This is a genomic window from Roseovarius mucosus (assembly GCF_002080415.1).
GTDB classification, from domain to species: Bacteria; Pseudomonadota; Alphaproteobacteria; order Rhodobacterales; family Rhodobacteraceae; genus Roseovarius; species Roseovarius mucosus_A.
This window is the reverse complement of the sequence record NZ_CP020475.1, coordinates 57672-113197: the sequence shown is the minus strand read 5'-3', so window position 1 is coordinate 113197 and position 55526 is coordinate 57672. Positions and strand designations below refer to the sequence as shown.

The 55526-nt window shown below is 60.1% G+C and carries 56 protein-coding genes (1 of these 56 only partly in view); 36 read left to right on the top strand and 20 right to left on the bottom strand.

All coding sequences use genetic code 11. The features are described 5' to 3' along the window. Nucleotides 1-68: 68 nt before the first annotated feature. Nucleotides 69-1178: a permease gene (locus ROSMUCSMR3_RS20460; protein WP_037275456.1), complete on the top strand. Its 1110-nt coding sequence runs from the start codon at nucleotides 69-71 to the stop codon at nucleotides 1176-1178. On the opposite strand, the gene ROSMUCSMR3_RS20455 is transcribed toward ROSMUCSMR3_RS20460, so the two are convergent. The 12 genes from ROSMUCSMR3_RS20455 to ROSMUCSMR3_RS20400 all read right to left on the bottom strand — a co-directional run bounded on the left by ROSMUCSMR3_RS20455 (nucleotide 1175) and on the right by ROSMUCSMR3_RS20400 (nucleotide 9315). Next, nucleotides 1175-1915 (bottom strand): cytochrome c biogenesis CcdA family protein, encoded by a 741-nt coding sequence (locus tag ROSMUCSMR3_RS20455; protein ID WP_037275457.1) that lies wholly within the window; start codon nucleotides 1913-1915, stop codon nucleotides 1175-1177. The two genes, ROSMUCSMR3_RS20460 and ROSMUCSMR3_RS20455, sit on opposite strands and share 4 nt — an antisense overlap. Continuing rightward, a complete protein-coding gene (locus ROSMUCSMR3_RS20450) occupies nucleotides 1912-2403 on the bottom strand; it encodes a hypothetical protein (RefSeq protein WP_037275459.1) in 492 nt (163 codons plus the stop codon). The genes ROSMUCSMR3_RS20455 and ROSMUCSMR3_RS20450 overlap by 4 nt, the downstream gene beginning before the upstream one ends. Further along, nucleotides 2400-3104, bottom strand: a complete 705-nt coding sequence (locus ROSMUCSMR3_RS20445; protein ID WP_037275461.1) for an SCO family protein — start codon at nucleotides 3102-3104, stop codon at nucleotides 2400-2402. Before ROSMUCSMR3_RS20445 ends, ROSMUCSMR3_RS20450 begins: the two co-directional genes overlap by 4 nt. Then, a complete protein-coding gene (locus ROSMUCSMR3_RS20440; protein ID WP_037275462.1) occupies nucleotides 3104-3394 on the bottom strand; it encodes a hypothetical protein in 291 nt (96 codons plus the stop codon). The genes ROSMUCSMR3_RS20445 and ROSMUCSMR3_RS20440 overlap by 1 nt, the downstream gene beginning before the upstream one ends. Nucleotides 3395-3476: 82 nt before the next feature. Then, nucleotides 3477-3989 carry a TlpA family protein disulfide reductase gene (locus ROSMUCSMR3_RS20435; RefSeq protein WP_037275463.1) on the bottom strand — a complete coding sequence of 171 codons (513 nt, stop codon included), beginning with the start codon at nucleotides 3987-3989 and terminating at the stop codon, nucleotides 3477-3479. Beyond that, complete coding sequence (locus tag ROSMUCSMR3_RS20430; RefSeq protein ID WP_009820201.1) at nucleotides 3986-4582, bottom strand: DsbE family thiol:disulfide interchange protein; 597 nt, start codon at nucleotides 4580-4582, stop codon at nucleotides 3986-3988. Before ROSMUCSMR3_RS20430 ends, ROSMUCSMR3_RS20435 begins: the two co-directional genes overlap by 4 nt. After that, on the bottom strand, nucleotides 4579-5004 hold the full coding sequence (locus ROSMUCSMR3_RS20425; protein ID WP_037275465.1) for a c-type cytochrome: 426 nt from the start codon (nucleotides 5002-5004) through the stop codon (nucleotides 4579-4581). The genes ROSMUCSMR3_RS20430 and ROSMUCSMR3_RS20425 overlap by 4 nt, the downstream gene beginning before the upstream one ends. 149 nt (nucleotides 5005-5153) lie before the next feature. After that, entirely contained in the window at nucleotides 5154-5288 is a 135-nt protein-coding gene (locus ROSMUCSMR3_RS21795; RefSeq protein ID WP_007121580.1) for a hypothetical protein, read from the bottom strand. Between the two features lie 66 nt (nucleotides 5289-5354). Next, nucleotides 5355-5810, bottom strand: a complete 456-nt coding sequence (locus tag ROSMUCSMR3_RS20420) for a DUF411 domain-containing protein (protein WP_009820203.1) — start codon at nucleotides 5808-5810, stop codon at nucleotides 5355-5357. A 40-nt stretch (nucleotides 5811-5850) separates the two neighbouring features. Beyond that, nucleotides 5851-7290 (bottom strand): multicopper oxidase family protein, encoded by a 1440-nt coding sequence (locus ROSMUCSMR3_RS20415; protein ID WP_075571762.1) that lies wholly within the window; start codon nucleotides 7288-7290, stop codon nucleotides 5851-5853. Between the two features lie 655 nt (nucleotides 7291-7945). Next, the gene (locus ROSMUCSMR3_RS20405) at nucleotides 7946-8569 is read right to left on the bottom strand and encodes a hypothetical protein (RefSeq protein WP_037275469.1); all 624 of its coding nucleotides are present in this window, start codon (nucleotides 8567-8569) and stop codon (nucleotides 7946-7948) included. Nucleotides 8570-8586: 17 nt separating this feature from the next. After that, entirely contained in the window at nucleotides 8587-9315 is a 729-nt protein-coding gene (locus ROSMUCSMR3_RS20400; protein ID WP_009820205.1) for a HupE/UreJ family protein, read from the bottom strand. 501 nt (nucleotides 9316-9816) lie between these two features. Here ROSMUCSMR3_RS20400 and ROSMUCSMR3_RS20395 point away from each other — a divergent pair. Next, entirely contained in the window at nucleotides 9817-10077 is a 261-nt protein-coding gene (locus tag ROSMUCSMR3_RS20395) for a metal-sensing transcriptional repressor (protein WP_007120627.1), read from the top strand. Between the two features lie 8 nt (nucleotides 10078-10085). After that, a complete protein-coding gene (locus ROSMUCSMR3_RS20390; RefSeq protein ID WP_081508714.1) occupies nucleotides 10086-11405 on the top strand; it encodes an MFS transporter in 1320 nt (439 codons plus the stop codon). A 173-nt stretch (nucleotides 11406-11578) separates the two neighbouring features. Here the strand turns inward: ROSMUCSMR3_RS20390 and ROSMUCSMR3_RS20385 are convergent, their stop codons facing one another. After that, the gene (locus ROSMUCSMR3_RS20385; RefSeq protein WP_008282910.1) at nucleotides 11579-12628 is read right to left on the bottom strand and encodes a hypothetical protein; all 1050 of its coding nucleotides are present in this window, start codon (nucleotides 12626-12628) and stop codon (nucleotides 11579-11581) included. Between the two features lie 244 nt (nucleotides 12629-12872). Here ROSMUCSMR3_RS20385 and ROSMUCSMR3_RS20380 point away from each other — a divergent pair, with 244 nt between their 5' ends. Together ROSMUCSMR3_RS20380 and ROSMUCSMR3_RS20375 are read left to right on the top strand one after the other, a co-directional pair. Continuing rightward, the gene (locus ROSMUCSMR3_RS20380; RefSeq protein WP_008282911.1) at nucleotides 12873-13757 is read left to right on the top strand and encodes a recombinase family protein; all 885 of its coding nucleotides are present in this window, start codon (nucleotides 12873-12875) and stop codon (nucleotides 13755-13757) included. A 115-nt stretch (nucleotides 13758-13872) separates the two neighbouring features. Further along, nucleotides 13873-15036: an ATP-binding protein gene (locus tag ROSMUCSMR3_RS20375; RefSeq protein ID WP_008282912.1), complete on the top strand. Its 1164-nt coding sequence runs from the start codon at nucleotides 13873-13875 to the stop codon at nucleotides 15034-15036. A 315-nt stretch (nucleotides 15037-15351) separates the two neighbouring features. Here the strand turns inward: ROSMUCSMR3_RS20375 and ROSMUCSMR3_RS21370 are convergent, their stop codons facing one another. After that, the gene (locus ROSMUCSMR3_RS21370; protein WP_157132432.1) at nucleotides 15352-15585 is read right to left on the bottom strand and encodes a hypothetical protein; all 234 of its coding nucleotides are present in this window, start codon (nucleotides 15583-15585) and stop codon (nucleotides 15352-15354) included. Between the two features lie 239 nt (nucleotides 15586-15824). Here ROSMUCSMR3_RS21370 and ROSMUCSMR3_RS20365 point away from each other — a divergent pair, with 239 nt between their 5' ends. From ROSMUCSMR3_RS20365 to ROSMUCSMR3_RS20270, 21 genes are all read left to right on the top strand, one after another. Continuing rightward, entirely contained in the window at nucleotides 15825-17180 is a 1356-nt protein-coding gene (locus ROSMUCSMR3_RS20365; RefSeq protein ID WP_170850625.1) for a ParA family protein, read from the top strand. After that, the gene (locus tag ROSMUCSMR3_RS20360; protein ID WP_008282915.1) at nucleotides 17177-18205 is read left to right on the top strand and encodes a ParB N-terminal domain-containing protein; all 1029 of its coding nucleotides are present in this window, start codon (nucleotides 17177-17179) and stop codon (nucleotides 18203-18205) included. Before ROSMUCSMR3_RS20365 ends, ROSMUCSMR3_RS20360 begins: the two co-directional genes overlap by 4 nt. A 227-nt stretch (nucleotides 18206-18432) precedes the next feature. Continuing rightward, a complete protein-coding gene (gene repC, locus ROSMUCSMR3_RS20355) occupies nucleotides 18433-19713 on the top strand; it encodes a plasmid replication protein RepC (RefSeq protein WP_081508713.1) in 1281 nt (426 codons plus the stop codon). A gap of 373 nt (nucleotides 19714-20086) precedes the next feature. After that, nucleotides 20087-20557 carry a hypothetical protein gene (locus ROSMUCSMR3_RS20350; protein ID WP_237183597.1) on the top strand — a complete coding sequence of 157 codons (471 nt, stop codon included), beginning with the start codon at nucleotides 20087-20089 and terminating at the stop codon, nucleotides 20555-20557. A gap of 40 nt (nucleotides 20558-20597) precedes the next feature. Then, nucleotides 20598-21536: an ArdC family protein gene (locus tag ROSMUCSMR3_RS20345; RefSeq protein WP_081508711.1), complete on the top strand. Its 939-nt coding sequence runs from the start codon at nucleotides 20598-20600 to the stop codon at nucleotides 21534-21536. A 23-nt stretch (nucleotides 21537-21559) separates the two neighbouring features. Next, on the top strand, nucleotides 21560-21769 hold the full coding sequence (locus tag ROSMUCSMR3_RS20340) for a DUF6330 family protein (protein WP_081508710.1): 210 nt from the start codon (nucleotides 21560-21562) through the stop codon (nucleotides 21767-21769). A gap of 87 nt (nucleotides 21770-21856) precedes the next feature. Further along, a complete protein-coding gene (locus tag ROSMUCSMR3_RS20335) occupies nucleotides 21857-22246 on the top strand; it encodes a DUF3768 domain-containing protein (RefSeq protein ID WP_008282920.1) in 390 nt (129 codons plus the stop codon). Between the two features lie 156 nt (nucleotides 22247-22402). Further along, nucleotides 22403-24385: a ParB/RepB/Spo0J family partition protein gene (locus ROSMUCSMR3_RS20330; RefSeq protein WP_081508709.1), complete on the top strand. Its 1983-nt coding sequence runs from the start codon at nucleotides 22403-22405 to the stop codon at nucleotides 24383-24385. Between the two features lie 76 nt (nucleotides 24386-24461). Continuing rightward, a complete protein-coding gene (locus ROSMUCSMR3_RS20325) occupies nucleotides 24462-25055 on the top strand; it encodes a regulator (protein WP_081508708.1) in 594 nt (197 codons plus the stop codon). Between the two features lie 102 nt (nucleotides 25056-25157). Continuing rightward, a complete protein-coding gene (locus ROSMUCSMR3_RS20320) occupies nucleotides 25158-25811 on the top strand; it encodes a DUF6927 domain-containing protein (protein WP_081508707.1) in 654 nt (217 codons plus the stop codon). Between the two features lie 124 nt (nucleotides 25812-25935). Next, on the top strand, nucleotides 25936-26262 hold the full coding sequence (locus ROSMUCSMR3_RS20315; protein ID WP_005668772.1) for a type II toxin-antitoxin system PrlF family antitoxin: 327 nt from the start codon (nucleotides 25936-25938) through the stop codon (nucleotides 26260-26262). Further along, nucleotides 26259-26777: a type II toxin-antitoxin system YhaV family toxin gene (locus tag ROSMUCSMR3_RS20310; protein WP_008282927.1), complete on the top strand. Its 519-nt coding sequence runs from the start codon at nucleotides 26259-26261 to the stop codon at nucleotides 26775-26777. The genes ROSMUCSMR3_RS20315 and ROSMUCSMR3_RS20310 overlap by 4 nt, the downstream gene beginning before the upstream one ends. Before the next feature lie 94 nt (nucleotides 26778-26871). Continuing rightward, nucleotides 26872-27036: a hypothetical protein gene (locus ROSMUCSMR3_RS21535; RefSeq protein WP_008282928.1), complete on the top strand. Its 165-nt coding sequence runs from the start codon at nucleotides 26872-26874 to the stop codon at nucleotides 27034-27036. After that, the gene (locus ROSMUCSMR3_RS20305; RefSeq protein WP_008282929.1) at nucleotides 27026-27178 is read left to right on the top strand and encodes a hypothetical protein; all 153 of its coding nucleotides are present in this window, start codon (nucleotides 27026-27028) and stop codon (nucleotides 27176-27178) included. Before ROSMUCSMR3_RS21535 ends, ROSMUCSMR3_RS20305 begins: the two co-directional genes overlap by 11 nt. 102 nt (nucleotides 27179-27280) lie before the next feature. After that, complete coding sequence (locus tag ROSMUCSMR3_RS20300; RefSeq protein WP_008282930.1) at nucleotides 27281-31543, top strand: strawberry notch-like NTP hydrolase domain-containing protein; 4263 nt, start codon at nucleotides 27281-27283, stop codon at nucleotides 31541-31543. 120 nt (nucleotides 31544-31663) lie between these two features. Then, on the top strand, nucleotides 31664-32050 hold the full coding sequence (locus tag ROSMUCSMR3_RS20295) for a DUF6878 family protein (protein ID WP_008282931.1): 387 nt from the start codon (nucleotides 31664-31666) through the stop codon (nucleotides 32048-32050). Nucleotide 32051: 1 nt separating this feature from the next. Next, nucleotides 32052-32513, top strand: coding sequence for a DUF6915 family protein (locus tag ROSMUCSMR3_RS20290; protein WP_008282932.1), 462 nt, complete (start codon nucleotides 32052-32054; stop codon nucleotides 32511-32513). A gap of 100 nt (nucleotides 32514-32613) precedes the next feature. Then, nucleotides 32614-32916: a hypothetical protein gene (locus ROSMUCSMR3_RS20285; protein ID WP_008282933.1), complete on the top strand. Its 303-nt coding sequence runs from the start codon at nucleotides 32614-32616 to the stop codon at nucleotides 32914-32916. A gap of 124 nt (nucleotides 32917-33040) precedes the next feature. After that, nucleotides 33041-33769 carry a DUF736 family protein gene (locus ROSMUCSMR3_RS20280; RefSeq protein WP_081508706.1) on the top strand — a complete coding sequence of 243 codons (729 nt, stop codon included), beginning with the start codon at nucleotides 33041-33043 and terminating at the stop codon, nucleotides 33767-33769. 155 nt (nucleotides 33770-33924) lie between these two features. Next, complete coding sequence (locus ROSMUCSMR3_RS20275; RefSeq protein WP_237183602.1) at nucleotides 33925-34461, top strand: hypothetical protein; 537 nt, start codon at nucleotides 33925-33927, stop codon at nucleotides 34459-34461. A gap of 148 nt (nucleotides 34462-34609) precedes the next feature. Next, nucleotides 34610-35191, top strand: a complete 582-nt coding sequence (locus ROSMUCSMR3_RS20270) for a rhomboid family intramembrane serine protease (protein ID WP_081508705.1) — start codon at nucleotides 34610-34612, stop codon at nucleotides 35189-35191. Nucleotides 35192-35491: 300 nt separating this feature from the next. On the opposite strand, the gene ROSMUCSMR3_RS20265 is transcribed toward ROSMUCSMR3_RS20270, so the two are convergent. Together ROSMUCSMR3_RS20265 and ROSMUCSMR3_RS20260 are read right to left on the bottom strand one after the other, a co-directional pair. Beyond that, entirely contained in the window at nucleotides 35492-36103 is a 612-nt protein-coding gene (locus tag ROSMUCSMR3_RS20265; protein WP_081508704.1) for a hypothetical protein, read from the bottom strand. After that, nucleotides 36100-36756 (bottom strand): hypothetical protein, encoded by a 657-nt coding sequence (locus ROSMUCSMR3_RS20260; protein ID WP_081508703.1) that lies wholly within the window; start codon nucleotides 36754-36756, stop codon nucleotides 36100-36102. The genes ROSMUCSMR3_RS20265 and ROSMUCSMR3_RS20260 overlap by 4 nt, the downstream gene beginning before the upstream one ends. Before the next feature lie 196 nt (nucleotides 36757-36952). On the opposite strand from ROSMUCSMR3_RS20260, the gene ROSMUCSMR3_RS20255 reads away from it, so the two are divergent. From ROSMUCSMR3_RS20255 to ROSMUCSMR3_RS20245, 3 genes are all read left to right on the top strand, one after another. Then, nucleotides 36953-38473 (top strand): DUF4403 family protein, encoded by a 1521-nt coding sequence (locus tag ROSMUCSMR3_RS20255; protein ID WP_081508702.1) that lies wholly within the window; start codon nucleotides 36953-36955, stop codon nucleotides 38471-38473. 873 nt (nucleotides 38474-39346) lie between these two features. Beyond that, on the top strand, nucleotides 39347-40519 hold the full coding sequence (locus ROSMUCSMR3_RS20250) for a toll/interleukin-1 receptor domain-containing protein (protein WP_157667377.1): 1173 nt from the start codon (nucleotides 39347-39349) through the stop codon (nucleotides 40517-40519). Beyond that, nucleotides 40516-41094, top strand: coding sequence for a hypothetical protein (locus ROSMUCSMR3_RS20245; RefSeq protein ID WP_081508700.1), 579 nt, complete (start codon nucleotides 40516-40518; stop codon nucleotides 41092-41094). The genes ROSMUCSMR3_RS20250 and ROSMUCSMR3_RS20245 overlap by 4 nt, the downstream gene beginning before the upstream one ends. Here ROSMUCSMR3_RS20245 and ROSMUCSMR3_RS20240 read toward each other — a convergent pair. Next, a complete protein-coding gene (locus ROSMUCSMR3_RS20240) occupies nucleotides 41075-41566 on the bottom strand; it encodes a TIR domain-containing protein (protein WP_081508720.1) in 492 nt (163 codons plus the stop codon). The two genes, ROSMUCSMR3_RS20245 and ROSMUCSMR3_RS20240, sit on opposite strands and share 20 nt — an antisense overlap. A gap of 1172 nt (nucleotides 41567-42738) precedes the next feature. On the opposite strand from ROSMUCSMR3_RS20240, the gene ROSMUCSMR3_RS20235 reads away from it, so the two are divergent. The 5 genes from ROSMUCSMR3_RS20235 (at nucleotide 42739) to ROSMUCSMR3_RS20210 (ending at nucleotide 49894) form a co-directional block, all read left to right on the top strand. Further along, entirely contained in the window at nucleotides 42739-43668 is a 930-nt protein-coding gene (locus ROSMUCSMR3_RS20235; protein WP_081508699.1) for a DUF2493 domain-containing protein, read from the top strand. 538 nt (nucleotides 43669-44206) lie between these two features. Beyond that, nucleotides 44207-44413 (top strand): hypothetical protein, encoded by a 207-nt coding sequence (locus ROSMUCSMR3_RS20225; protein WP_007120662.1) that lies wholly within the window; start codon nucleotides 44207-44209, stop codon nucleotides 44411-44413. Between the two features lie 564 nt (nucleotides 44414-44977). Then, nucleotides 44978-45571, top strand: coding sequence for a helix-turn-helix domain-containing protein (locus ROSMUCSMR3_RS20220; RefSeq protein WP_081508697.1), 594 nt, complete (start codon nucleotides 44978-44980; stop codon nucleotides 45569-45571). Then, nucleotides 45558-47885: a relaxase/mobilization nuclease domain-containing protein gene (locus ROSMUCSMR3_RS20215; RefSeq protein WP_081508696.1), complete on the top strand. Its 2328-nt coding sequence runs from the start codon at nucleotides 45558-45560 to the stop codon at nucleotides 47883-47885. Before ROSMUCSMR3_RS20220 ends, ROSMUCSMR3_RS20215 begins: the two co-directional genes overlap by 14 nt. Nucleotides 47886-47893: 8 nt before the next feature. Continuing rightward, a complete protein-coding gene (locus ROSMUCSMR3_RS20210) occupies nucleotides 47894-49894 on the top strand; it encodes a type IV secretory system conjugative DNA transfer family protein (RefSeq protein ID WP_081508695.1) in 2001 nt (666 codons plus the stop codon). A gap of 372 nt (nucleotides 49895-50266) precedes the next feature. Here ROSMUCSMR3_RS20210 and ROSMUCSMR3_RS20205 read toward each other — a convergent pair whose 3' ends face one another. Continuing rightward, complete coding sequence (locus ROSMUCSMR3_RS20205) at nucleotides 50267-51076, bottom strand: sulfite exporter TauE/SafE family protein (RefSeq protein ID WP_081508719.1); 810 nt, start codon at nucleotides 51074-51076, stop codon at nucleotides 50267-50269. A 109-nt stretch (nucleotides 51077-51185) separates the two neighbouring features. Between ROSMUCSMR3_RS20205 and ROSMUCSMR3_RS20200 the strand changes: the two genes are divergently transcribed. Further along, nucleotides 51186-51977 carry an AraC family transcriptional regulator gene (locus ROSMUCSMR3_RS20200; protein WP_081508694.1) on the top strand — a complete coding sequence of 264 codons (792 nt, stop codon included), beginning with the start codon at nucleotides 51186-51188 and terminating at the stop codon, nucleotides 51975-51977. Between the two features lie 492 nt (nucleotides 51978-52469). Then, nucleotides 52470-53984: a catalase gene (locus ROSMUCSMR3_RS20195; protein WP_038068513.1), complete on the top strand. Its 1515-nt coding sequence runs from the start codon at nucleotides 52470-52472 to the stop codon at nucleotides 53982-53984. Here ROSMUCSMR3_RS20195 and ROSMUCSMR3_RS20190 read toward each other — a convergent pair. Together ROSMUCSMR3_RS20190 and ROSMUCSMR3_RS20185 are read right to left on the bottom strand one after the other, a co-directional pair. Beyond that, nucleotides 53900-54343, bottom strand: a complete 444-nt coding sequence (locus tag ROSMUCSMR3_RS20190; protein ID WP_237183601.1) for an HIT family protein — start codon at nucleotides 54341-54343, stop codon at nucleotides 53900-53902. The two genes, ROSMUCSMR3_RS20195 and ROSMUCSMR3_RS20190, sit on opposite strands and share 85 nt — an antisense overlap. 411 nt (nucleotides 54344-54754) lie before the next feature. Next, on the bottom strand, nucleotides 54755-55526 hold the 3' portion of the coding sequence (locus tag ROSMUCSMR3_RS20185) for a type IV secretion system protein (RefSeq protein WP_081508692.1). 305 nt of this gene lie beyond the right edge of the window; the window shows 772 of its 1077 coding nt (coding positions 306-1077); the start codon falls outside the window, past its right edge; the stop codon is at nucleotides 54755-54757.

Sequence of the window (55526 nt, the reverse complement as noted above, 5' to 3'; positions counted from 1 at the left end):
TATCCCTCGGACTCGTTCTCCCGATAGATGCGCAAGTCGGACAGCACTGCGAAAAAGGGTCAAGCTGAATGGACCAGATAATCGAAGCATTCACGACCGGGGCGGGCATGCTCTGGAAGGCGCTCTGGGCGCTCATCTTCGGGTATATCATCTCCGCAGGCATCCAGATTTTCGTGACACGGGATCAGATGGCGCGTGTTCTTGGCGACCGTGGTGCCAGGAAGGCAGGCATTGCCGGCTTCTTTGGGTTTGTGTCATCGTCCTGTTCCTTCGCGGCTCTTGCCGCGTCGCGTTCGATCCTCGTGAAGGGTGCGCATCCGGTCAATTCGATCGCCTTCCTGATTTCATCGACAAATCTGGTGATCGAGCTTGGAATCGTCCTTCTGGTCCTGCTGGGCTGGAAATTCATGGTGGCAAATTTCATGCTTGGCATCCTGATGACGATCTACGCCTATGCCCTCACCCTGATATGGCTTCCAAGGTCGTTTGTCGAAAGCGCAAAAGAGCATGCGGAGAAGGCCCAGTCCGACGAAGGTATGGAGAGGGACCAGACCATGAAGGGTTCGTTCCGCGACAAACTGCTGTCCCGCGAAGGATGGGACCGGATCGCCCGCGCTTTCTTCATGGAATGGAAGATGGTCTGGAAGGAGATCCTCTTCGGCTTCACGGTCGCGGGTTTCATTTCCGTCTTTGTGCCGCAGAGCTTCTGGAACGCGATCTTTCTGGTCGGAGATGGCGGTGCGCAGGACGCGCCGGGCTTCCTGATCGTTCTTGAAAACGCGCTGGTGGCACCGGTCGTGGCCTTCTTCACCTTCATCGGGTCGATGGGCAATGTCCCCCTGGCCGCGATGCTCTGGTCGCGCGACGCGTCGTTCGGAGGCGTGATCGCCTTTCTCGGAGCCGATCTTGTTGCTGCCACGGTGATCTGGGTGCGCGCAAAGTATTACGGCTGGCAGTATGCGCTCTATCTTTCAGGCTTGCTGTACCTGTGCATGGTCGCTGCGGGAATTACGGTGCATTACCTGTTCGCTCTCGTAGGGATGATCCCGACCGAGCGGCCGTCGCTTCAGGAAATGGTCCGGTTCAGCATCGATTACACGTTCTTCCTCAACCTGATCTTTCTCGTCATCGGGTCAGCACTGATCTGGCTTCACATCAGGAATGCCGAGGAAGACTAACCGATTGAGGCCAAGAATGGGAAGGTTCCCAGAAGCCAGTAGGCAAACCGGGACAATTGGCCGGTCATGATGGCAACGCCCATGATGATCATGGCGACGCCTGCGCCCTTATAGAGCCAGCGACCGGCCTTGCCGATCTGTCTGACCCGCGCGGCGATGGCGTCGGTGAACAGCGCGGCCAACAGGAACGGCACGCCCAGCCCCGCGGAATAGATCGACAGCAGCCAGATTCCGTCCGACATACCGCCGGAAGTCGAACTGAGTGTCAGGATCGCGCCAAGGATCGGTCCGATGCAGGGGGTCCAACCAAAGGCGAAGGCCAAGCCCAGGACGTAGGCTCCAAGCGGGCGACCCCCCGGAATGTCGAGTGTGAAGCGGGTGTCGCGCGAGAAGGCATCCAGACGAAAGACGCCCAACATGACCAGTCCGAACAGGATGATGATCGCGCCGCCCAGATAGTTCAGCTCGATGCGCCATGTCAGCAGCAATGATCCGATCGCGCTGGCCCCGGCCCCGAGGGCGACGAAAACCGTCGAAAACCCCAGAACGAAGCAGGTGCTTAGGCCCAGTGCCCCGGCGCGCGCCCGCAGACCGACCGACCGTGTCGTGCGCAAATCCGGCTGGCCAGCGATGTAGGAAACATAGCCCGGAACCAGTGGCAGGACGCAGGGCGACAGGAACGAAATGGCCCCCGCCAGAAAGGCCGCGAAGATGCCGATGCCGGAAATATCCATCATGCGTTTCCATGTCCGCTAAAGGGCCGTGATGCCCACCAGAAGGCAATCAGCGGGATTACGATCCATTGCAGCACGGGCGACAGCCCTGCATCGAGGACCGGAATGATCGGCATCAGGTCCGAATAGGCCCAAGCCGCGCGGATCACGATGTTGAGCCATTCGCTGAACAGCGTATATCCCAACCCGAACACCACCGTCAGGACGGTTACCGAGCGTCGCGTCGAAGCGACAATGGGCCAGCCTCGGCCCGACATCATCAAGGCGAGCACCAGCGCGCTCATGGCAATCAGGATGTCGCCACCCGTGCAATGAACCGCAGCGAAGACGATCTCACCCCAGGTGCCCTCGTTCCAGATCGTGTAGAGCGGCATGTGCGCGAACTCCCAGACCAGATTGGCCGGGATGATTACCGAAAAATACCGACGCAGGGCTGTCAGTGAAATTCCGTCTGTCGAGGACAGCCTGACGCCAGTCGCGGTGACACTCATTGAAACACCCCTGTCACCCGGTCCCACCAACTGCGTTCCCGGCGTCGATGCTGGGCATTGTTGATCAACTCGCTGACATAGAGGATCAGGTTCACATTCTTGAAATCCATGCCATGGAACTTTGCGGCAAACCGCCCGCCGATATCCACGACATGGGTGACCGCACCGTGCATCATCATGTCGCTGTCGGCGGTCGTGGTGAACTCGAGCCCATAGTCCCGCGCCACAAGGCGCGTCGCGTCGTCGCTCTGATCGGGCCGTTTGGTCAGAATGACCCAGTTGCTCGGATCGAGCCCATGCCGGTCCGCGTAGTCGCGCAGAACGTCCGGCGTGTCATTCACGGGATCGGTCGTGATCGAGATGAATTGCACCAGATCGCTCATCGGCCCGTCGTTGATCGAAGCCTGGACCGCCGCGATCTTTTCCGCATGGAGCGGGCAGAGATCCGGGCAGTTGGCGTAGATGAAATGCAGGATGACGACCCTTTCGCTGAAATCCGCCAAGCGCACAGGATTGCCCTCCGCATTCCGCAACTCGAAATCCGGGGCCTGTGCTGCGTCGATGGCCTGGAAGTATGGCTCCATCTCGAACATCCGCGCATCCAGATTTTCACCCGGATGATTGGCGGAGGCCGGAAAGGAGATCGTGGCCGCAAGTGTGACCAAGGCGGCGCGCCGGGTCAGATAGATAATCAACTGCATCACCTTTCGGATTGATCGGGCGTGCCACTACCCGCATCGTTGCATTTCCCGCCGGACCCGCCCTTCATGCACAGACCAAGCCCGCACATCGCGGCACAGGGTGCCAGTGAGACCAGGACAGGCGCGAGCCCGATCGCGGTGAGCCATCCCCAGTTCAGAGCCATGCCGCCGCCCATCACGGTTGCCGCACCGACGAACAGCAATCGTCTGCGTGTCAACCACCGGGGCCAGTTGCCTGCGCTTTCGATGTCGGCGGCACCCGCATCGTTGGAAGATGATATGTCGGTCATCCGGAAAATCCTTCTGAAGTTTGAGTACTGGTCATTCTGATAACTGGGCGGTCAAGGGCGGGCGGCGCTCTTTCAGGGGCGCTTATTCGATAAAGCCTCGCAAGAAGGAGACCATCTCGGGATCATCCCATTCGGCCGGGCCGACCAGTCTCCCAAGCTCCCGCCCCTGCGCGTCGATCAGGATCGTTGTCGGCAGACCGACGGTGCGCAGCGCGGTCATCGACAGCATGGTCTTGTCGACATATATCTTGAGATTGGTGACACCGATCTCGTCGTAGAAACGCCGCACGACGGGCGATCCGGCCCGGTCGATGGACAGGGCGACCACTTCGAACCGGTCGCCGCCAAGTTCCGCCTGAAGCGCATCCAGCGTCGGCATCTCTTCCCGGCATGGCACGCACCAGGTTGCCCAAACATTCACGAGGATCACCTTGCCGCGAAAATCCTCCATGTCCCCACGGCTGCCGTCCTCGGTCTCGTAGCGCACATTGATCACCGGCTGCGGCGTGTCGTGCAGTGCGAAGCCTTGCGGCCCGGCAAACGCAGCGCCGACGGACAATGCCCAGACGAGCAGCGCCGTTTTTAGATATTTCATGGCGTTGGCTCCTTGCCGGCTTGGGTTTTCAGATCACGGACGATCGGCAAAAGGGTTTCCTCCAGAATCGCTCGCGTGATGGGGCCGACATGGCGGTAGGCAATGGTGCCGTCGGACGTGATGACATAGGTTTCAGGCACGCCGTAAACACCCCACTCGATGCCCGCACGTCCGTTTATGTCGGCCCCGATGCGGGTGTAGGGATCACCCAGTTCGTCTAGCCAGGCGCGCGCCTGTTCGGGCGGATCCTTGTAGTTGATCCCGTAGAGCGGCACTTCGCCCGTGGCGCTCAATTCCATGAATAGCGGATGTTCGGCGCGGCAGGGCACGCACCACGAGGCGAAGACGTTCACCAGCGAAACATGGCCGATCAGGTCCTGCGTCGAAAGACCTTCCTCGCGGCCGAGCACCGGAGCGAGTGCAAACTCCGGTACGGGCTTGTCGATAAGCGCGGACGGCAGATCATCGCCCTCGCTGAAAAGCCCCCAGCCAAACAGGACCATAAGGGCCAAAGCCACGACGGGCACCAGCACAAAGCCGAGATTTCTCCGGCGGGGCGTGGGAACAGTCATATTGTCACGATAGCTGGTCATGGCTTTGCTTGCTGGTCCTCGCGGGTCCGCTCACTCTGAAAGGCACGTTCTTTGTCGGGCCAGGTGCTCTTGATGTAGTCGACGATCGACGTGATTTCGTCATCTGTCAGTACGCCCTCATATCCGGGCATGTCGCTTTCATAACCGGCCCCGACAATCGCCGCCGGTCCGCGTTTCACGATGTCGAACAATACGCGGTCCGTATGATGCCAGGTATGACCCGACGCATCATGCGGCGGGGCAGGCAATCTGCCGTTCGGCAATCGGGTGCGCCAATCAGGCTGCCCCTCCAGGTTTGCGCCATGGCAACTGGCACAATTCTCCTGATAGAGACGCTCGCCCATGCGCAAGTCGCTCTCCGCCGAAACGGGAGAGACCGTTGTGGCGAGCAAGACCGCGGCGAGCCTAATGGTGTTTTTCATGTCGCTTGTGCCTTCTTCTGGCTATCCAAATACAACGAGAGTGCTACTATCGATGCCACGACAAGCAGGACGCACGCCCCCAGACCAATCCCCATCGACAACAGGCCGTCGCCGTTGCTGTCGCCCTCATTCCGCATCTTGGCGCATTTCTATTTTCCGCTGTCCGAGCGGATGTATTTGACCAAGGCGATTGCCGCGAGCACCAGCACCGCCACGATGAGTAACCAAACCAGTCCCATCGCGATCATCATGCCGCCACCCATCATTCCACCATCCATCATCATGCACTTCATCCTTTGTTTTCCCTTGAAACCGGTCAGGCACGGGATCGCACCAGTCCGCGCAATTAATCATTCGACCGCATAGACGGTCGGGTTCACACCTTCTTCGACGGTGTAAATCTTGAACGGTTCCTGCTTCGCGCCCCCCATACCCGGCGATCCCAACGGCATGCCGGGAAGTGTCAGACCGGCAATGTCCGGGCGCTCATCAAGCAACTTGTTGACGACATCAATTGGCACATGACCGCTGACGACGTAGTCACCCAGAAAGGTCGTATGGCAGCCCTGGAAATCGTCCGGGATACCTGCATCACGGCTGATCTGAGCCAGATCATGGGTCGGCTTTACCTCGACCGTGAAGCCATTCTCGCGCAGGTAGTCCGCATAGCTCTCGCAGCATCCGCATTGCGGGTTCTTGTAGAGCGTGGCCTCTTGCGCTGCTGCAGGCGCGGCATTCAGGCTCATTGCAAGGACAGCGGCAGCACCTGCGGTGCCAAGACTGGCAAGTCCAATTAGTTTCTTCATCGGTTCTTTCCTTTCGTGGTGATCGTTACGTGAGATTGTTTCAGGTTTTGGTCGTGCCAGGATCGACACGTATGATGCCCATCATGCCGGCCGCCTGGTGTTCCAAGATGTGACAATGGAACATCCAGTCTCCCGGATTGTCCGCCACGAAGGCGATCTCGACCCGTTCCTCCGGTGCCATCAGGACGGTGTCCTGCCATTCGCGATGCCGTGTCGGTTGCCCGTTCCGTGTGATCACACGGAACGAATGTCCATGAAGATGCATCGGGTGATGCCACGCGGTGCGATTGTCCATCTGCAGCACATGCGACGTGCCCTGCGGCAGGACCAGCAATGGATCCATCATGTGCCCCGTTGCTGCTTTGCCGTTGATGAACCACATGTTGCCTTCGCGCATCTGCTCCATCATGGACCCCATGCCGCCGCCCATCATCATCTGCCCCATCATGCCGCCATTAAAGATGATCTGATGCCGCGTGGCAGCTTGCATATCGGGTTCGGCCAGCGGGTTGGGTGGCAGTTCCATCGACCAGTCCGGGACCGCGTCCCGTAACCGATCCGGCCCGTAGGCGAGATCGACCAGACGGTATTCCAGATCCCTGTAGAAGACATCGGTGATGGTCAGGCTCTCTCCGGGCTTGCCGGTCATATCAATCACCAGATCGACACGCATGGCCGGACCGACCACCACGATGTCATCGTCTGGTACATGAGGTGACACGGGTTGACCGTCCAGAGCGACCACGACCGGCGCAAGCCCCCCGAAATCCAGCCCGAATATCCGCGCGTTCGCTGCATTGACCAGCCGAAGGCGGATGCGTTCCCCGGATCGCACCGCGATACGGTCAGGGATCTGGCCGTTGATCGTCACGGAATTGCCGATACGACCGCCGTGCATCGCGTCGTGCCGGCTTCCGAAATCTGTCGCAATCTGTCCGTCGCCGGTCATCCGCCAGTCATCGAGCATCCAGGTCAAATCGCGATCCACGCGGATCGGGTTTGCTTCCTCGACGATCAGCGGCCCGTAAAGCCCGCGCCCGACCTGTTCCGAACTGCGCTGGTGCGGGTGATACCAGAATGTACCTGCGTCCAGCGCATCGAATTCGTAGAGAAACTCGCCACCGACCGGGATCGGGTCCTGTGTCAGGAACGGCACACCGTCCATCGCATTGGGTGTGCGAATGCCATGCCAGTGGACCGTCGTCCCTTCATTTAGCCCGTTCCGGGCCAGAACCCGAATTCGGTCTCCCTGCCGCACCCGGATCTCGGGGCCGGGGAGGGATCCGTTGTAGCTCCAGACGTCGGTAGGGCCGTAGGGTGCCGGTCGCAGGGCGGCTTGTCCGGCCGCAGCGCGTAGCAAGAATGGGTCCTCTGTCGGACCTGCCATCGCTACTCGTGCCGGTGACAGAGTGGATATGGCCGTGAAAGCGGCACCGGTGCGCAGCACGTGCCGTCGTGAAATCAGTCTGTTGAGGGTCATTACTTCTGCCTTGATCTGAAAGGGTCGCACTCAGCCAGCTTCGGCCAAGGCAACGGTCAGGCCCCGCAACAAGCGAGGCCGCTATCAGGTTCAGACAGGCAGCTTGGGAGGAAATGGATCAAGGGAGGGAACCGCGCCAATCGGGATCACAGGTCCCGCGACCGGGATGACAACACCGAAGGCCATCTCAAGCGTCATCGCTGACGTACGAGCTACGATACCGGCCGTAGTTCCCGCGCCACAAGGGACTGTACACCCACCCTCGCAGGTTATCCCGTCAGCAAATCCGATCGGATCGCATCCGCCGCAATGGTCGTCCCCGCTTTCAGCGCCCACCATCTGAGCCATTGCTGCCTCAGCCGCATTCGCTGCCGATACATCCGGCGCAACCACGGCACCGAAGCTCAATGCAAGAATCAAAATGAGGCGGAAAACGCAGATCATGCGATCCTTATGCAAGCTTCCAGTAGGGGGAGGTCAAGAAGTATCCCGTAACATAGGCGTGACATTGCCACGCGGGTACTCACTGATTGGCCAAAAGATGCCCGAGGTTGGTTTCGGGGGAAAATCTGAGGCGAGACTGCGGACTCATCCAAGGTCTGTTTCGGAGCCAGGCAACCACCCGCATCTTTTCATGCGGGTGGCTGCCCTTGTGTCAACTTGCGTCTTTGAATTCGGTGTATTCGCCGCGCACCTGGACAGTCACGGTTGCGGGCTGGCTGTCCCGATTCCGCCAGAACCATCCGTGTTCGCCGTCGAATGCCGCGATGATCTCGCCCTCGTCGCCCGTCGAACCGCGGCCCTTTTCATAGGTCACCGAATTGCCGCCGCCGTGGCCGTGCATGTCAAAATTCACCCGACCGCCATCGACCAGCATTCGGTATTCCACCGTCTGGCCCTCTTCCATGACCAGCTTCCACTCGGCACTGTCGCCGGGTGCAAGCGTAAAGGTGGTTTCGTCACGCCAGATTTCGGCGTCCTGTGCATATGCCGTGCCGACAAAAAGTCCAAAGATATCGTTCATAAGGCTCGACTGCTCTTCGGCTTCGATCTCCAACAGCCTGTCGGCTTCGGCCTCCTCCGCAAGCTGGGCTTTGATCTCACCCATCTCGCTCAGCCCGAGAACCCCGCCGATCCCGGTCGGGTCGATGTTGTATTCGGCAGGCAGCACGACGGTCACAAGGATCGCAACGGCGCTGGCCGCCGCAATGGCAGTGGAACGGATAAGCTGCGCGGAGCTGGGAAGCTCATCAAGGCTCGGTTTTTTTGCGTTAAACATTTTGGTCTCCTAAATTCTCAGGTGGCTACGAAGTAGCCGGTGATTTGCAGGCCCATGAGGATGAATCCCATGGACATCATGACGACGTTGGCGGTGTAGGCTTGGCGGAAGAAGCTTGGGGATTTCCGCCAGAAGCCCATGACGATGAGGATCACGGCAAGCGCCATGATCTGGCCAAGCTCGACGCCCACGTTGAACGCCAGAAGATTGGCCAGTAGGCCCTCTGACGCGATCTCGTAGTCTAGGATCTTCGTGGCCAGGCCCGTGCCGTGGAAGAAGCCGAAGATCAGCGTTGCGGCCTTGGTGTTCGGCTGGAACCCAAACCAGCGCTGATAAGCCCCGAGATTGTCGAGCGCCTTGTAGACGACCGAAAGGCCGATGATCGCGTCGATGATGTAGGCGTTGATGCCCCAGCCGAACCAGACACCGGCCAGCATCGTGGTCGAGTGCCCGAGGGCGAAGAGGCTGACATAGATGCCTACATCCTTCATCTTGTAGAGGAAGAAGACGACGCCGAGCAGGAACAGGATGTGATCGTATCCCGTGACCATGTGTTTGGCGCCGAGATACATGAAGGGGATGATGTTCACCCCCCAGATTTCCTGGATATAGCCTGCGTCACCTTCTGTGACGGCATGGGCAAGAGCGTTTTCCGCACCCAGGACGAGCGCCGAAAGGGCAATGAAGGACAGGATCACGATCCGGCGTATGCCGGGATCGGTCCAGCCCTGGTGGACTGTATTCATGGATTGAACTCCGCATATGTGTTGATGATCGAATGCAGCGCGCTGTTGGCACGCAGTCGATCAGACGCGCGGAGGTCTTTCGATTTGGTATGTCTGCAAGGTGTTCGACGTGGCCGAACTCAACGGCCATGCGGCTCTATAAATATCGAGCGGGTGCGGCGATCGGTCGGGGCCAGGCACGACCGCCTGACTGTGATCGTGATCGATGCTGTCATGGCTATGTCCATGCATGGCCCAGGCGAGGTCTTCTTCCAGTCCATGCGAATGACCGTGCTCAGCAACCATTTCTGCGTGCTCTTGAAGGACGCCGATGACTGAGGGTGCGTGCGAGGTTGCGGGCACCACAGACCAGAGGAGTACGGCCAAACATAAGAGTGTCGCAAACGCGGCGTTTACAACTGTCCTCAAGGTATCCATAGGATCTGCCCGTCTGCCCGTCTCTAGCGTGGTGCGTCGTGGCACCATCTTGTTCTATCCTCCCGGGGGGGATAGAACTACTTTATGACAAAACATCCAGTCCATGCAACCCATCCCGCCCTTGTCGCCCGGCTGAAACGCGCTGACGGCCATTTGCGCGCCGTGATCGAAATGATCGAGGCGGGCAAACCCTGTCTGGAGATTGCTCAGCAGATGCAAGCGGTCGAAAAGGCCGTGACGAACGCCAAGCGTGCGCTGATCCATGATCACATGGACCATTGTATCGACGTTGAAAGTTCTGAAACTGATCGCGCCGAGTTGCGGGCGATCGCCCGATATCTCTGAGGCTGACCATGCTCGATATTCTCTCCGACCGCACTTATCGGCACCTGTTTCTGGCACAGGTCGTAGCCCTTCTGGGTACCGGACTCGCCACAGTCGCACTCGGCCTGCTCGCCTTTGATCTTTCGGGCGACGGGGCGGCGCTGGTCCTCGGCACAGTCTTCACCATCAAGATGGTTGCTTATGTGGGCATCGCGCCCATTGCAGGGGCTTTCGCAGACCGCGTGCCGCGCCGCGCGCTTCTGGTGACGCTCGATCTGGTGCGTGCCGGTGTCGCGCTCGCACTGCCCTTCGTGACCGAGGTCTGGCAGATCTACGTCCTGATCTTCCTTCTTCAATCGGCTTCCGCCGCCTTCACGCCGACCTTTCAGGCGACGATCCCGGACGTTCTGCCCGAAGAGGCGCGCTATACCCGCGCGCTGTCGCTGTCGCGGCTGGCCTACGATCTGGAAAACATCGTCAGCCCGACGCTGGCGGCCCTTCTGCTCGCGGTGATGTCCTACAATTCGCTTTTCCTCGGCACGGTCCTCGGTTTCGCCGCATCGGCCCTTCTGGTTGTTTCGGTCGTGCTGCCCAGTCCCCGCCCATCCGAGCCGCGCGGTGTCTATGACCGCACTACGCGCGGCATCCGCATCTATCTGGCCACGCCCCGCTTGCGCGGGCTCTTGGCATTGAACCTCGCGGCGGCGGCGGCAGGTGCGATGGTGCTGGTCAATACCGTCGTTCTTGTGCGCGGCTCGCTCGGCCTTTCGGAAAGTGCTCTGGCCTGGACGATGTTCGCCTTCGGCGCAGGGTCGATGATCGCCGCGCTGGTCCTGCCGCGTGTTCTCGATGTGTTGCCGGACCGGCCCGTGATGTTCGGCGGAGCCACGCTGATGGTGGCTACTCTGGTCGGTCTGGCGTTGACGGTCCTTGGAGCGGGCCTTGGCTGGTCCATCCTTCTGACAGCCTGGTTGCTGGTGGGGCTCGGATATTCCGCTGTCCTCACCCCTTCCGGCCGACTGCTGCGCCGTTCCGCCCACGCCGGGGACCGCCCGGCACTCTTCGCGGCGCAATTCGCGCTGTCCCACGCCTGCTGGCTTGTGACCTATCCGCTGTCGGGATGGCTGCTGACAGTCTATGGTGTCGTTCCCGCACTGATCGGACTGGCCCTCATCGCCGCCTTCGGAATGCTCGCAGCGCTGAAACTCTGGCCGTCCGGCGATCCCGTTGAGCTTGAGCACACCCACGATAATTTGCCACTCGACCATCCCCACCTAAGGGGACATCGCAGGCACAGCCATGCCTTGATCATTGACGAGAGCCATCCTCGCTGGGCCACGCATTTATAAGCCGCAGCAAGAGACGAAGACTGGACACGGGCGGTTCGTTTTCATCCATGCGGACATTCGTGCTTCGAGCAAAATTCATCAAAGTGGGCTCGATGCGCGAATTGTCTGCAAGTTTGGCGGACAGAAGCGTTGACTCTAACATAAACTGTCGGCCCCCCGACAAAGAGCACGGCTTAAGTTGCGACCCTCCACATCCGATACCGCCCCTGCCCCGTCATCTCGTGGATCAGACCACGCGCTTCCATCCAAGCAAGGTTGCGCTGGATGGCAGCCCGGCTGGCGCCGATCAGGGCCTCGGCCATCGGAGCGGACACGAGCGGCCATTCGGTAAGTACCGCGCACAAGGCCGGGGGCGTGCGGCCGGAAAGCGGGCTCATCTCGGCTTCCGCCCTCGCCGACCATGCCTCGATATCATCGAGGTGACGCATTGCGGTCAGGCATGCGGTCTCCATCCCGTCAAGCCAACGAGACAGACGGTCAGCGGGTGGGCCACCGGAGCGCAATCCTCCTGCCCCGCCCATGGCCAAAGGCGCGAAGAGCGCCCCCTTGCCCTCACTGGCCACGATCCGTGCGGCTGTGACCGCCGCTTCCATCCGGTCGCCGTGCTGCCCGAGGCCCGCGAGACTCCAGAGATGGAAGCCCATGCAAGCGCGCGTGACTGGGTGAAGATCGGCGGCTTGCGCCATAAGATCGAGCCAACCGCCCGCGCGTTCCGCGAACGGTTCGGCTTCAACGCCGAGGTTCTCGGGGTCGCGGCGGTCGAGGAAGGCGGACAGGTCCACTTCCGGTCCAAGGCCGCCTGTAAGACGCCGCACTGCCCATCCGACACGCGCGAGCGCCGCGGTGTCGTCCTGCACGCCGGACAAGCGCATGGATTTCCAGAGCGCCAGCCGATCCGGGCCAATTCGGTCGCCTACAAACCAGCTGAGGTCTGCCGCCTCCATCAGCGCGAGCCTGTGCCGCCAACCTTTCGGGCCACGGCGCAGCCGGTCGTCCAGCGCGCCGATCCGGCCAGCCACACGGGCGAGACGCGCGGCATTGCCCGCCTCTGCCTTCCGCCAATCGTCGAGGACTGCGGTTTCACGAAGCTCTGCCCTAGGTCCGGGCGGCAGATAATCTGGCTCCTCGTCCATCGGACCGGGCAGGAACCACAGGTCGTCCTCAGACGTCTCTTCAAGCCCCTCCGCATTCACAAGAGGATCGTAAAAAATATCATACTGCATAGATACTTGAGTCTTCATGTATGCAAAATACCGCACTTTTGCATTTTACCAAAGTGTTTTGTCAGAGTGCGCCTGCACACCTTATATAGCACGGGCGCGCGATGGTCTGCGAGAGCTCGCTGATCGCGCTCAGCGTATGGAAACCAAGGGTTCTCTGCTGAGCAGCGCCACAGTGCACGCCCTTGCATTCGTTTTCAAACGGTCGTTTATTAGCGATGTATGAAACTGCAAAAAGACTGGTTCGATGCCATTGATAGGCTACGCGCGCGTTTCAACCGAGGATCAAACCCCCCTGCCCCAGTCGCAGGCCCTGAAATCCGCAGGCTGCGCCGAGATCCATGAAGAACAGGCCTCTGGCGGCAATCGTGCGCGGCCGGTGCTTGGGCGGGTGTTGGAGCGCATCGGCAAGGGCGACACGCTGGTGGTCGTTCGGATCGACCGGCTGGCGCGGTCCTTGTCGCACCTTCTCGAGGTGATCGAGCGACTCGAGGCCAAGGGCGCGTTTTTCAAGTCCCTGCAGGATCCGATCGACACAGCCTCCCCCCAAGGCAAGTTCACGCTTCAGGTTCTGGGCGCCGCGGCCGAGTTTGAGCGGGCGCTGATCCGCGAACGTACCAAGGCGGGGCTGGCGAGTGCCCGTACTAAGGGCCGGGTCGGCGGGAACCCGGGCCTACGCGCCCGCGATCCAGCGGCGCTACGAAAGGTGCGGCTCGCGCGGCAAGACGGCTACATGGAGCGGCTGAACGAGACGGCTCAAGACTGGGTGCCCCAAGTGCGCCGGTTGCGCCCCGACTTGGCCTGGGAAGACGTTGTGCGCATCATCAACGGCCCCCTGCCCGAGGCGCGTCGCTGGACCCAAAGCCGTCTCTTGCGCGCTGTGAAGGCCTATGTCCGCGACGGCTTCCTGCCTACCGAGGTGCTGGCCCGCGCCGGGCGCCGCGAAACGGACGATCGCCTGCCCGCCATTATTGCTGGCATCAAGGGCGCAGATCCCGACATCACGCTTCAAGCGATCTGTGAACGGCTGGAATCTATGCGCGAACGCACGCCTCGTGGCCGAACAAGATGGCAGCCGTCGTCCGTGAGGATGCTGCTGGAACGGGCGGAGCGAATTGGGTTGTTGGAGTGAGTTTTGGCGCAAAGCGTGTTCATCACTTCAGGCTAGTTCACAAATTGGGCTGGAACGTTAGCGGCACAATAATTTAACCTTGCAAATCTTCCACATGATGGAGTAATTGCAAGGTATGTATATGCGCCAAACTCATCAACTTGTGCAATCCGCGCTTGCGAACCAAGCCGCTGTTGTGCTCCTCGGTCCCCGGCAGGTTGGGAAGACCACGCTTGCTCTCGACATCGCTTCGGAGCAACCATCGGTATACCTTGATCTTGAACGTGACGCGGACCGGCAGATCCTGACCGAACCAGATCTCTATCTGGATGAACAAACGGGAAAACTCGTCATCCTCGACGAAGTGCAGCAGATGCCCGGCCTCTTCAAGAGCCTGCGTGGTCAGATCGACCAGCGCAGGCGGGCCGGGTTTCGTACGGGGCAGTTTCTGCTCTTAGGGTCAGCCTCCAATGTTCTCCTGCAACAATCGGCAGAGTCCCTCGCTGGAAGGGTCCGGTATATCGAAATGCCCCCTCTGCAACTTACCGAAGTTGGGACTGATCAGTTGAATGCGCTCTGGTTACGTGGTGGCTTTCCTGACAGTTTCTTGGCTGCCAGCGATCAGGCCAGCATGGACTGGCGTCTAGATTTCCTGCGCACCTATCTGGAGCGTGACATCCCTGCCCTTGGACCGCGTATTCCGGCCGCAACCTTGCGGCGCTTCTGGACCATGTTGGCGCATGTGCAAGGCGGCCTGCTGAATGCTGCTGCCCTCGCAGAGGGGCTCGGTGTGTCGGGCCAAACCATCGGTCGTTATCTCGATCTGCTCGTCGATCTCATGCTGGTGCGGCGGCTGCAGCCCTGGCACGAGAATGTCGGCAAACGCCTGGTGAAATCGCCAAAAATCTATGTGCGGGACAGCGGGATCGTTCATGCGCTGTTGAGTATTGGTACAACCGAAGGCTTGCTCGGGCATCCTGTCGTCGGCGGCAGTTGGGAGGGGTTCTGCATCGAGACCCTTCTTGCCGCGACGCCCGCCGGCACCGAACCCTTCTTCTATCGCACCTCTGCCGGAGCCGAACTTGATCTGGTTCTGCGTTTGCCGGGTGGCGACATCTGGGCCGTCGAGATCAAGCGCACGACTGCGCCGAAGGTTTCTCGTGGTTTCCACACCGGCGCAGAAGACGTCAAAGCCAATCGGAAGCTGCTGATCTACGCCGGAGAGCGTGATGTCCCCTTAGCAGAAGATATCCGGGCAATACCTCTCGAACAGGGAATTGGGCTGTTGAGAGCGCTTTAGCGCAGTGCTGGCTTTTCCCGCTGCGCGCCTGCGCGAGTTCCAAGGTATTTTCTTGTTTGGGTCAGTTTCAACAGAGTTTCCAATTTTCCTTGGTATCTTTCTCGACCGCCGGACGTCTCCCGATGCGGCCCTGTTGCATGGAATGCACATCGCAGCGGCTGCCCCGTCTACAACGGCTGTGGCCCATCTTCCTCCCCTACCCTTCTATGCGGCGCTTCGCATCCAGCGTGGTCAGGCCTTGGTCAACCGCCCAGCTACCCTTCGGGCTGCATCAGTTTCACAGGAGCCGACAACGAACCCGTCAAAGGCTTCGGCTCAATCTGCATCTTGATCTCCGACCTGGAAATTAGCATCGAACCCGTCGCGAGGTCGAACAGGACGGCCTTCGCGCAACGCGTCGCCGGACGCTCCCCGTAAGGCAAGCTGGCCGAGTGCGGCGGCATCTAGAAGATTCGGAAAGGGGAGACCGGCGCTGGCTACTTCACGGTGAGCATCTGTGATCACGGCTTCAACGCAAACCTGGGCAAAGCCACGAACTAGGTCGGTCATCTCCTCGGGTCCGAAAGACGCGGCGTGTAACATGCAAGGTTGATCGGCTTCGCTCTGGTCAGCCGACTTAAACTCCAATCTTGAACGCGTTCAAGATTGGAGTTTCTGGAGCCACTGAGCCTCAAAATAAGCGCCTGAAAGCTATAGGCGCGTGGTATCTTTATCTTTAGCTCAGAACCGTGCTACCATTGGGACAGAATCGAGTCGAACTCGGACCCAACCGAAGTCAGGGCTTATAAATGAGCGGTAGTTTAGAACAGTTTTTGACGGATCTGTCACGTGGGCTTGAGCGCACGATGGTGGCAGTGAACAAGGAACTCACCTTGCGTCAGCGCATCAAGCGAACCTGGTCCATGCGCCAGTGCGCTAGGTTTCTCAATGTGAGTATTCAGTATCTGACCAAGTTCGCCAATTCGAGCGATGACTTTCCCGCAGGAGAATATGTTGGAAGAGAGCGTGTTTTCACGCTTTCAGAATTGATGCACATGCGGGCCCTTCTGGCAGCCTCGGCAAAGCGGCCGTACGACTACCTGGCCTGGCGGAAGCCTGACGCACCTTTGCCCGTCATCTCGTTTGCAAGCCAGAAAGGCGGCACCGCCAAAAGTCTGAGCGCCGCGCATTTTGCCCAGTATCTCAGCTTGCACTACGGCATGCGTGTCGGTGTCATGGATGCTGACCCCCAAAGTACAATAACGCTCTACTTCGTCGGGGGAGAGGGCCTTCCCCAAATGCCCGACGAAAACACCGCCTCCATGGTGGACTTTGCTGGACTCTTTCAGTCGGAAGACGCGCCATATACCGACCATGATGCGCAAACGCTCGACAGCTTCTTTCTCAAGACCTCCTGGCCAGGCCTGCGCCTGCTTCCAGCTCACGGCGAAACATCCGAGGGTGAGATCCAGATTGCGCGGCTTGTCCGCGAAGCCCCCGCAGGAAAGAGCTTTTACCGCTACCTACGCGATGCCATCGACCGCTGGAAAGCGGGCCACCCACCGAAAACGCTACCCAACGAATTGGTAGTCGACGGCAAGGTCGACCAGGAGCGACTCGACACCGCACTAACGGAGACGCTGGATGTCATCATCATCGACTATCAACCCGCGCTCACACTATTCCAGTTGAATAACGTGATTGCGTCGACTTCGCTGGTCATACCGCAAACCATGAAGGGGTTCGACATCGCGACGTTGTCGACCTTTGTGACTGGTCTGCTTGGGATGCTTCAGCACATCCTGGCCCATGAAAGGATCGAGATCGGAACCGGTGCGAACATGCTGTTGCCAACGATCGTTCAACGGTCCAATGCGCAGGATCTTAACCACATCGGAAACCTGCTAGAACATTGCCCCACGGAGATTCTGCCCGTGTTTTATCTGCGTTCCGACGCGATCTCGAACGCGTCGGACGTCTATCAGTCCGTATACGAATACGAGCCGGACACGCCCGGAAAGCGCAAGGGGATCAACCGGTTCATCACGAATGCCGATGCCGTGAACGACGCCATAATATCGCGACTCTGGCCAGGTCTCGAACGTGGCTACGCCAATACTTGGATGGACGAATTCTATGAAGATGACGGCGAGGGTGAAGCATGAAACGCAGTATTCCAAGGTCGCTGGTCAGCAAGGCTACCAATCTCGATACAAACAAGGAACGTGCGAGCGGTTCCGAAGGCAGTACAGAATCGAGTGATGCTGTTTCGACTCCTTTTAAGGGGGCCGGCAGTGCCTGGAAATCAGGAGCGCTTGCGCAGTCGCAAGCTGCAGTAGAGCGAAGCAGAGCCGAGCTTTGTTTGGATATCCTCAACGGTCGCCACGAGTTAAGCCTGTCGCCAGATCAAATCTCCGATCCGATGGGAACCGACCGCCGACAAGACTGGATGTCCCAGGAAGCCTTCAGGTCTTTGGTAAACAGCATCGCTTCGAACGGGCAGGACACGCCCATTCTAGTGTGGCCGGAGGATCCGGATTGGCAGCCGGATCCGTTGGACCCGTCGAATATCGCGGGGGTTCCATTCGTGATGCTGACAGGACGCCGCCGACTGGCTGCCGCGTCAGAGCTCGGTGTACCCCTTCGTGCAATCCTTGCCCCGCCTGACGCGCGAAACGCTGAGAACAGCAAGTTTGAGATGTTGTTTCTGCGGTTTCGCGAGAATGAGGAGCGCGAGAATCTCAGCCCTTTTGAGCGATTGGTTTCGATTGGTGAAATGTATGAGACGCTGGCTTCTGGCGAAGAGAAACTGACAGCTGTGGCCTTCGCCAAGAAAATTGGTGTGCATGAGAGCCTAGTCTCGCGAGCACGGTCCGTTTTCGCTGCGCAGGATCAAATCTTGAACACGTTCAAGAACGTCTACGACATGAGCTTTCGCGATTTACAGGGTGCCTTAGCGAGCTTGGAGAGAACGAACAAAGCCAAGCCAAAACCAAAGACAAAGACAAAGCCCCAAAAACTCACCGTAAAGCGCAAGGTGGGCAACCGAAATCTTTCGGTCACTTCCGTCGATGGAAACCTATCAATCAAGGTTGCAGGAGTGCCGATTGACCAAGAGCGTCTCGAAAAGCTTGGAGACTTAGTCGCAAACTATTTGAACGTCGAAGACACGGAGAAAGATACCGACTGAAGACAGCGTTGGTGAGATGTTCTTCGGAACGATGAGGCAAGGAGCATAAAAGGAACGACAAGTGAATTAACGGCAAAAGAAAAGCCCCCAAGCGGTGTGGCCTGAGAGCTGATCTTAATGGTTTGGTCGCCTTCAAGATAGGTCTCACAGGATTCACTGTCAACGACGAACGCTTCTGAGCGAACGGCTTTCTTTTGCCTCCACATGACCGGAGGTGAGATACAGGCATGAAACATACAGGTTGGCGCAAGCCGACACCGTGTCTTGGGGTTGCTGAGCAGCTTGCCCAAGCCGGTGAACAGGTAGCAGTACCTAAAACACGAGCATTTGTCGCGCTCAAACGCGTTGGGGCCCATATCGGCCTGAAGGCTGGCGACATGATGCTCCTCGATACCCTGGGGGCCTTCACTCAGGCTCAGGACTGGGAGGAGGGGCAGCGCCCGATCGTCTGGGCGTCGAACGCCTATCTGATGGAGCAGACGGGCTTTTCCCTGTCGGCCCTCAAGCGCCACGCGCGGCGTCTTGCTGAGATCGGCGTGATTTCCTTCCAGGATAGCCCCAATGGCAAGCGGTGGGGCCGCAGGGACGCCGATGGGCGCATCATTGAGGCTTACGGCTTTGATCTGTCGCCGCTTTCAGCCCGTGTCGAGGAGTTCGAAGAGCTTCATGCCGAGCTGCAGGCTGAACGCGAGCTCTGCCAGCGCCTGAAGCGCCAGATCACGGTTGCGCGCCGGATGATCCGAGCCCGGATTGAAGCGGCTATCAGCAGCGCGCTGCGCGGGCCCTGGAGCCAATTCACGGGGCTTTTTGAGGAGCTTCTGGACCGGCTTCCGCGTCGCCATGAAGCGTCCGAGCAGCTTGCTCGGCTCCTGACGTGGTTCAAGGATCTCCAGGAGCGGGTCGAGGCGGCCTATCTCAAGGCAACTGAGGTCGTTCAAACTGTGGAAAACACGCCCGAAACCAAGGAACAAGTTTCTGGGAAGACTCAAGAAATGAACCCCAGGGAGGTCATTTCCGAACCTCATATACTAATTACAAATCAACTTAATCCTGTAACTAGTAATTCCTCTGAAAAAGAGGAAACGGCAGGTGTGGTGCCCAATGCCGAACCCGAAGAGCGGGTTGATAGGGAGTTGGAAGACTGGGTTGCTGAGGTACGCAAGAAGCGGACAGCGCTCGACCTGCCGACAATCATGCAGGCCTGTCCGGAATTCGCGTCCTGGGCGCGCAATATGGGTGGATTCCTGAAGGATTGGGGCGACCTGCACCGCGTTGCCGGGCAACTCAGGCCGATGATCGGGATCTCGGAGCATGCCTGGAACGTCGCGCAGGACCGAATGGGGACCCAAGTGGCCACGGCCGCATTTGCGCTCGTCTTCGAGAAGCACAGTACCGGTGAGGTTGCCTCTCCGGGTGGATATCTTCGGGGCATGGTGGAGAAGGCCGGGGCAGGGGAGCTGCATCTGGAGCGCAGCTTTTATGGCAGGCTCAACGGGCAGGCCGCATGATCGGGCAAGATTGAGAAATACCACGCGTTCGCAGCTTTAAGCAGGCCTGTAGAGATATTCTCTGCCGATCTGGAGGACCATCTAACTATTTGATCTATATCAATAATATCGAATCTCATGCGAGATACTGCCGATGCTCGTTGCCGATCTTTCATCCCCAACTGGCTCTGCTGATCCAAATCAAGAGCTTCGGTAGACGTGCCGGCATTGAGTCCTGTGGTGAGGACTCAATGGTTTTGCCAAGAACGGGTCCGGACCCGTAGAAAGTGAAAGTGTCCTTCGGGTTTTGTGACTGACGGATGAGGGCCTTTGGGGTCCCTCAGATGGGTCCGGGCCGGGTTCCGGTCTGCCGTTCCTGATGAAGGACATTCCCATGCAAACAGGTGTCTTGCGCGTGTTGCGCGCGACCGCTGCCTCGTGGTGGCGACACAAGGAACTACGCCGAACCGGCCAGACGGGGCAGGCACAACGGCTCGAGCGCGAGACCGTCCAGCGTGATCTCGGCTATCTGAAGCAGGCGGCGTCATTGCCAAACGCGAATGTGATCTGCGGGGAGGGTGGGACATTCCTCCATCTCGGTTGGACTACCGTGTCGACCTTCGCGCCGATCGAGCGCTTTCCCCTGGCCGCCCTCGCGGTCGCACGAGGAACCCCGTTCATCGATATCCGACCCATCAGTGACGTCATCACCTTCGCGAACCTGCCGCGGGTGGCGCAGGACGAGTCGGTCGACCCTGAACCTTGGGGTCCCGGCAGGTCCGCGTCGCTGACCACCTACATCGACATGGTCGAAGCCCTCGGTGGCAGGATCGCCAACGATCCACGCCCCCGTCAGTCAACCTGATCACCACTCCCTCTCATCAACACTCGAAAGGAGGCCAGCCATGGCCCGATCCCGCACGCCCAAATTCGATGCCTCCGAGGTCATCACAAACGAAATCATCCGCATCATCGAGCGCGGCGTCCTGCCGTGGCGCAAGCCATGGACCGCAGGTGGCAGCTGTCGCCCCCTGCGCGTGGGCGGGGAACCCTACCAGGGAGTGAACAACTTCCTGCTGACCATGCGGACCGTGATGGCGGGCCACAGCTCTCCCTTCTGGATGACGTTGCCGCAGGCCAATGCGTTGGACGCAAAGGTCCGCAAGGGCGAAAAGTCCTCTGTCGTTGTTTACTACGGTCAAAGCCGGAGAGACGCCGGCGATGAGCATGATCACAGCGACGGGGATGATCACTCCGAGGAAGCCCGTATCTTCCGCTTCCAGAAATCCTACCGCGTGTTCAATGCCTGCCAGATCGAGGGCTTGCCCGACAGTTTCTACCCCGACCCGGAGCCAGCGCCTGAACATCCGCCGTCCGAGCCCATCGCGCACATGCAGGCGTTTTTCGACGCCATCGACATCACGACCGTCTTCACGGGGACGGAAGCGTACTATTTGCCCCCCGTGGACAAGGTTTACATGCCATCCATCACGCGGTTCCAGGACCCGCGCAATTTCTACGGGGTCTGGGCGCATGAGCTGGCCCATGCGACAAAAGCCCCCCATCGACTGAACCGTGATTTCGGTCTCTCGAAGTTTGGCAACACCTCTTACGCGCGCGAGGAGATCGTCGCGGAGTTGACCTCGGTGTTCCTGGGACAAACGCTCGGCTTCACGGCGCATACGCTCGAGATGAATGCCGCCTACCTCCATAACTGGTTGCGGGTCCTTCGGTCGGACAAGGGCGCGATCTTCCGGCACGCGGCTGATGCGCAGCGCGCCTGCGACTACCTGATCGCCAGATCGGAGGCGGGCAGGGCAGGGGACAGCGCCGAGGCCGCCTGACCACACAGAGAACGAAGACTCGCATGTCACGCAAGGAACCCAAGACGCTGCGGGTGGCCTGCTTCGAAGACGGCCGCCGCAAGATCATCACCTTCAAGCGCGGTGCCTATTGGTGGAGCCAGTCTGATGGCGCTTATCCGTTCTCGGCAGCGCTCGAGAGCATCAAAGAACAAGGCGGCTGGATCGAAACCATCCCTAACCCGAACTACAGAGTCAGAGGGCTGTTCGGATAAGGCGCCTTCGGCCTCAATTCATCCGCCAGGCGGAAAAGTGAAAGCAGGCTTTGGGAAGGGTGTTTCAACTTCTCAAAGGAGATCCCCATGGCCATGACCGTTCAACCCCAGCCAGATCGTCCCGACTCGACCGTGATCGCGGCGCAGAACGACGCGTTTCGCAAGCTCGCGTGCCTTGGAGTGCCGCCCGCGCAGCCCATCCAGGGCCGAATGCATGTCACCCGCGCGCTTATGGAGGCTGGTGACGGCTTCATGGCCGAGGCGGTGAAGGCGACCGGTGAGTTTGCCACATTCGAGCCTGAGAATGATCCCGAGGGATGGCACGATTTCGGGGCGGTCGAGATCCGGGGCGAGACCGTGTTCTGGAAAATCGATCTCTATGAAGCAGACTCGGATTTCCGCTACGGGGCTGAGACCCCGGATAATCCCGCCACCACCATGCGCGTGCTGACCATCATGCTGGCGCGCGACTGGTAGGGCAGGGGACTCCTCCCCCCTGACATCTCAGACGATGAAGGCCCACTGACCCCTCAAAGGGAAAGTGGGCCTTTTGTCGTAGTGATCCCTGAAGCCGGGGATTGGTTACGCCCGCGCGCGCGGGGGCCACACTTCACCCACCTGGAAGGATATCCCATGACCACGAACTTTGCCCCTCTCACCATCGCTATCGGCGATCTTGTCCCGCATCCCGCCAATGTGCGCAGCAACTCGCCGGAAACTTATGACCCCGAGAACATCGCGCATCTGAAGGCCAGCATCGCTGTGCTGGGCCTGCTCCAGCCGCTTCTCGTCCAGAAGCTTGACGGCAAATATGCTGTCCTCGCCGGTGGCCGACGCCATGCCGCGCTGAAGGAGCTGATCGCCGACAAGGCCAGCAAGGGGTTCACGGCGAAGACCAAGGTGGACTGCCGCCTCGTGCCGGAAGACTGCGACGTCACCACGGCACTGTCGCTCGCCGAGAACATCACCCAGGCACCGATGAATGCCATCGACGAGTTCGAGGCCTTCGCCCGGATGATGGAGGTCGACGGCCAGACGCCCGAGACGATCGCAAAGACCTTCGGCACCACGGTGGCGGCCGTGAAAGGCCGGTTGCGCTATGGCCTGATCCACCCCGACATCCGCGCCGCGGCCCGGGGCAAGGTGATCACGCTCGACACGATGAAAGCCTTCGCCGAGCACCCGAGCCAGGAGGCGCAGCGCGAGGTCTTCGAGGCGCTCACGAAGGACGGCGGCTATCTGCAGGCCTATACCGTCCGTCAGGCCCTCAAATCCCGCGGCGTGCAGGTCAGCGATGATATCGGGGCTTTCGTGCGCGAAGACTACGAGGCGCGTGGCGGTGCCGTCGCGGCTGACCTTCTGGAAGAGCATTCCGTGCTGGAGGATGCGGCACTGGTCGAGACCATCCTGCTCGAGAAGCTCGGTGCCGCCGCCGAAGAGGCCCGTATGAGGCTGGGGTTTGCCTGGGCCGATGCGATGGTGCGCTATGACTACGCGACCATGGCCGACTATGGTCGCGTCTATCCCGGCCCGATCGAGCCGGATGAGGCTGCCCAGAAGCGCATCAATGAGATCACCGCCGAGCTTGAGAAATTGCAGCTCGAGATGGAGGATGAGGGGCTCGAGGACGGTGCCTACAATGCCCTTTACGACCGCGTCGACGCTCTGGAAGAGGAAGCGCGCGATCTGCAGGAGGCCTACAGCGCCGAGGACCTCGCACGGTCTGGGGTGATCGCCTCGTGGCAGGGTGGGCAGATCACGCTCCATGTTGGTCTCGTCCGCCCGGAAGACACCATCAAAGAGGAGGGCGCGCGCGGCTCCTCGGCTAGCCCGACCGGGGAGGAGGCCCCGGACGCCGGCGAAATCACTTATCCAGCCTCACTGGCTGAGGACCTCAAGACCGAGCGAGCCATGGCGCTTGGGGCCGCGATGGCGCTGCATCCGGAGGCCACGCTCGATCTGACGCTCTTCAAGCTGGTCAGTGACGTTCTGGCCAGCGGCATGAGTGTCACGCAGGCGATCAAGGTCGAGGCCCGCAAGGAATACCGCAGCCATGCCAAGATGGACGAGATCGACGAGACCTCGCTCGAGCAGGTGGCGGAGGCACATGATGCGCTTGATCTGTCCTGGCTCGATGACACCCGCGCGCCCGCCGATCAGTTCGCGGCGTTTCGCGCGCTGGAGGCAGGGGAGAAGGCCAATCTCGTCGCCTTTGCAACCGCCAGCACCACGCAGTCCTGCTTCGCGCGGGACCGCCAGCGCGACAGCCTGATGCATGACTTCGAGATCGAGATCATGCCCGACATCCGGGCGCATTGGACGCCGAATGCGGCCCTCTTCAACCGCTTCAAGAAGGCCTGGCTCCTGAAGATCCTCGGCGAGGATCTGGGTCTCGCCCAGGAGGCGGTGACGCTGGCCTCGTCGAGCAAGAAGGAGATCGTCGCCTTCTGCGACAAGCTCTTCGCCGATCCCTTCGCGACGCTCACGGACGCGCAGCGCGCTGCCGTGGCCGCCTGGTGTCCGCCCATGATGCAGACCGCCGGTGTCGCCTTTGATGAGGCGGAGCCCGCTGCGGAAACCCCGGAGCCTGACGGCGACATCGCGCAAGCGGCCTGAGTCCTCACGCGACCCGCGCGTGGACCATGCCGCCCGCGCGGGTCGACCCTTCCAAACCGAACAGAAAGACATCCCCATGGCTATTCTCAAGTTCTCTGCCTCCGCTGTTGCGGCGCAAATCGCACATGCGCGTGCCTGCACGACCTTCCTGCCCAACTGGAACGGGCCTGTGGACAGGCCTGCCCTGATCCTGATCGTCGGCAATGGCGTGCATTTGCGCTCCAACGGCATCGACGGCACGACCACCCGCATCGTTACCACCGAGCAGGCCGATCCGTCCTTTGCTTTCGCCGATGGCATGAACCCGTTTCGGGACACCGACTGGATGGCGCAGCGCCGCATGGCGTTTCGCGATCTGACCGGCCAGTTCTACACCGACATCCTCGACGATGTGCAGGTGCTCATCGACCGGGGGCAGGGGGCCATTCGGCTCGCCACCGATGGCCACAGCATCCGCGTCTTCGTGCGCCGGGCCTCGGACTATCTGATCGGCGGGACCTATGAGGTGCCGTCGGGCCTTGGCGGCACCTTCCGGGTCATCCTCAAGGATGCCTGCGACACCTTCGCGATCGTGCAGAACTGCGGCAATTGCGAGGATTTCGACGCCATGCAGCCCTACCGCGTGCCGCTCGATGCGCTGATGGAGATCGACGGTCGGAGGGCGGCTTAACGCGCCCTTCCTCAAACCAGCATCGCCAATACCCTGCCGGACCTGCGGCCCCCTCGGACCATTGGCGACGACATTTTTCCTTCTGAGAGAAAGGACTCTGAAATGGGTTGGCTCTTCTACACCGACCGCCGCGTCCAGACCTACGCGGATGAGAAAGCGGAAATCGCACGGCTCTGCACCTTTGAGAGCGACACGCGCAAGACCGAACTCATCAAATCCTGCAAGGTGGGTTCGACCTGGTATGCAGCGGCGAGGGTCACAAGCATCGACGGATCGCCAGTCGAAGACGCGACCTATGTGACCGATGTGGATGGCTCCATCACGTTCGGGGCTGTCTTCCTCACCCGATACGATGACGGCTGCTGGGGCTACAAGGACATGGAGGAAAGTACTGGCCCGAACGAGTCTCGTGCTCCCCTTGCGTTGATCGCGCTCCTCTCCGACCTGAAAGACCCGGACAGCTACGCGCAGGACTGGCGTCAGCGCTGCCGGGACTGGGCGTCGATCCCGGACTACGAGGAAGGCGACAAGATCAAGCTCGCAGCACCTGTGACGCTCACCGATGGCAGTACCTGCCAGATTGTCACCGCGACCCACTACAGGCGCGGGCGGCAAAAGCGCCGCTGCTACCGCATCGAGGAAACTGGTGGGCTCGTACGCCTGTCGAAGGCCTCGCTTGCGGGCTCGGAGCTGCTCAGCTCCGCGAAAGGTGCGGCTAGCCCGGTGCTGGCGGAGTTCCTGGCGGGGCGAAATTAGGTCCTTCGCCGGACGGTTCATTGACCTGCCCGGCGACAGCAGATGCTGCGGCTTGTCTTGACAAGGCAATGCAAATGCATTACCTATCGCGGGCAGCAAAGAACCTTTTCTTCAGGAGACTGCCATGACAGCCCTCGCACAAGATGTCTCGAAACTCACGGATCGGTATCAGACGACCGTGCCGGCGGGTGTGCGCAAACAGCTCAAGCTGGGCAAGGGCGACCAGATTCGTTACTGCACCGAGCCGAGTGGCAGGGTCTATATCGAGCCCGTGCGCAGCGACGAGGAAGATCCCGTGCTCGGAGCCTTTCTCGATTTTGTCGAGGCCGATATCAAGGCGCATCCGGACCGCATTCGGGCGTTCGATGGGGCTTTGCATGACCGTCTTGCAGCACTGGTCGGAGACGTTGACGTCGATCTCGATGCGCCGCTATCGCTCGAGGATGAATGAGCGGCGATAGCGTGCCCGCCCAAGCGCCCCTTGTCGTAAACGGATGGTCGATTTATGCGCATCCGCTCTTTCTGGATCAGCTCGAAGGGCTGATTGAAGAGGTCGAGGCGCGTAAGGCACGCGATCCTAAGACCTGGCGCAAGAAAAACCCGACGAAACGGCTGGCCGCCATCTTCAAGCTGGTCACCGAGGCCATACCGGCAGATCCGGGTGCCGCCGCCTTCCGGCAAGGCGGCACACTCGGCGATCACCGCAAGCACTGGTTCCGGGCGAAATTCTTCCAGCAGTATCGGTTGTTCTACCGGTTCAACAGCGATGCGAAGGTCATCGTGGTAGCCTGGGTGAACGACGACAAGACCCTGCGCGCCTATGGCAGCAAGACGGATGCCTATGCGACGTTCAAAGGGATGCTGGAAGATGGAAATCCACCTGACAATTTCGACGCGCTCTTGAAAGAAGCTGCAGCGGCGGGCAAGCGGTTCGAAACTTCCCTTGAAGCGGTGCCCGATCGGTAAGTGGGCCAGCTTGCTGTGACCCTTTGGCATTATCGTTTACGACGCCCCGCTGGAAGATGTAGCATCGGCTGATAATACGGTCGGAGAAAGCACAATGATTGAGGCGGAAAACGATAGGCAGCACCTCGGGCTAGAGGAGCAATGCGCGCCTGACCTGACGGGGCACCGTTTCCCAATTGCTGTGCACGTTGCAGACATGCCCGATGACCTCGGCAAGCTGCTGGATATCGGGCTCGAGGAGCATTTCCGTGGCGGCTGATGTCAATTCGTATGACGCCTGGTTTTGCGCGCAGGTACAGGCCGCGCTGGAGGATGCACGCTCGGGAACATCTCAGGTTCAGGTGATGCAGGCCGCACAGGCATTGATTGATGCGAAACGGGAGGTCGAACCCAAGTCCTGACCAAGCCTTGGAGGTCAGCGCGGTCTGACCCCGTCACCCTGAAAAGCGAAAGCGGGCTTTTTGTCCTTTGGAACTCAGACCCTGATCCAAAGGAAAATCCCCATGTCCAAACCCAGAACGGCCAACCCGGCTCTCGCAATCTCCGAAGCCGATCTCGCCTCTGCCCTCGCGCAAATCGGCACGGAGGTCGATGACCAGCCCCTGCGCAGTTCAGCGCTCGCGCGTATCATGCGCGAGACGTTTCATGGCAGCGATGCCGGGGGCGCCTGGGACTGGCGCATAGCCTATGACATGATGCAGGCTGCGGCTGTCCAAGTGGTGCTGCGTGGGAACGGCGTGGCAGATGACATCGCCGCTGCAAAGCTGCTTGCCTCGCGGCTGCTGACGGAAACCCGCCGCTCCGAGCAGCAGATCCGGCTGCAGCAGTTTTCCACGCCGTTGCCTTTCGCGGCGCTGGTCTTGCGGGCCGCGGCGATCCGCAAGGGCGACACCGTGCTGGAGCCCTCGGCTGGCACCGGTGCACTGGCTGCTTTCGCCGCCCGGGCCGGTGCCACCCTTGTGCTCAACGAGATCGACCCCTTTCGCCAGAGCCTTTTGCGCGCGGCCTTTGGTGGCGATGTGACGGGCCATGACGGCGAGCATATCGACGATCTGCTTCAGGCGCCGGTTCTACCCGACGTCGTGGTGATGAATCCGCCCTTCGCCTCCTCGGTCGACCGATCCCGCGACAAGCACATCGCTGCCAAACATCTCATTGCGGCTGCAAAGCGCCTGGCACCAGGTGGGCGCCTGGTGGCGATCATGCCGCCGGGGTTCACGCCCGAACGCGATGCCGCGCATTGGTCCCGCGCCTGCGGTCTCCTGACGCCACGATTGGCGCTGACGATGCCGGGGCAGGTCTACCGCAAGCTCGGCACCTCTGTCGAAACCCAGCTCATGGTCTTCGACAAGGTGCAGGAGGGCGGCGAGATGATCCGCGCCACTTTGTGCGATCTGGATGAAGCCCTTCCATTTGTCGATGCCGTGGCCGCAACACGGACCGAGATGAGCCCGGCCCAACGGGTTGAAGCGATCCCTCATGCTCGGCCGACCGTTCGATCATTTGTCCCGCGCAAGACCGCTGCCGGTGTTATCACCGCCCCCACAGCCAGGGCCAATGCCGTCCGTCCGCTCAGCTTCACGAGCCTTCAGACCCCGCGCAACAACATGCCCATCTCGGACATCTATGCGCGCTACCGTCCGCAACGGATCGAGATTGCGGATGCGCAGGAACATCCCACGCCGCTCGTTGAAAGCATCGCCATGGCCTCGGTTGCCCCGCCCATGCCCTCAAATACGGGCCGTGATGACTTGCGCCTGCCCGCACGGTTGATCGAGGAGGGACATCTCTCCGAGGCGCAGCTGGAAACCATCATCATGGCGCATGACGCCCATCGGCGCGACCTGCCGGGTCGGTTCGCGATCGATGACGACCAGACCAAGCTGACGCGCGCCGATGATGACCCTAATGCACGTGCCTATCGCCTTGGCTATTTCCTCGGCGACGGCACCGGTTGCGGCAAGGGGCGCGAATGCGCGGGGCTCATTCTCGTGAACTGGCTGGCCGGTCGCAGAAAGGCGATCTGGGTCTCCAAATCCGCCACGCTCATCGAGGACGCCATCCGCGACTGGACCGATCTCGGCGGCTCGCCCGCCGACATCCAGCCGCTCTCAAAATGGAAACCGGACCAGCCCGTCCCTATGGGTGACGGTATTCTCTTCGTCACCTACGCCACGCTGCGGTCCGCGGGCAAATGCGGCACCACGCGACTGAGCCAGATCCTCGACTGGATGGGCGCGGAGTTCGAAGGCGTCCTCGCTTTTGATGAGGCCCATGCCATGCAGAACGCGGCCGGGTCCGAGCAGGGCAGGGGGGTCAAACCCTCCCAGCAGGGCCTTGCTGGCCTGCGGCTGCAACTGGCAGCACCCCGCGCCCGCGTCTTCTACATCTCGGCCACGGGTGCCACGAGCGTGCACAACCTGGCCTATGCCGCGCGGCTGGGGCTCTGGGGGCAGGGCCCCGAATACCCCTTCCCAAGCCGCGAGAGCTTTGTGTCGGCGATGGAAGCCGGCGGTGTCGCCGCCATGGAGGTGGTGGCCCGCGATCTCAAGACGCTCGGGCTCTACACGGCGCGCGCCCTCAGCTTCGACGGCGTGGAGTATGACGTGCTCGAACACGCGCTCACCCCGGCCCAGATCAAGATCTACGATGCATACGCGGGTGCGTTTCGGACGATCCACCACAATCTCGAAGCCGCGCTGACGGCGACCGGCGTCAACGACGCCTCGGGCGAGACCAATGCCTCGGCCGCACGCGCCTCGGCCAAGTCCCGCTTCGAGAGCACGAAGCAGCGCTTCTTCAACCATCTCCTGATGGGCATGAAAGCCCCGACCATCATCCGCGCCATCGAGCATGACCTCGCGGCGGGCCACGCCTGCGTCATCCAGGTGGTCTCGACGGGCGAGAGCCTGTTGAAACGCCGGCTTGAGACGATGGATTCCGACGACGAGCTCGTCGAGGGCGCCCTGACGCCGCGCGACTATGTTCTGGGCTACCTCGAACAGGCCTTCCCGATCCACGCGCAAAAGCTCGTGGAAATCGACGGCAGTATGGTGGCGGAACCTTTGCGGGATGAGACCGGGGCGCTGGTTGTCTCGCGCGAGGCGCTCGCCCTGCGTGACGCGGCCATGATGGAGCTAATGACGCTGGCCCCGATCCCCGCAGCGCTCGACCAGATCCTCTGGGCCTTTAGCGACGAGGCCGTCGCAGAAGTCACGGGCCGATCGATCCGGCCCCTCAAGGCCGAGGACGGCCATCTCTTCATCGAAAAGCGCGCCGCCAGCAGCAATTCCTCCGAGACCCAGGCCTTCATGGACGGCGAAAAGGATGTCCTGATCTTCTCCGATGCGGGTGGCACCGGTCGATCCTACCATGCGGCGCAAACGGCGAAGAACCAGAAACGGCGCCGGCACTACCTGTTGGAGCCCGGCTGGCGCGCCGATGCGGCCATCCAGGGGCTGGGCCGCACGCATCGCTCGGCGCAGGTCAGCGCGCCCTTCTTCCGGGTCTGCACCTCGGATGTGCATGGCGAAAAACGTTTCACCTCGACGATAGCCAAGCGCCTCGACCAGCTGGGGGCCTTGACCAAGGGTCAGCGCGAGACCGGCTCGCAAGGCATGTTCCGCGAGGAGGACAATCTCGAAAGCCCGATCGCACGGGCGGCGCTGCGTGGGTATTTCGCCGATCTTGCCGCCGGGCGGGCCGAGGCGATGAGCTACGAGAGCTTCACCGACTGGACGGCACTGCGGCTGATCGACATGGACGGGGTGCTGCTCGAAGAGCTTCCGCCGATCCAACGGTTTCTGAACCGGGTTCTGGCCCTGCCCATCCACATGCAGAACGCGCTCTTTGCCGAGTTCATGCGCCGGATTGCCGATCAGACTGAACGGGCGCGCGCGGCAGGCACGCTCGATCTCGGCGTGGAAACGCTGCGTGGCGAAAAGATCGAACAGGTCTCCACGGAAGATCTCTGGACCTGCCCGAAATCTGGCGCGGTGACGCGGATCATCGGGCTTGAGGTGACCGACCCAGTGCATGTCCTGGGCGCCAAAGAGGCCATGTCGCGCAATCCCGACAAGCTGCCGATGGTGAATCGCGCCTCCGGTCGCGCGGCGCTCATCTCGGCGCGGCCCATGCAGATGTATGACGAGGACATTGTCACGCTGATGCGCAAGGCGGTGCGGCCAAACGGGTCGAGCTATCTCGAAGAGGCACGGTTTGAGTCCTCGGCTTGGGAAGAGATCGACAGGCCCGAATTTGCGCAGATTTGGGATGCCGAGGCTGCGTCCCTGCCAAAAACCACCACGACCAAGCTCTACCTGCTGACCGGGCTGCTGCTGCCGATCTGGAAGGACATTCCGACCACCAATGAGCGGATCTACCGTGTCACGCCAGACGGGGCGACGGCCATGATCGGGCGGACGCTGAGTGAGGAAGGGGCGGCCTCGCTGCGCGCCCGCTTCCTCGTCTCCAATCCGCAAACGCCACAGGAGATGTTGACCGCCGCCCTCGGCACCACCGCACCTGTCGATCTGGGCCGGGGTCTGACCCTGACCCGTCGCCGGGTCGCAGGCGAGATGCGCCTTGAGTTGGGCGGTGCGGATCGGGGCATGATCGATGGCCTCAAGGCGCTCGGCTGCTTCACCGAGATCATCGCCTTCCAGTTGCGTGTGTTCCTGCCGCATGGGGACGGGATCGACACGGGAAGCATTCTGGCCCGGATCGTGGGGCAGCGAGTCGCCAAGGTGGCAGAACAAGCCGCCTGAAAAGTCAAAGCGGGCTTCCGGTCGGGCGTCGCGGATCTGAGTTTCACTGGTCTGCGCTTTCTGGGCGCGCGCAGACCAATGCCACGCCCGCCCCCCAAATTCAGATAAGAGGACAGACCCATGACCAATCCCCAGATCGATTATGCCGCAATGGCGGCTCAGTGGCGCGCAGAGCGCGAAACCACATTGAAGGCATCCCGAACGGAGCTGCTCGCGCAACTACGTGCGCTTGGCATCAGCGAGGTCACTGCCGAATACGAAGGCTATGGCGACTCCGGCAATGTCGAGGATGTGACGGTGCAGCCCGCAGAGGTCCAACTGCCGGAGGCGCTTGCCACCGAAGTGGGCGACTTCGCCTGGTCGCTCGCCTATCACCATCACCCGGGGTTCGAAAACAACGAGGGTGGCTACGGCACGCTGACCTGGGACTTGCGCAACGACAGTATCACCTTGGATCATGCCGACCGCTATGTCGAATGCTCGCACAGCTATGACGAGGGGCTGTGAGATGGCCCATCCGCTTCATCATGCCGAAAGCTCTGCCCGGAAATTCGGCGGGGTGCCGTCTGACTATCAGGCTGTGCACGATTGGTTTGACGCCTCGAAAGAGCACCTCGCGCTCTTCACGCACAGAGCTTTGCGCCATCACGCCCAAGGCCTGTTCGAGGCCGAACGTGTCTTCGGCCTGACCCTGACCAATAGCGCTGGTCGGGACATACCTGTGCGCTGGATCGGCGAGCAACATGTCCGCGAAGATTGCCAGGGCCGTATCCCGAGCATGGCGGACTGGCAGCGACGGATCCAGCCCGAGCCATGGATGGCCAATGGCCATATCGACCGGCATTCTGGCGATGAGCCCTGCGGCGACCCAAGGGTCGCCTGGGCCTCCGAGGTTGCCGCCGGACGAACGGTTCTTGGCCTGAAAGATTGGAAGGCGGCGCGCGCGACGCGGGCCACGCAAAGCGCCTGACAGCTCTCGGCCGTTTGCCAAACGAATACTGTATGGAAGCCCGGTTGGAAGATCGGGCTTCTTGCGTCGTTTCCCCACCATTCTTCTTGAGGAGGATCGCATGACACTCAATGATATCAAGGCGGCCGTCGATGCGGGCCAGACCGTGCATTGGGCCAATACCGGCTACATTGTCCACAAGGACAGGCTCGGTCAGTACCTGATCACCTATCAGCCGAACGGTAGCTGCATCGGCCTGACCGACCGGAGCGGGCACCGGTTGAACGGAAAAGAGGTGGAGTTCTTCATCGGGCGATCGAAGGACAGCGCGGAAAATCCGGGCAGCCAATCAAGACCAGACGGGCAGGGGAGGGGCGTAGCACCCGGAGGCGCGGGGGCATTCCCGCTCGGACGGCAGCTTTGACCCGTGGGCGAGGCTGAAAGGAAAGCAGGCTTTCTGGTTTGTGATCCCTCAAGGGGTCGAGAAAGCAATCCCGGATGCGCTGGCAAGAACGTCAGGCACCGGCCAATCCAAAAGGAACTATCCCATGTTCGCAGGAACCCTCACCCGCAACGTCGAGACCGCAGCCGCTCAGTACACCGGCATGATCCATTCGACACGTTTCGATATCGCCATCCAGCTTGAAAACCGCCCGAAGATGTCCGAACGCAGCCCGGATTTTGACGTAACGGCAGTCAACAAATCAGGCCGCAAGGTGCGCATCGGCACGGCCTGGAACGAGACCGGCAATACCAGCGGAAACCCTTACATCTCGATGCAGATCGATGTCGGCTTGGGCCCGTTCCGGGTCAATGCGGTGCAGACGAAAGAGGCGCGCGCGGCCCAAAGCGGCGAGTTCGAGATCATCCCGCTGGTTTCCAACGGCCTCATGAAATCCGGCTCGATCTCAGGCGAGCTCACCGCCATGGACGCCGACAACGCGTTCACCGGCTACATCGCCAACATGATGTTCGATCTGGAGTTCATGCTGATCGAGAACAGCTACAAATCCGAGGAGACCCACCCGGATTACCGGATCGAGGTCAGCTCGCCCCGGGGTAAACCAATCCGCGTCGGCTCGGCGTGGATGGCCAAAAGCAGCCGCACGGGCAATGACTACCTGTCGCTGCTGATCAACACGCCCGATGGCGACCTGCGCGTGAACGCCGTGCAGAACGAAGAACAGCGCGGCGGGCAGACCTTCTCGATCATCCCGTTCATCGACAGCGGTGAGCAGCCGCAGGACGCGGGCGCGGGGCTGTCGTTGGTCGCATGACTAACGCGCGAGATTAGACGATCCGCACCGAAAGGGGAGCCGTGGGATCACGGTTCCCCTTTTTCCATGTCCGTTTGCGTGAAGGACGCCACCCGCTTGCGATCAGGTGCAAATGTGATACAATAATATATTAACGTAATATCGAGGGCGGGCGCGTGGCGGTTAGATCAGGGACGGTTCCATGGTTCGAGAGCTTTGATGTTGAGGTAGAGGTTGAAGATCTCCTCACTCATATCGAGCGCTGCACCGGATTTGCGCTACCCGCCCAACAGCGCGCCGTCATCATGTCCCATGCGACGGCGAAGCTTGATAAGAACCGGCAGGCATATCTAGAGGCCAAGGCGGCGGGAAAACCGGTGTCCACATCGCGCCGCGCTTATCTGACCGACCTTCAGGACACGATCTTCATGGCGATCCCGGAGGAGGACCTTGCGCGGATGCTGCTGCGCGAGCAGGTCCTTAACGACCCGTCATTTTACGCGGACGCAATGCACCGCGCCGCTGGGATCAGCGAGGATGAGCTTTTCATGGCGCTGTCCTCTTCGCTGAAAGACATGACAGTCCAAGACGCCCGGGCCTTCGTCTCGAAGCTTTGGCACGGCACGATTGACGACAATGCCCGCAAATATGCCGAAGCCCTGAAGCGCCCCGAGCGTGAACCGCAGCCCGTTCGTCCGGGGAACACCGTGTAAGATCGGAGCCATTCTCTTGGCTTGAGCCGTACCGAGGTTGGCCGCCTCGAACCCCCTTTCCTGGAGGTGGCATCCTGTGCAGCGCGCGAAAGCCGTTGAAGGTGCTGTGGTGACGTCTACTGTCGCCAACATGATGAACCGGGATCACATGCGCGCCTTCTTCCAGCGCGCCGCGGCGCTTGCCGCTTTTGTCGCACTGCTCTGGGCGGTCCAAGTCGTCAATTGGATCACCGGCTACGGCTTGAACCCGGCCTTCGGCCTGATCCCCCGGCACGTCAGCGGATTGGATGGTGTCATCGCCATGCCCCTCCTGCATGGAAGCTTCGGTCACCTGATGGCCAATACGCCGCCGCTGCTGGTGATGGGTGGGCTGCTGGTGGCCACGACCACGCGGGCCTTGCTGCCGGTGAACGCCGTGGTGATCGGCCTTGGCGGCGGTCTTGTCTGGCTGTTCGGAAGCTCGGCCATCCATATCGGCGCGTCAGGGCTCGTCTTCGGCTGGTTTGGCTTCCTCGTCGCGCGCGGCCTCGTGGATCGCTCACTGATCACGCTGGGCGCGGCACTGGTGGTCGGTTTGCTCTACGGCTCCATTCTCTGGGGCGTTCTCCCGGGCCAACCCGGCGTCTCTTGGGAGGCGCATCTGTTCGGCGCTATCGCGGGCGCGGTCGCTGCAGTCCTTGTCCGGACGCATGTCCATGCGCCGCGCCTCGGTGACGTCGATCTGGAATGAAGCCGTACACTCGGCCCGTAGCGGACTTTCAGTCAGTCCGCCGCCCGTCGTCGAAGCGTTCATTCCAGCACCGCGCAGCTTTCGCCCGCGTTGCGGGGTTGTAGCCAGTAGCATTTTCATGCGGGCTTTTGAATAAAAGCTTGCATGAAGACGATCGGAAGGCTTCTTAGCCCATTCGGCGAAGCCCCAGTTTAAGTTGACTTTAGCCGATGCTGCGTTCCGTATGAATGGTCGCTTCGTCAGGATTGGCTAGATGTTTGATTTCACCAAGGAATTGTGGCGCAAATGTCAGGAAGCGACTTAGGAAGCCCGGGGCAAAAGATCACGGAATCCTTCTTGCAACGACTTTTCGCCATCTGCATCGGCGGCCATCAGCATTGTGCGTTTGCTTTGAGGACCAAAGCGGCCAAAGTCTTCAATGGCGAGGCGCAACAAACGGTCAGCTTCCGCTTGTAGATCAGCAATTATGAAGCCTTTGGCATAGGCTGTTTCGAGCTGCCAACGGGCGTCACTACGCAACTGTTGTTGACTTGCATCGCGGCCTGGGAAATCGACAACCCCTACAGGGTCGGCTGCCCTATCTCTGCGCCATATCTGATCCAGTCTTTGGGCCTCTGCGGTTAATCTAGCCGCCTCTGCGCGGTGCAATGGTATCGCCTCCTGATGCATCAGCGCCTCGCATATCAGACGATTAGCCTCCAAAACGAAGGCCGTGGGCGCGAGCTTGTCGCCTCCGACTTGTGCGAAGGTGGCATGCCGCTGCGATAGCCGGGCTCGGCACTCTGCCTCTGAAACAAATAGGTTTCCGGCACGAAACTCGTTAGCAAAGGCTGCGGCTACTTGTTCAACATCCGGCTCTGCAACCGCGGCACTTGCCAAGCCTGCAAAGATTGCTGCTAAAATCAATCTCATTGGCTGATCTCCCCAAGACCGCTGTTTACGTCTTCCCCCATAAGCTTGCCCACACGATCCCCATACAGCCTCTCAAGCACTCCCAAAGAGCGGATAACCTTTGTGTTATTCCCGATCCGCCGCAAGAATCCAAACTCGCTAAGCAGGATCAATAAGTTGCGCGTTGTTGCCGGTGACATGACCTCTGCCAATAAACATCCTAGAGAAGTCTGGTCGTAACGCAGACCCATATCGTCTGCTTCATCGACCATTTTGTTGATCTGCTCAGGGTGGAGAAGTCCTTTACGCAAACTGCTCGCGGGTTTACCAGAGGCAGTGTAGCGCGTGTTTTGGGTTTCCAAACGCGCAAGTTTTGCCTTCAGCCGTTCGTTGTGCCCTTCAAGGTAACGGCGCAAACGTGCCGAGTCGTTGTTTAGACGAAAAAGCTTCATCAAAAACAGAAACTGAGCGAGCGTTTCCACGTTACTGTGGTTGAGTTGCTTGATGGTAGCGGCCCCAATCGCGTCAAGCACCTTGTTCTTATCAATTTCGTGCATGCCCTGTTTCTTGCCATAGTCTTGGCAAGCGGCATCAACGATGCCCGCGTAAAATTCACTACGCGCAGACCCAACCGAGGTCACGTAGTCATATACCTCCGTGAGCGACGTGGTCACAGCATCTCATTCTTTAAGTTTCAAACTGGTCTTAGATCTTAAGAACGCGCGTTGATTCTGACAAGCATTTGGCTGCGTCAAAACCATTCGAGAACAAGATGCCCCTTTCCTGAAGTACCTGATCCAGAAAAGAATCACCATCAACAGGCGATGTCATCCGCATCAAACGAGCATCGCCACTGACAGGAGAAAGAATATGCGTAAGCTTTTTGCAACGACCTCGATCATCAGCGCTCTGGCCATGCCTCTGGGCGCTTCAATGGCAAACGAAGTGGTGCCGGTTGTGCATCCCGACCTGGTCTCAGTATCCCAGCTCTCGGTGCCTTTGAGCATCGACCTGGCTCATCTCCAGTCACGCGCTAATGCGGCATTGGCCGGGCGTCTCCATACGTTCAACGAAAACAACGTGCATTGCGTGAAGGCCAAATGGTTCAAAACAAAGGTCCCAGAGTTCCGTGGTTTGAAAATTTACAGCAAGATTGTGAAGACCAAGATCTCCCCAGACCTGTACTGCGACTTGCGTGGCCATGTCGACCGTCGCGGCGACCTTGCTATCAGCGGTAACGGCAGCACATTGAACTTTTCGTTGCCAATCCACGCCAGCGTAACTGCCAAGACAATCGGTATTCAGGAAACGGCCAAGGCTGACGCTACCTTTTTCATTAGCGCCACCCCCGGCATCAATGCAGAGTGGCAGCCGACTTTGGATGTACACTCCGATTTCCGCTGGGACCGTCGCCCGGAAGTCCGCCTGCTTAACATGATAAAAGTGACCATCGGGTCCAAGGTTGAACCGAAACTTCGCGCGGAAATGGCCAAGCTCGAAGCATCGGTTCCTCCCATGTTGGAAGAGTTGAACCTGCGTGTTGAAGTCGAAAAAATCTGGTCGGACGTACAAGATCCGATCCTGATCTCAAAAATCCCGCAAACCTGGGCTGTCTTTGTGCCTACAGCCGTCGGTGTCTCTGGCTTTAACGTCGTAGGTCAAAGCCTCGACACGCAGGTCTTTCTCGAGGGTGAAACACGTGTCTTCGTCGGTGAGAAGCCGCACGTTGAGAAAGTCGCGCTTATGCCACTGGCGAATACGGCACCAGAGGCTGGCCAGTTCTCTCTTGCCGTGCCTATCGCGGTTCAGGAAGGTGAGGTTCAGACACTTTTGGATGCAGTGCCATCTGATATGCTCACCTTCGAAATTGACGAAGGCATAGCATTGCAGGGCACATTGAAGGTGACTGATCTGGACATCGAAATGCACGGCAATGGCGGTCTGAGCCTGATGGCGGATGTCCAATTTGACAACCGTTCGGACTGGCTGAAGGCAATCGACATCTTTAATTGGTTCGACGTGGAAGGTCGTGTGGAGCTTTCTGTCTTCCCTGCGCTCGATGAGAGCACGCAGACGATCTACGCCCAAGGCCTGCGTCTCGACAGTGAGACCAACAGCAGTTTGGCAGACACCCTCATGGATGTCTTGGATCTCCCGTTCGTCCGCGATGCGCTCGCAAATCAGTTGAAGTACGACTTCAGCGAAGAACTCGCCGAAGGTATCGCAGAAGCCAACGCAGCCATGAATCAAAGCGTTGATGGCGTGGTACACATCTCAGGTGCGCTTGTGAATGCTGGTGTGCGCGATCTGGTTATCAAGGATGGCCTAATGTTGGTGGTGGCTGAAGCCAATGGTGCCGTCTCCGCTTCCTTTGGTGCCTTGAACAACTAAGATGGTCGGTTAGATGCCGCCAGACGCCCCAATCTGTTAGGTTGGGGCGTCTACTCTCGGCTTCCTGCGGCTCGCGTAATACGAGTAGTGATGATCCGCACTTACATTCAAAACATGAATTTACCGGCGCTCGCATATGCAGAAAAAGAGGTCTGACCATGTACAATATCCAACGAGGCTTTATCGCTACACTATTGCTCGCATATATCCCTACCCATAGCCTTGCAGATGACCATTTTCGTTGCCGGGAAGTTGGTGAAGATTGGGTTTGGTTTGAAGATCACTTGGCCGCATACGTCACATATTCAACTCGTGGCCCACAGGATCGAACATACGAAGTTGGCACTGGAATGTCGGTCAGAGGCTCACCATGGGGTAACAGGGAAAAGTACACAGGAGACGCCGAATTCAACGCCTATGGCATGGGCGCGCTTCACATAAGGAAGAGGGATTCAGGATCGAATTTTGTGGTTTGCGCAACAGGTTTGGGCATCGGGACGCTACCGATTGTCCCAGCCACCGAATTCTAGCGGCATTCGCAAGCTCGCCATTAAATGTAAGCTTTAGCTGAAATGCGAGCTTTTGGTTAAAAGCTTACAACTTGATGTGGCGACGGTGGGCCTGAAGCGATTGTATGATCGATAGTGCCCAAGCTGGTGTAATGAGCTACTCCCCATCGGCTGGATGTTGAGCCGGTTTACAGGGCGACGATTTGTGCCGGGCCCATGGTGTTATCCTCGCAAATGGCGGCCACCAAGGCTAAACTGTGCGATGAATTTGTTACCTAGTGGGCCTACGACTACTGGAGCACTTGAAAGCGTTATAATTTGTGAAATGATACCCACGCGCCTGATAGGTGCAGGGGAGCCTCACATGCCAGCCTATCTGTACCAGATCATTCTCATGGGGGGCAAAGACGCCAGGCTGGCTGCACTTAAGACGGCAGTTGCAGCACGCGCGACGGACTTGGGCATCGATCCTAGAGGGATCGTCTATCTGGATGAGAGTGCCTTTGCTGACGGCTACGACCGGAAGAAGCCTGCGTTCGGCATCTATTTCGGCAATCAGAACAGAACAGTCCCCGAACCGCTCGATCGGTTGGAACAGGACTCCATTGTTATCGCGCCTATTGTGACGGCAAAGACTCAAGTCGGGGTCGAAATCCCCGACGCACTCCAGCACATCAACGTGGTCGAAGTTGGAATGAATGGCGACAACATTCCAAGGCTAGCATCGCTAGTATTTGAGACCTTTAGGCTACTCCGCAAAGATCGCGGGATCTTCATCAGCTATCGCCGCAAGGGTTCGCAGCCTCTGGCCAACCGCCTCTATGAGGAATTGGATAAGCGAGGGTTTGACGTATTCATCGACATAAGATCGGTGCCGCCAGCCGTCGATTTTCAAGCCGAACTTTGGCATCGAATGTCAGACGTCGATACGATTCTGCTTATAGACACGCCGGGGTTCAGGGAAGGCCGCTGGACCAAGGCTGAGTTGGCGCAAGCAAATCTGCTAGGAATTCAAACCCTGCATCTGCTTTGGCCAGGGCAGGTTGAAGACCGCAACTTCGCGTTCAGTCGCTATGTGAAGCTTCTCGCTACCGATTTTTCCGGCCCTTCGCCGGGGCGCGGCGCTACAATCAAGCAGGCGGTGGTCGATAGCATTTGCGATCTTGCCGAAGAACTGCGCGCCGAGGCGATGGCTCTTCGACACGCGCACTTAGTGGACAACTTCTGTGACGCTGCTCGTGACTTAGCGTTCGAACCGACTGTTCAACCCGAACGCTGGATTTCTGTTCTCCTCCAGAACGGTAGCTCTTTAGCGGTGGTGCCTGCCGTGGGCCGCCCCACTTCTGACCGGATCAACACCATCTTTGACGCAATTTCCGAACACAAGGCTGCCGACGCTCCAATCTGGGCTATTTATGATAGCCGAGGACTCCATGAAAATTGGGTCAGGCATTTAAGGTGGCTCGATGGGCATCTACCAATCAGGACGATTTCAGTCGCAGACGTACCCGACGCCCTCAGAGGACTGCTGACATGATCAACATCTTCCTTTCCGCGAGCGTCCCACTACCGAACCGGGATCGCAAATTCTTTGAAACTGCGGATGTATTTCTAATACGAGAAGCGATCCGCGCACTGGTGGAGGTGGTGCTGCCCCGAGGGCACATCACTTTTGGCGGCCACCCAGCGATCACTCCTTTGATGTCGCTCTATGCCAAAACGGCCAAGCTCGGCAGCGACCGCATTTCGATCTATCAAAGCGCCTATTTCCTAGGAAAATTCCCGCGCGAAAATGACGATTTTGCCGATGTTCGGTACACCGAGGCCGTGCCTGACGATCTGGGCCGCAGCATTGAGCGGATGCGCATTGAGATGCTGACTAGTCGCAAATTTGATGCAGCCGTGCTGATCGGGGGCATGGAGGGCATCCTTGATGAAGCTCGGCTCTTTCGAGAGCATAACCCACAGGCCCTAGTGCTGCCCGTGCCAGCGACCGGTGCAGCTGCAGCGATCGAATACAATGAGGGCAACTACCCACAGCATCTGGCGAACGAGATATCGTTCGCCAGCCTTTTCCGTCGCAGCCTGCTACCTAACCCCTTAGACGGATAGCTTCTTCGACCCAAGATTCAATGTTGTTTTTGATTGTGTCGTACACGCCCTTGCTGTCTACCCCAGCCGGATCGTATGTCTTGGCCCAATTGGTCAAGGGCTTCTTGTCAGTACCGACGGTGAAAGTACCAAATGGATTGGCGCCTTTTGCGCTCGTATTACCGCTTCTGTCCAGAAGTCGATGAATGTGGATGCCTAGCAACGCTTTGCCACTATCAAAGGCATACTTAATTTCATGCTTTACCCACTTCCGTGACGCCGTGTTGGTGCCGATTAGGACAATGACAGTGCTCCGGCCGGCCATGTTACCAGCTATCCAGTCAGCTACAGCCTTATCGCCCTTGCGTTTGATTTCCTCAAACTCATTAGCAGATACAAGCGGCTGCCCCTCGATCGCGCCGATGTTCTTAACGGTGCTAACTCGCCAATTGTCTTCGTTGTAATAAAAGCTATAGAAGCACTTTCTCGCCATGAACCCCTCCCAAATTTGAGTAATTTTCACCGGATCTGGCCGATATGACAATCGAAATCATTCTCATATTTGACAATGCAATATACTACCTTAGGGGCGCGCGCCCCGGCTGTACAAGATTTTCTTTCATGCCTCGATCGCCAAAACTGCCAGCCACCCAACTCCAGAACAGACATTGGTTGTCGCAGCAGAAGAAGTCTGCATGTCCCGCATCAGGGACATTGACCGGTACCATCTGAAATACAGGACCTAGTGTACCTATGCGAGGTTTTTGCTGAAAGCTCGGATGAACCCTCAAGCTGAAGATTCAACAAAATAGGCCTTATTCGAGCCCTTCGGCTGTTGGAGTCTTTCTTGATGCAAGGTTTATTGCCTTTTTATCCGATGAACCTCGCAGGGATTTGCCCTTGTCTGCAGACCCAGACGAAGCCGATGCCGGCTACTTTGCATGGCTTGTTTTCATGGTTTGCGTCGGTAACGGTTCGTGTGTCGACTGGCCGCATCAGCACTTTTCTACGCATGCAATGCCGCACCCTCACAGTCGGCTCTCCGCCCATCACGTCGAATGCTGCGATAAGTAATTCACCATTGTCGCCAGCGTAGTCGCCCGCACATCAACCTTGGCATAAGCCTAACGGCCTCCCCAGCTCGGCTTCGCGTGTCGCAGGGGAGAACGGCCCTTCGGTCCGTCGCGCATTCGGCCATGCGGCCTCACCGCGGCGTTGCACCCGGCATCCCGGTTTGCCCGCCTCGCGAGCACGTCCCTCCCCGGCCGCTCCGCCAGATTGCGCTCTGGTCTGTTTTGGCCCGAGGCCAAAACGATCCCGCCGCTCCATCCGTCTTCCGCGTCCGGTCGGGCCGTTTGCCTGCTCGGGTCGGGCAAACCTACCGTCAAAACACACACACATGAGTGCAGAAGCATATCCTCCGGATGGCCCCCAAATCAGCCCGCGTCAAGGATCGCAAAACTTTTCGGCGAGGGCGCCGCTTGTGGTGCGGCGCGGTCCCGTGCGTGAAGGTGCGCGTGTGTCGGGTGTTGCGCACGGAAAACTTTTGCGCCCGGCAAGCCGGCGGCTGCGCCGTCCCTGACCCGGGCAGATTCGGAAACCAGACATTCGGCCATGCCCCCACACTCACGTGGTGGCCTTGCAACTGAACACTGGAGACCAGACATGGCTTACGACACCGCGAACACCTACGAGACCATCGAGCTTTTCGGGCTGACCGAGAAGGACGCACAGCTCCCGATCCCCGAGGATCACATCCTGACCGACCGCATCATCCGCGAGAGCTTCGAGGTATTGCTCGGGCAGCTGCGGGGGACCGGGCTTGAAGCAGAGATCGAACCGCTGGCCCATGGGCTCGCGACGATCCTGCAGCGCCGCAAGGTGGCACTCGGCAAGGAAGTCGACCGCACCGCCGACAAGATCGGTGCGCTGGCAAAATCTCACGACGGATCGGAGATCGCCGAGACCGCGCTCGAAGAGGCGCAGGCGCGCTTTGTGCAGCTGCGCGAGATTGTCAGCGCCATCGAGGTGATGAGCGAGGCGGCGGCAGAATGCTACGAGATCGAGACGGGCCACGCCTTCATCCCGGCAGCCGGGTCGCGCGCAAGCGTCAGGGCGCAAGAGACCGGGGCGGTCTTCGAGGCACGGCAACTCCTCGAACAGCACGACCGTGAAACCGCCGAGAAGTCGAAAGTCGAGGGGGTGCCCCTGATCGTCTCAGGCGCCACCGACTGGACCGATGTCGATGTGATCTTCAACACGCTCGACAAGGTTCGCGAACGGATCAAGCAGAACCGCAACCAGGAGATCTTCCTCTGCCACAAGGGTGGCAAGCACGGTGCGGAGATGATTGCGGCCCGGTGGGCCCGGGCACGCGGGATCGCGCAGGCGCGCTTCGATCCGCGCTGGTCCGCGCACGGGCGGGCGGCACCGTTCAAGTGCAACGACGAAATGCTGGACGACAAGTTCGCGGCGACGGGGGTTGTACTCTTCGGCGGCAACGGGGTCGCGCTGAACCTCGGGCAGAAGGCGGAAGCGAAAGGTCTGACGGTCATGCGGGTTGCGGACCCGGCGAAGAAGACTGCGCAGGATTGAAGAGAGGGGGTCGCGCTTGGCGCGGCCCTTTCGTCATGTCTCATGGTGCGTGCGGTCGGTTACGCAAGATCGACAGGCTGCGGCGGTCGGCACTGTCATCGCTCTACCCGGTCCGTCAGTGTTCGGTCCATCCGCATTGGTGCGGGCTGGGGATGGTGCGCACCTCACGCACATCGTCAGTGGGGCAAGACGCGAGGGGTCGAGACGTCGCACTTGAGGCTGAAGACTTGCGCGTCCCTCGGGGCTTGTTTCGGAACATCGCATCCACGCGGGCGGGCTCCGTCAGCACACCGGCCAGGCTCGGCGGGACGTGGACGCGGAAGGTGGCTGCTGCGTGATGGCAAGGGCCATCCGGGTCTCTCCTTTTTGCTTATAGATGTGGATCGCACGGGGTCGGCCCGTTCGTTCCCTCAGCTCACGCTTCGGCAAGCACAAATACGGCTTCCACGGCTGGCCGCGGACCCTCCGCATTTGCGCTTGCGACCGGGCCTCTTGCCCCCGTGCCGGGTGATCCTCATCGCAAAAAGGAGATATCCAAATGACCAACCACTACGTCGCCACCGTCCCCGTCAAGTTCACCGACACCGATGGCCAGGAGCGCACCCGTTTTCAGCGCGTGGGTGCTATGTTCCGCAACACCCGCAACGGGGATGGATCGGAGTTCTTCAGCCTCAAGCTCGACTTCCCGGTCGCGGTCTCGGAGCTGGTGATGTTCCCACCGAGCGCGAAAGATCCCCAGGACTAAATCCTCTGACGAGGATGGGCCGCCCCAGGACGATCTTGGGCCGGCCCGATCCCTGTACCAGGGATGCCGACACCGGCGCGGGTGATCGCCGGCAGCGACCTCGCCTTGGTGCCGGTCCCTGCGCGTTCAACGGACGCACTCCGCCCGGAATGACCAGGCCGCGATAGACCGGCCTGTCAGCCTCAAGGGGGCCATCCACAAAAAACCTATCGGCCAGGGCCTCCCGGTTTTTGCGGCAGAGATTTGGGGGCCCAAATCTGGCCCTCCTTGACCCTGCCTGTCCGCCCTGTCGGTGGGGTTTGCGCCCGCCCGCGGTTCCGTCCGAACACGTGGTGTTCGGCCAGACCCTCGGGCGGGGCTGGCGGACGGGACCCCTAGGACAGGTGGGTCGCCCGGTGGTGAGGGCGGCAGAGCCGCGTCCCTGCGGGCCGCGGCGTGAAGCGGACACCAAGGCTGCCTGAGCCTGAAGGCGACGTAAGTATAAAATTGACAGATCGGTATATTATCGTAAGGTAGGGGCAGCCTTGGTGGAAGGTGGCAGGAAATAGGGGGTCTTTCTTCCGCATGTCCCGAACAAAACGCCTGACAGAGACGGAGAAGATGCAGATCGTCCGCGAGGCCGCGGAGGGTGTGTCGACGTCTGAGCTGGCCGAGCGTTTCGGGGTCACATCGCGCGCCGTGCGCTACGTCTTGAAAGCCGATGCCGAGCGCCAGACGGACGCCGCGATCCCGGTCGCAGCGGTCAGTGTGAAGGTCACGGCTGCGGAGTTGGCGGCGCTAGACGAGGTCCTTGCGACAGCCGGAATCGAGAGCCGTGCCGAGGGGTTGCGGCGGCTCATTCAGGCGGCAGGCGGCGTGTTTGTCCCGGACGCGCAGATGGCAGCAGAGATGGCGCGCTACCGCGCCTCTCTGCACGAGGTCGGCAATGGGGTCGCGCAGATCGCCAAGCAGATGACGCAGGCCAACCGGCGGGGGCAGGGGGCCGTGGGGGGCACGAGTGCCGCGTTCACCGAATTGCGCCTTGCGCAGATGCGCGGGCTGGCGCGGTTCATCCTGGATTCTGCTGACGAGATCGATTTGCTCCTGCGCCGCCGTCGTGACGCGATGCAGCTGCAGGCCACGGCCGCGCTGAGGGAGTTTGCCCATGCGGCTGAATGATGCCGTCCATGCCGTCACGGGCGAGGTCTTCCGGGATGGCTGGAGCCGCGTCCGGGGCTCGATGCAGGGGCTGCACGTGGCCAAGCAGACCCAGCTGACGCGCGCGGCTGCGGGGCATCGGCCAGCGGTCTTCAAGGCGATCCGGGGCGGGGGTACGCATACCAAATCGCAGCTCTCAAACCAGCTCGATTACCTCACCACGAAGTCGACCCATATCGTCGACTCGAGCGGGTTCCTGGATGGCAAGGCGAAGCTCGAGGCGGGCGACATCAAGGACCTGACCGAGCGCTTTGCCAAGCGGTGGGATGCGGGTTTCAAACCCAAGCTCGGACAGACCACCCACATGCTCATGTCCTTCCCTATCGGTACGCGGGGCGAGGATGTGCGCGACATCGCGACGGATGTGGCCGAGCGGTTCTTCCAGACTGATAAGGGGCATTTCGACTACATCATCGCAGTGCATGAGGACCGCGATCATCCCCATGCGCATCTGGTGCTGAACCGCCGCTCGCAGGAAGGCGAGTTCTTCTTTCTGGGGCGCAACCATCGCTTCAACTATGACGATTTCCGCCTCGCCATGGTCGAGGAGGCAGAAAAGTATGGTGTGCGCTTGGAAGCCACGCGCCGGGTGGATCGCGGGGTTGTGCATTACCCAGCCCGCACCAGCGAGGTCTACGCCGCGAAAGAAGAGGGTCGCGCGCCCCGCGAGCGCGAACGCGTGGGGCAGGACCTGACCCGGACGCTGGCGGAGATCGTCAACACCAGAACCGTCTACCATTCGCTTGCTGCGGAGGCCTCCCGGGAGGCCCGCGAGGATATTGCGGCGGCACTCTTCCGCGCGGGCGAGGTGTTGGCGCGCGGCGGGCAGGTGGACCGAACAGGAGATGTGTATATGGCCGAGGATCAAAGCTTCGAGGATCTGAGAAGCCTCTATGCGGAAAAGCTCGCGCGGGTGCAGGGCATGATCGCCGAGAAGTCTGACGCGGAACGTCCCGTGCTGGAAAAACGCCTCATCGAGATCCAGACGCAGGTCCAGCACATGCAGCCTCTCGGCTTGCGATCATCCACGCTGTCAGACACCCCCTCGAAGGGCGGGATCTATTCCGAAGCCAATATCGACGCCAGCCAGCGCGAGCGTCTGGCAGAGCCCGATCTGAGATCGCGCATTGACGCGGCACTACGGGGCACCGGGATCAGCACATCGGAAGTGGTGGCCCGGATCGAGACGGGCGCCTCAAATGCAGCGCTCGAGCATCAATGGATCGCCAATGATCTCTCCAAAGTGGCTGAGGCGCGCGATCTGAACCTCGAACGCCGCGCCGATCTGGAGCAGGCGCGCGACATTCTCAACGATGTGCACGTCGAACTTGGCACGCTGTTGGAGCGCGAGAACGTGCTGCGCCGGGATGGTGTCATGGAAGCGGTCAGCGAGCAGTTCCATTATCATGAGGGCGCGGTGCGGGCGATGGAAGGGACAATCCGTCAGGAGATGCGCGCAGACGGCCTGACCGCGCAGCAGATCGAGGATCGGGACTGGGAGGTTGTCTCAAGGGCGGAGCGCCGGATCGAGACGGAGCAGCGCGCATATCTCGAGGCACACCCGGATCTGCTCGCACGCCCTGGCGATGTGATTGACCGGTCTGAGCCCTACAGGGAGACCATTACCGATGCGGCCCGCGCCAGCGAGATCACCCGCGAGGTCGATCGGATCATGGAGGGACGCGACGTCCGCACGCCCGTTGCAGATGCTGTCACGGATGACTTACGAGCGCGCTATCCGGACATGCCGTCCCACCTCGCCCGCGGGCTCGGCGCGACCTATGCGGCCGTCGTCGAGATCCGGGATACGGAGGCCATCAATCAGGTCCGCCGCGAAACCGAGATGCGCGACGGGCTCGGGTCTGGCACGCGCGACGCACTCCTCGCAGCCCGCGGTGAAACAGCGCCGCAGTCTGACCGTGCCGACCGCCTTGCAGACGAGATTGCGCGTGTCCTGGACCATGAGCGGGCGGGGGAGTTGTCCGCGCCTTTCGAGACCGAGGCGGAGCGGGACGCTTTCCGAACCGAGATCGCGCGGGTGCTGGATGACCGTCAACTTGAGCGGCTCACATCCGGTGATGCCGATGCGCTGGAAAAGGTTCTCGAGGACCGCCTCGACCGGCTCTATGTCGCCAAGGTCTATCTGCAATCCGATGCCGCGACGGCCAATACGGAGGCCTTGCGCCAGGTAGTCGATGATCTTGCCGACACCGAATACGAAAAACACCGCGCGACAGACGTGGATGGCGAGACCGAGCGGGGTCAGGTCCATTGAGCGCCGCCATGGGAAAAGCGCGGATCGCCACGGGCGTCCTGCTTGTGACGCTGGTGACCGGGGCCATGGGCTATACCATCGCCTCGGTGGTGCTGACTTACCAGGATCTCGGCTTCGGCGCCGAGATCGACTTTGCCTATATCGCGCAGAACTATCTGGCGATCCTCGATCGCCGCCCGGAGGACGCCCAACTTATTCACCTGATCGTCGGCAGCTTCGCCGCCGCCGGCCTGATGCTGAGCCTCGCCCTCTCGGGGTCCGCTCTGACACGCTTTGGCCAGACCCATTGGCAGACCGCGCGCGAGATGAAGGCCAATGGCTTCTTCGGGGCGCCCGGGACCGGGTTCATCCTCGGCAAGCTGGGGCCGCCGGGCTCCCGCGCCAACTACATCTGCTCCAAGGTCTTCCCCCATGCGCTGATCGTGGCCCCCACGGGCCGCGGCAAGACCACGGGCTTTGTCATTCCGAACCTGCTGACCTGGCAAGGCTCCGCCGTGACGCTCGATGTGAAGGGCGAATGTTTCGAGGCGACGGCCCGGCATCGCGCAGCCCAGGGCGACAAGGTCTATCGCTTTGCCCCCACCGATTGGGAGGGCAAGCGCACGCATCGCTACAACCCGCTCCTGCGCATCTTTGAGCTGAAAGATCCCGCGCGCCAGCAGATGGAATTGCAGCTCCTGGCGACGCTCTTCCTGCAAAGCGACAATGACCGGGTGCAGGGGCTGCTCAAGGGCGGGATCGATCTCTTTGTGGCAGCAGGCCTGCTGGCGTTCCAGCGCAAGCGTCCGACCCTGGGCGAGATCTACCGCATCGCCGCCTCGGGCGGGAACAAGCAGAAGGAGTATTTCGCGCGGGGCCATGAGGTCGACAACAGGGCGGCCAAGCTGATTTTCACAAGGCTCGCTTCGACCAACAACGACACGCTGACCTCTTACGTCTCGCTCCTGATGACCTCGGGGCTGGACCAGTGGCAGAACCCGGCGATTGATGAGGCGACTGCGGTCTCGGATTTTGATTTCCGGACGATCCGCAAGAAGCCTTTTTCGGTCTATCTCGTGGTCCAGCCGCTGATGGTCAAACCCCTCGCGCCGCTGATCCGGCTCTTCTTCTCCGATCTCCTTTCCGCCATGCAGGAAAAGGACCCCGGGCCCGACGAGCCCTGGCCAGTGATGATCATGCTCGACGAGTTCAACCGTCTCGGCAAGATGCCCATCGTGGTCGAGAGCATCGAGACCCTGCGCACCTATCGCGGTCACCTGGCCGTGGTCACGCAAACCATTCCCGCCCTCGATGAAATCTACGGCGAGAACACCCGCCGCGCCCTGCAAGGCAATGCCGGCGTGAAGCTCTATCTGACGCCTTCGGATGAAAAAACCGTCGAGGAGCTGAGCAAGGCGGTCGGCAAGACCACGAAGACCGTCATCACGCGCTCCCAGTCTATCGGCAAGAACCCCTTTGAAGGGCGCAGCCAGTCGACCCGGACCGAAGAAAGCTCCTTGCTCCCTGAAGACGAGGCGCGCCGCCTGCCGCTCGATGAGATCGTCATGGTGATCGATGCGCAGATGCCGGTCCGTGCAAAGCGGATTCAGTATTTTGACGACCGGCTGTTCAAGGCGGTCCACGCGGCGCAGACGGGTGAATTGCCGTTTCCAGAGCCGGGGGGAGGGGGATCGCAAGGCACGCTGCCGCTGAGTGTGCGCGCCATGCCGATGACGCCGCCGTCGGATGGGCCAGGGGGAACAGAAGCCGATGTGGAGAGGGCGAGCCAGGCTGGCGATGGTCAACCGTCAGGCCAAGCCGACGCCGCTCCAAAGAAGACCGCGCCTGTCGTTCAAGCCGTCATCGCCGAGGAACAGCGCCAGATGGAGATGGATTTTGGCAGCGGCGTCGCGGATTCTGAAGCTGCGAGCGTAGCTGATGAGGCGCAGATGCGCTCTGCAGTCGATGGCTTGGACGAAATGGAAGCGATGCTGCGAGAGGAGGATGGTGAAAGGCTGGTTGCGCGATAGGGTGGCGGACATCGCCTGTTTGTCGGGGAGGACGGAAAGTGTGAGTTCGCTGCACATGCGAAGGCACACTGTCAAACACATGAAAGCGGCCATAAAGCGCTCAGGTTCAACGCCCCACCATGCTGCACCAAGCACCAAGGTCAGCAATGCGCAGGAAGTGAGCGTTGCAAATCCCGACAGATTTCCGACAGCCGACCTTCGGGCCGAGCGCGGCGAGGGGCAAGTCCGAGCCCATTTTACCGAATGCCGCGACGTGAACCAATGGCGGAAGTATGCAGAGAGCGCCCGTCGCCAAAAAATGCTCGCTTCAATAGCGACATTTGTCTCAGCGTTCGCGTTAACGAAGGTCCAAAATCCTTGAAAGATTAAAAATCAAGGTATCACGAGCATCGTTACGAAGACACCAGACAGTAGTACCAGGTACACCCCCGCATGAATGCGATCCGGAATGCGCCCGATCCAACGGGACGCAATACCGATACCAAGCCAGGATCCACCCGCGAGTACAATCAACGCCTTCAGGTCCACGAAACCGGCGAACCAGGGCCCGAGAGCAGCCTGGTTAGCCGACAAGATGACATATGTCAGAGTTCCCGTGATCGCCATTGGCAGGGACAGCGGATTGGCCATTGCCGTGGCTGTGGTCATACTTGCCCCTCTCCGACGCATGAGCGGCACAGTCATAACACTTCCGCCTACGCCCAGCAGTGTTGCGATACTACCGATAACGGTGCCAGCGAACGCCGTCACGCCGCGACCCATGGGGCGCACGTGGCCACCTGCGTGATGCAGGAATCCTGGCCGCAGGATCGCATCCGCGATCGTGAGGCCCAGATAGACGATGAAGGCCAGGCGCACCCAGTCGCCGTCCAACGACATTGCCATCGCGGCCCCCAGCACGGCGCCGAGGGCAATGTAGCCGACCAACGGGCGTACCAGCCCCCAGTCAATGGTGCGCCTTTGATGGTGGCGCCAGCTCGACAAGGACGCGGCGAAGATCATCAACGCGGTCGAGGTGGCAACCGCGATATGCATGGCGGCCGCGCCCGCGATGCTGGCTGGTCCGTGCGTGGTCATCAGCGTGATGTACATCAGGGGGACCACGACAAAGCCGCCGCCGAAGCCGAACAGGACCGTGGTAACGCCGGCCAAGCCGCCGCAGATAAGCAAGACGCCGTACACTGGAATTCTCCCGAGGTTGCGCGATCTCGGAACGGATATCTCTGCGCGCACTTGCAGTCTTTCGACAATCAGACAACAATCTACTTGTTTCGGCCACGCGGGAGGAAATGTGCGGAATATTGCTCTTGCGGACGTCGACCAGGTCCCCAGACCCGTTCTGGCCATCGGCACAGATTACAGGCCCGGCGCGTTGCTCGATTTCCACACCCACCGCCGTGCCCAGTTCCTGTACGGGATGACGGGGTTGATGGAAGTCGAGACCGGCGACGGCACCTGGATGGTGCCGCCCTATAGCGGCGTCTGGTTGCCTGCCGGAAAGTGCCATCGGGTCCGCATGAACGGCGTTAGCACTCGCAGCCTGTATATCGAGCCCGAAGCTGCCCCGCGGACCTTCCGGACCTGCGAAGTTCTGATCGTGACGCCGCTCCTGCATCACCTGCTCATGGCGTCCGCGGATCTGCCCGCGGTCTATGACGAAAACGGGCGTGACGGGGCGCTCGCCGAGTTACTGCTGCATGAACTACAGCGTGCGTCTTCGCTGCCACTGTTTGCGCCCATGCCTCGGGATACTCGATTGGCCAACTTGTGCCGGGACTTCCTCGGTAAACCCGACATCCACAGCCTGCCCGCGGACTGGGCCAAGCGGCTGAATTGCAGCGAGCGCACCTTCACGCGCCTGTTCCGGCAGCAGACCGGTTTATCCTTTGGAGTCTGGCGTAAACATGCCTGCCTGATGGCGGCGCTCCCACTGCTCCTGTCCGGCCGCTCCGTTACCTGGACGGCATTGGAACTGGGATACGAGAGCCCCGGGGCATTCTCCAATATGTTCGCGAAGATGCTCGGCCGATCTCCCACTGCGTTCGTCCAGGCCGCGGCCCGACAAAGCAAGGAGAGTTCTTAAATCCGGCTCTCAATTAATGTCCGCCACGGTGACACTAAGCGGCCTCTCACAACAGCAAGGCAAACGACCGCTCCGTCCGCATAGTACCAGTTCACCAACTGCGCGGTGAAGGGCAGCTATCGCAAATTCGAACCAAGGACTGTCGGTCTGCTCTGGGCTGACAGCGGTCATCGGTTCAACCTCTCAGGGGCGATGATGGCCCAGAACCCAATGCTGCACCGCCGCAAGTCGGCTTGGAGCCCATACTTCTCTTTTATCAATGGCGCAGCATCGGTCTCGAAGGGTGGGAAGCCGACCTTCGCTACGACGGGAACTGAGGCATATTACTCGCAGTACAAGGCGCAGTTTTTAGAATTTGAGCGGCCACTAACGCGAAGGAGGCCACCGACTTTACAGGCTGTGGTTTTTGTTATTCCATCATCATCGCTTTATTAATCCTGATGCTCATTCTAAAGTGTCATGGAAATTCACATTATTTGAGGGAGAACGGCCATGTCAGATGATGTCTTAAACAAGGGTAAATGTCCGGTGTCCCACCTGACAACGGCTTTCGGTGCTCCGGTGGTCGACAACCAGAACTCAATGACCGCAGGGAAACGTGGGCCCGTGTTGGTGCAAGATATCTGGCTCAACGAAAAGCTTGCGAATTTCGTGCGCGAAGTCATCCCGGAGCGCCGCATGCACGCCAAAGGGTCCGGTGCGTTCGGCACGTTCACCGTGACCAACGATATCACCCACTACACACGCGCCAAAATTTTCAGTGAAGTTGGCAAGAAGACCGAGATGTTCGCCCGCTTCAGCACTGTGGCGGGTGAACGCGGCGCGGCAGATGCCGAGCGGGATATTCGCGGCTTTGCGCTCAAATTCTACACCGAAGAAGGTAACTGGGACATGGTGGGTAACAACACCCCTGTGTTCTTCTTGCGGGATGCCAAGAAATTCCCGGATCTCAACAAGGCCGTCAAACGCGATCCACGGACCAACATGCGTTCCCCGACAAACAACTGGGACTTCTGGACGCTTCTGCCCGAAGCCCTGCATCAGGTCACGGTGGTGATGTCTGATCGCGGCATTCCCAAAAGTTTCCGGAACATGCACGGGTTCAGCAGCCATACCTATAGCTTCTGGAACGACGCCGGTGAGCGTTTCTGGGTGAAGTTGCATTTCAGGACCCAACAGGGCATTGAAAACCTGACTGACGCAGAGGCAGCTTCGGTTGTGGCCGATGACCGCGAAAGCAATCAGCGCGATCTCTTTGATGCGATCGAACGCGGTGATTTTCCGCGCTGGAAGATGTATGTACAAGTGATGCCCGAAGCCGAGGCAGAAACCTATCACGTTCATCCGTTCGACCTGACCAAGGTTTGGTACAAGGAAGATTACCCACTTATCGAAGTCGGCGAATTCGAACTGAACCGCAATCCGGAAAACTATCACGCAGATGTCGAGCAGGCCGCTTTCTCGCCATCGAACCTCGTGCCGGGAATCAGCGTTTCGCCCGACAAGATGCTTCAGACGCGGTTGATCAATTATCCGGACTCACAGCGCTACCGACTGGGTGTGAATTACCAGCAGGTGCCAGTCAATGCCGCCAAATGTCCGGTCATGAGCAACCACCGAGATGGCCTTGGGCGGGCGGATGACAACTACGGCAGGCTGCCGCACTATCAGCCGAACAGCTTTGGCCAATGGGTCGATCAGCCCGAATACGCGGAGCCGCCACTCAAGATTGACGGAAACGCCGCAATGTTCGATTTCCGCGAGGATGACGACGATTATTACACGCAGCCCCGCAAGCTTTTCCAACTGATGACACCGGCACAACAACAGGTTCTGTTTGAAAACACCGGGCGAAACATGGGCGATGCTCCTGATTTCATAAAGCAGCGTCACATCGACAACTGTACGCGCTGCGACCGAAACTATGGCGAAGGTGTTGCCAAGGCTTTGGGCATGTCGGCCAAATCGCCAGAGGAACTGTCCCCAAAGCCTGAATTGGCAGAGTAACGCTTCACTGTAATTCTGGCGGGGCGAGTCGCGCGCCCCGGCCGGGACACACCGATAGAAAGCCGGAACATTACCATCGAAGGCATCGACAGGCGCCTTCGATGCGCGCCTGACAATGCGCCGCAACAGCGGTACACCGGCGAAAGAGATGGCGCTACGCGCTTAACCCCATATATCGATTTCATCCGCTTCGCCAAACGTTGCGCGCGGCTGGTAAGCCGCGTTTCCTGATCCTCGGGCAGGCCCTCAAACCAGACATGATGTGCTTTGGGAATGACAAGCACATGGCCTGCGCGGATCGGATGTAGGTCGAGGAAGGCCAGGATGCGGTCGCCCAGATAGACCCGATGAGCGAGCAATTCGCCGGAATCGATCCGGCAAAACAGGCAACTAACCTTGAAAGTTTAATTCTTTCATTTGACCCCATCGGGTTCCTGTTTCGTTCACAGTTACTGTCGAAAGGCATAAGTGCCAATACTTGGGTGACGTGCCGTGCAGCAACAGATTCTCGGACTCCCCATTAGCTGGGAGCAGCCGTAGATCCCAGCTCATTTCGTCAGGCTGATTGACGTCTCAGCCGAGGCGTGCTGCGCTATCTTGAAGGTCCGCAGTGGGCCGATAGCATCGGCAAGGCGGAGATAAGCGACCGGCATCTATGTCCCGCATCGCCGCCACTTGGATCCCAAAAATGCTGCACGTCGCACGAATGGCCGGTCTAGAGAAGCTGCGGCGCAGCATCAGTCCTACTGATGGACGGCAGCTGTGGGCCGTCACCGTCGCCCAAGCCGTCCCAGTCTCGCCAGCTGCGCCAGCATTTTTGATCCCGAGTCTGCGGATCCTGTGCCGCCTCCGGAACCCGTCTGTCCCATGCCTTGCCGCACTGGCATTTGCTGCACGCCAAAGAACTGCCGCGCCCTGAGGGCTGCGTATTCTGCGCCACTGGCCCCGCCGATGAGGTAGCGATTGTAGGCCTGCTGGCTTCCCATGGCGGCGCGGGCAAAGCTGTAGCCGCCGCCGAGGCCACCGGAGAGGGCGGGCATCATGATGTTGCCGGAGATCGCGCGGACGATGAAGGGCGTGGCGATAATGAAGCCCTTGGCCATGAGCACCATCATGAAGAAGGGGATGAGCGCGCCGATGTTTGAGGCCCCTTCGGGATCGCCTAGTTCACCGATGAGCGCGGAGGAAACGCCTGTGATCGTTGCGAACACGCCTGCGACGACGATGGGGTATAGCGCAAAGGAGATCAGCGCGGACAGCCAGCGCGCGAAATAATCCTTGGTGACCTCGAAGAGGGTCAGGAAAATCATCACCGGGGCGATCCCGATTAGGAGCGCGATCATCAGGCGGGAGGCCACGAGGATGAAGGCGGCCATTCCGCCGAGGATTGAGAGCAGAAGAACACCGACGATGTCGAGCATGGCGCCGGCCATCCAGTTCAGTTCGGACCCGGCAGCGTTCAAATAGTTGCCCAGTTCCGCGATCAGCCGGTCGAATTCTTCGGCGAAAGTTCCAGAGGGCCCCGGACTGCCGCCGCCGACG

Excerpts from the sequence above, each read along its gene's own strand:
- ROSMUCSMR3_RS20270 (WP_081508705.1), top strand. The coding sequence starts at position 34,610 with ATGCGCGCCTTCTTCCAGCGCGCCGCGGCGCTTGCCGCTTTTGTCGCA.
- ROSMUCSMR3_RS20250 (WP_157667377.1), top strand. The coding sequence starts at position 39,347 with ATGCCAGCCTATCTGTACCAGATCATTCTCATGGGGGGCAAAGACGCC.
- ROSMUCSMR3_RS20285 (WP_008282933.1), top strand. The coding sequence starts at position 32,614 with ATGACACTCAATGATATCAAGGCGGCCGTCGATGCGGGCCAGACCGTG.
- ROSMUCSMR3_RS21535 (WP_008282928.1), top strand. The coding sequence starts at position 26,872 with ATGATTGAGGCGGAAAACGATAGGCAGCACCTCGGGCTAGAGGAGCAA.
- ROSMUCSMR3_RS20450 (WP_037275459.1), bottom strand. The coding sequence starts at position 2,403 with ATGAGTGTCACCGCGACTGGCGTCAGGCTGTCCTCGACAGACGGAATT.
- ROSMUCSMR3_RS20280 (WP_081508706.1), top strand. The coding sequence starts at position 33,041 with ATGTTCGCAGGAACCCTCACCCGCAACGTCGAGACCGCAGCCGCTCAG.
- ROSMUCSMR3_RS20390 (WP_081508714.1), top strand. The coding sequence starts at position 10,086 with ATGCTCGATATTCTCTCCGACCGCACTTATCGGCACCTGTTTCTGGCA.
- ROSMUCSMR3_RS20345 (WP_081508711.1), top strand. The coding sequence starts at position 20,598 with ATGGCCCGATCCCGCACGCCCAAATTCGATGCCTCCGAGGTCATCACA.
- ROSMUCSMR3_RS21370 (WP_157132432.1), bottom strand. The coding sequence starts at position 15,585 with ATGACCGACCTAGTTCGTGGCTTTGCCCAGGTTTGCGTTGAAGCCGTG.
- ROSMUCSMR3_RS20215 (WP_081508696.1), top strand. The coding sequence starts at position 45,558 with ATGCGGCTGAATGATGCCGTCCATGCCGTCACGGGCGAGGTCTTCCGG.
- ROSMUCSMR3_RS20455 (WP_037275457.1), bottom strand. The coding sequence starts at position 1,915 with ATGATGGATATTTCCGGCATCGGCATCTTCGCGGCCTTTCTGGCGGGG.
- ROSMUCSMR3_RS20220 (WP_081508697.1), top strand. The coding sequence starts at position 44,978 with ATGTCCCGAACAAAACGCCTGACAGAGACGGAGAAGATGCAGATCGTC.
- ROSMUCSMR3_RS20235 (WP_081508699.1), top strand. The coding sequence starts at position 42,739 with ATGGCTTACGACACCGCGAACACCTACGAGACCATCGAGCTTTTCGGG.
- repC (WP_081508713.1), top strand. The coding sequence starts at position 18,433 with ATGAAACATACAGGTTGGCGCAAGCCGACACCGTGTCTTGGGGTTGCT.
- ROSMUCSMR3_RS20335 (WP_008282920.1), top strand. The coding sequence starts at position 21,857 with ATGGCCATGACCGTTCAACCCCAGCCAGATCGTCCCGACTCGACCGTG.
- ROSMUCSMR3_RS20425 (WP_037275465.1), bottom strand. The coding sequence starts at position 5,004 with ATGAAAAACACCATTAGGCTCGCCGCGGTCTTGCTCGCCACAACGGTC.
- ROSMUCSMR3_RS20420 (WP_009820203.1), bottom strand. The coding sequence starts at position 5,810 with ATGAAGAAACTAATTGGACTTGCCAGTCTTGGCACCGCAGGTGCTGCC.
- ROSMUCSMR3_RS20290 (WP_008282932.1), top strand. The coding sequence starts at position 32,052 with ATGGCCCATCCGCTTCATCATGCCGAAAGCTCTGCCCGGAAATTCGGC.
- ROSMUCSMR3_RS20360 (WP_008282915.1), top strand. The coding sequence starts at position 17,177 with ATGAAACGCAGTATTCCAAGGTCGCTGGTCAGCAAGGCTACCAATCTC.
- ROSMUCSMR3_RS20435 (WP_037275463.1), bottom strand. The coding sequence starts at position 3,989 with ATGAAATATCTAAAAACGGCGCTGCTCGTCTGGGCATTGTCCGTCGGC.
- ROSMUCSMR3_RS20350 (WP_237183597.1), top strand. The coding sequence starts at position 20,087 with ATGCAAACAGGTGTCTTGCGCGTGTTGCGCGCGACCGCTGCCTCGTGG.
- ROSMUCSMR3_RS20445 (WP_037275461.1), bottom strand. The coding sequence starts at position 3,104 with ATGCAGTTGATTATCTATCTGACCCGGCGCGCCGCCTTGGTCACACTT.
- ROSMUCSMR3_RS20365 (WP_170850625.1), top strand. The coding sequence starts at position 15,825 with ATGAGCGGTAGTTTAGAACAGTTTTTGACGGATCTGTCACGTGGGCTT.
- ROSMUCSMR3_RS20430 (WP_009820201.1), bottom strand. The coding sequence starts at position 4,582 with ATGACCAGCTATCGTGACAATATGACTGTTCCCACGCCCCGCCGGAGA.
- ROSMUCSMR3_RS20255 (WP_081508702.1), top strand. The coding sequence starts at position 36,953 with ATGCGTAAGCTTTTTGCAACGACCTCGATCATCAGCGCTCTGGCCATG.
- ROSMUCSMR3_RS20375 (WP_008282912.1), top strand. The coding sequence starts at position 13,873 with ATGTATATGCGCCAAACTCATCAACTTGTGCAATCCGCGCTTGCGAAC.
- ROSMUCSMR3_RS20225 (WP_007120662.1), top strand. The coding sequence starts at position 44,207 with ATGACCAACCACTACGTCGCCACCGTCCCCGTCAAGTTCACCGACACC.
- ROSMUCSMR3_RS20315 (WP_005668772.1), top strand. The coding sequence starts at position 25,936 with ATGACAGCCCTCGCACAAGATGTCTCGAAACTCACGGATCGGTATCAG.
- ROSMUCSMR3_RS20295 (WP_008282931.1), top strand. The coding sequence starts at position 31,664 with ATGACCAATCCCCAGATCGATTATGCCGCAATGGCGGCTCAGTGGCGC.
- ROSMUCSMR3_RS20195 (WP_038068513.1), top strand. The coding sequence starts at position 52,470 with ATGTCAGATGATGTCTTAAACAAGGGTAAATGTCCGGTGTCCCACCTG.
- ROSMUCSMR3_RS20245 (WP_081508700.1), top strand. The coding sequence starts at position 40,516 with ATGATCAACATCTTCCTTTCCGCGAGCGTCCCACTACCGAACCGGGAT.
- ROSMUCSMR3_RS20265 (WP_081508704.1), bottom strand. The coding sequence starts at position 36,103 with ATGAGATTGATTTTAGCAGCAATCTTTGCAGGCTTGGCAAGTGCCGCG.
- ROSMUCSMR3_RS20440 (WP_037275462.1), bottom strand. The coding sequence starts at position 3,394 with ATGACCGACATATCATCTTCCAACGATGCGGGTGCCGCCGACATCGAA.
- ROSMUCSMR3_RS20330 (WP_081508709.1), top strand. The coding sequence starts at position 22,403 with ATGACCACGAACTTTGCCCCTCTCACCATCGCTATCGGCGATCTTGTC.
- ROSMUCSMR3_RS20400 (WP_009820205.1), bottom strand. The coding sequence starts at position 9,315 with ATGAATACAGTCCACCAGGGCTGGACCGATCCCGGCATACGCCGGATC.
- ROSMUCSMR3_RS20320 (WP_081508707.1), top strand. The coding sequence starts at position 25,158 with ATGGGTTGGCTCTTCTACACCGACCGCCGCGTCCAGACCTACGCGGAT.
- ROSMUCSMR3_RS20460 (WP_037275456.1), top strand. The coding sequence starts at position 69 with ATGGACCAGATAATCGAAGCATTCACGACCGGGGCGGGCATGCTCTGG.
- ROSMUCSMR3_RS20380 (WP_008282911.1), top strand. The coding sequence starts at position 12,873 with ATGCCATTGATAGGCTACGCGCGCGTTTCAACCGAGGATCAAACCCCC.
- ROSMUCSMR3_RS21795 (WP_007121580.1), bottom strand. The coding sequence starts at position 5,288 with ATGATGATGGATGGTGGAATGATGGGTGGCGGCATGATGATCGCGATG.
- ROSMUCSMR3_RS20395 (WP_007120627.1), top strand. The coding sequence starts at position 9,817 with ATGACAAAACATCCAGTCCATGCAACCCATCCCGCCCTTGTCGCCCGG.
- ROSMUCSMR3_RS20340 (WP_081508710.1), top strand. The coding sequence starts at position 21,560 with ATGTCACGCAAGGAACCCAAGACGCTGCGGGTGGCCTGCTTCGAAGAC.
- ROSMUCSMR3_RS20415 (WP_075571762.1), bottom strand. The coding sequence starts at position 7,290 with ATGACCCTCAACAGACTGATTTCACGACGGCACGTGCTGCGCACCGGT.
- ROSMUCSMR3_RS20310 (WP_008282927.1), top strand. The coding sequence starts at position 26,259 with ATGAGCGGCGATAGCGTGCCCGCCCAAGCGCCCCTTGTCGTAAACGGA.
- ROSMUCSMR3_RS20385 (WP_008282910.1), bottom strand. The coding sequence starts at position 12,628 with ATGCAGTATGATATTTTTTACGATCCTCTTGTGAATGCGGAGGGGCTT.
- ROSMUCSMR3_RS20405 (WP_037275469.1), bottom strand. The coding sequence starts at position 8,569 with ATGTTTAACGCAAAAAAACCGAGCCTTGATGAGCTTCCCAGCTCCGCG.
- ROSMUCSMR3_RS20210 (WP_081508695.1), top strand. The coding sequence starts at position 47,894 with ATGGGAAAAGCGCGGATCGCCACGGGCGTCCTGCTTGTGACGCTGGTG.
- ROSMUCSMR3_RS20300 (WP_008282930.1), top strand. The coding sequence starts at position 27,281 with ATGTCCAAACCCAGAACGGCCAACCCGGCTCTCGCAATCTCCGAAGCC.
- ROSMUCSMR3_RS20240 (WP_081508720.1), bottom strand. The coding sequence starts at position 41,566 with ATGGCGAGAAAGTGCTTCTATAGCTTTTATTACAACGAAGACAATTGG.
- ROSMUCSMR3_RS20325 (WP_081508708.1), top strand. The coding sequence starts at position 24,462 with ATGGCTATTCTCAAGTTCTCTGCCTCCGCTGTTGCGGCGCAAATCGCA.